This window comes from Micromonospora sp. DT43 (genome assembly GCF_049841645.1).
Taxonomy (GTDB): domain Bacteria; phylum Actinomycetota; class Actinomycetes; order Mycobacteriales; family Micromonosporaceae; genus Micromonospora.
On the sequence record NZ_JBNCKR010000010.1, the window covers coordinates 1 to 56,258 of the forward strand.

The following is a 56,258-nucleotide window of genomic DNA, read 5'->3' on the forward strand; positions in this document are numbered from 1 at the left end:
TGCGAGGCGTGCGGTCTGGTCATCGACCGGGACCGCAACGCCTCCTTGAACCTGGCCGCTCTCGCGGCCGAGTTCGAAACCGCCGGGAGTGGCCCGGTGCCAGCACGTGGAGCCGACCAGAAGACCCGCGTACGCGGGCAGGCGGCGACGAAGCGTGAACCCGGCACGGCATCCGCCGGTCAGACCGGGACCGTTCCGCCGCAAGGCAGGACTACCAACCATGCGCTTGCTAAAGCGCACTGAGAGGTGACGGTTCGTCGTGACCATGGAATCGCCGACGACCGGCCGGCCCGAGGCGGGCGAGGTCGGCTCCCAGCAGAAGATCGACACGTCGGTGCCGCATTCGGCGCGTATCTGGAACTACTGGCTCGGTGGGAAGGACAACTTCGCTGTCGACCGCGAGGCCGGCGATCAGTACCGGCAGGTCTTCCCCGGCGTCGTCGACGTCGCCCGCGCCTCGCGGCAGTTCCTGGTCCGTTCGATCAGGTTCCTCGCCGCCGACGCGGGCGTCCGCCAGTTCCTCGATGTCGGCACGGGGCTGCCGACGGCCAACAACACCCATGAGGTGGCGCAGCGGATCGCGCCGGACGCGCGGATCGTCTACGTCGACAGTGACCCGCTGGTGCTTGTGCACGCCCGCGCACTGCTGGTCGGCACGACCGAGGGCGGGACCGCCTACATCGACGGTGACCTGCGGGACCCGGCGGCTGTCGTCGCCGAGGCCGGCAAGACGCTCGACTTCCAGCAGCCGATAGGTCTCATCCTCAGCGGCGTCATGGGCCATGTGCCCGACTACGAGACGGCCCGGTCGATCACGCGCCAGTTGTTGGCCGCCCTGCCCAGCGGCAGCTACCTCTCACTGAACGACGGCACGAGCCTGATCAGCGCCGAGATGCAGCAGGCGCAGGACGACTACAACGACAGCGGGGCGACCCCGTACACGCTCCGGTCGCCCGCCGAGATCGCCGGCTTCTTCGACGGCCTGGAGCTGGTGGCGCCCGGCGTCGTACCGTGCCCGCAGTGGCGACCCGACGACGCGGTCGACACGCCCGCCGACATCGATGCCTTCGGCGGGGTCGGCCGTAAGCACTGACACCCGGTTGGCTGCCCCACCACTGCGGAGTGCGCACGTGTTCCCGACGTCGGTGCGTCGCCGCGCCCGGTTCGCGGTGACGGCCGCGCTGCTCACCGTCGCCGCATCCGGGTGCGGTTACGACGGCAACGAGACCCAGCGGTACGCCGACCGCATACGGGTAGAGGGATTCACGCTGGTCAAGACCGCGTACGCGAACGGCGAAGGTCGGTCCTACCTCGGCCCTGCCGGCGACGGCACGCCCGCGGTCACCGCGCCCGGGCTCACCCTGAGTGCGGGTGGCACGGATCTGTCGTACCTGTTCTACGACTACCTGGCGACCGGCGAGGGCACCGACTCGGACACGGGCAGCTGCCGGGTGACCGTGTACGAGATCCGGGACCGGCCCAAGGCGGTGGGCTACCTCGACGACCACCTGACCCGCAGCCAGCAGCAGTCGGTGCGTGAGGGCACCTCTAGGGTGCTGCACATCGACGTGCTCTGCGACGCGCAGGCCGACAAGTGACACGCGGAACCGACGCCGGCCGCCCGGCTCTGAGCGTGCTGGTACGGGCAGGAGAGCGTCAGAAGCTGCTGACCAGCTTCACGAACGCCTCATCGATCTTGGCGGGATCGGTGGCGTCGAAGGCCTTGCCCGACGACGCCTTGGCGATCTGGTCCAGGGTGGCGAAGTCCGACTCCCGGTCGAAGGCGATGCAGAACACCTTCACCGGACGCTGCGGGTCCAGGGCGACCTCGGCGAGCAACCGGGCCAGGTCGTCGTCCTTGCTGTACTCGTTCTTGCCGTCGGTCAGCACGACGATCGCGTTGATCCGCTGCGGGTCGTACCTGTCGACAAGCTCGCGGTGTGCGGCCCGGACCGTCGCGTAGAGCGCGGTGCCACCCTCGACGTGCAGGCCGGCGATCTTGCTTTTGATCCGCTTCTGGTCGAACTCGTCGAGAGGCACCTCCGTCCGGTAGGGGCTCTTCGGCCGCTTCGGGGTCTCCGACGAGAACGACAAGAGCCCTACCCGGTCTTCGCTGTTGAGCAGCGCGAGGCCCTTGCCCGCCGCTGCCGAGGCGACCTGGAAACGGGTACGGGTGCCGACCATCGTCTGCATCGACCCCGAGGTGTCCAGGGCGATCAGGATGTTTGCCTTCTTACGGAGCGTGCGCCAACCGTCCAGCATCGCACCGACCACCTGCGGGTCGGGGGGATCGAAGTAGGTAAGCCCGCCGGTGGGCTCGGCGCCGACGCTGGCGAGCAGCTCCGTCGAGGCGCGGCGCTCGTGGTCCCGGAAGCCGAGACGGGCGAAGCTCTCCTGCTGGTCATCCTCGGTCAGGAATTTCTGGAAGTCGGCCGCCGCCGCGCGCTGCCGCTTGTCCGCGGAGGGCAGCACCACGAACGGGTGGTCCAGGTTGAACGTGCCCTCCTTGGGGTGGACGGCGACCAACGGCACGTTCGGCCGGCGACCCCGCTCCTGCCCGTCCTGCCGAGGACTCAGCGCGCCCGTGTTGTAGAGGTCCACCAGCTCCTCCTGCAGGACGATCGCACTCATGTCGTCCGCACTGCCCGCCCCGCCGGCCAGGTCCGCCTCGGCGAGGCTGCGGAGCAGGTCCACCGAGTCGTCGCTGTAGTGCGACACGTTGGCCTCGATCCGGCGGACGAACTGGGTGACCGTCGGGTTGGCCAGGTCGGACCGGGTCAGATCGCTCGACCGTTGCACCGCCGCGTAGTAGGTGGCGATGGTCGCCGCCAGCCCGGACGTCGACAGGTTCGGGTTGTCCTTGCCGAAGGTGAAGCGGCCCCACTCCGGTTTGCCGAAGCCCGCCCACCCGTCCCGCCCGGACAGGCCCAGGATCTCTCCCCAGCCCAGCGGCCCGCGCTGGCGTAGCAGCTCGGCCTTGGGCTGCGGCATCGCGATCACCAGCGGACTGTTGGCTATCGACGGGTAGTGGTCCGGGGTCTGCAACTCCCGCCCGGCGGCCTGGTCGAGCAGGCGGAGCTGACCGGTCCACAGGCTCGACGTCGGCAGCCAGACCTGTGGCTGCGGCAGGCCGGTGTGGGTCCAGCCGCTTGCCAGCGCCTCGGTGGCCTGGCCCGAGTTCAGCGCGCTGACGTGCACCTGGGCGCAGCCGCCGCCGTCGATCGACCGGTCGCTGCGGTTGTAGCGCTCGGCCAGCTCGACCAGCAGAGCCGCCTTCTCCGTGGAGGAGTTGACCTGGAGGGTGGTGCCGCAGTCGCCTCGTGCCCCCTCGTTGCCCGCTTCGCGCTGCCGGACGAACACGAACGCCCCGGCGATGACCACCAGCCCGGCGGTGACGGCGGCGGTGTACGGCAACCACTGCCGCGTACGCGTAGCGGATGGGGCCATGGGACGTCCTCCTCGGCGGGCGGCTGGTGGCAGTCAACCTATCGATCCGGTGCCAGCCGGCGACCCTGACCCCAGCGGGCCTGTCACCCGTGGTCGGGTCGTCCCCCGACCGCCGTCGCGACCAGCAGTCGAACCAGGTAGACCACGACGAAGGTGACCGCGCCGGACGCGGCGGCGGGGCCGACCGCGCTCGACGCGACGTAGCCGGCGGCGGCCCCAGCCGAACCGAGGAAGAGCGCGGTCGAGATGCCCCAGGCGTCGAGGGCCTCACCACGCAACCGCCGCCACGCGCCGCCACCACCTCCGGCGCCACCACCTCCGGCACCGACGCCGGACGCCGTCACCGGCGGGCGTGCAGGCCGTGTCGTCACCGGTCGGGTCGGCTGGGCCTGGGCCGGCACCGTCTGCGTGACCTGCGGCAGCGGGTCGTTCGGCGTCGGTGCGCCCGCGGTCTCGTTGCCGACCTCCAGCAGGTTGTCCCGACGTAGCGGCTCGCTGACCGTGCCGTCCTGCCGGAGCAGTCGCACCAGCACGTGCTCGGCGGCCGGCCGGTCGGCAGGGTCCTTGGCCAGGCACTCCCGGATCAGCTCGTTCAGGACGGGAGGCAACGCCGGCAGGTCGGGCGGATCGTGCAGCACCCGGTGCATCACGGCGAAGAGCGAGTCGTTGCCGAACGGTGGTTGGCCACCGGCGGCGAAGGCGATCGTGGCCGCCCAGGCGAAGACGTCGCAGGGCGGACCGACAGCGTCGTTGCGGAATCGTTCGGGCGCCATGTACGCGGTGGTCCCCATGACCCGGCTGGACGCCGTCTCGGTGACACCCAACGCGCGGGCGATGCCAAAGTCGATCACTCGGGGACCGTCCTCGCCCAGCACCACGTTGTCCGGCTTGAAATCGCAGTGCACCACCCCGGCGCTGTGGATCGCGGCGAGCGCGGTGACCGTGCCGACCGCGAGCCGGTGCAGGGCGTTTCCGGTCACCGGGCCGCGCTCGCGGACGTGCCGATGCAGGGTCAGGCCCTCGATGAACTCACTGACCACATAGGGCCGTTCGCCGTCCACCTCGGCGAAGAGCACCTGCGCGGTGCAGAACGGAGCGACCCGGCGTGCGGCGGCGATCTCCTTCACGAACTGCGACCGCGCTCGGGGGTCAGTCAGGTCGATGTTGACCATCTTGACCGCGACCCGGTCACCGGCATCGTCCTCACCGAGGTAGACGACCCCCTGCCCACCCGCGCCCAGTCGGCCGACCAGCCGGTACGGGCCGGCGGTGACCGGATCGTGCGTCCACAGTTTCGCCAACCCTGGCACCGGCGTGCCGGCCAGTTCTGACATTCCGACTCCATCAGCGTCGTGCCCGGCCACCGGCGGCGCAGGACAGGGCCATCGTGCCATGTCGGCCGTCGATGGCCGAGGACTGGAAGACCCGTTACGCGGCCGGCGGCGCGGTCGACCCCCGGACCCGCAGCGATGGGCTGATCAGGAGCGAGACGCCCGACAACCTAACCTCCTAGGACGCTGTACGGGTAGTGCCCTGGCCAACCGACGCCGACCGCGAGCGGGACCGCTTCGGGCACCGTGGGGCCGCCGCCACCGTGGGGCCGCCACCGGCGTCTTCGACGGCGGGTCGATCGCCGCCCTAGCGGTGCCGTCGGCCGCCGAGGTCGGTCCGCAGCAGCGCTCCCGGCGCGAGAAACATGACGCTACGGAGGTGGTCGAACACGTTGTGGAACACCGCGTTCGGCCGACAGGTGTGGCGGAAATTTCACGACGGAGTTCGGTAACGAAATCGGCTGGCCAACCCGTCAGTTCAGTGATGGATCGCCACTGCGCGCGGCCAGCCGAGAAGGGATGGGACATGGGGGACGTCCGGAGGCGTTTCAGGGACGACCTGGCCCGACACCCAGCTCCGCCGTTGGATGACCTGGTCCAGCAGTCGATGGTGCAAGGCCGCCGACTGCGTCGCCGACGCCGCCTGGCGCAGTTCGGCGGCGGCGGCTCGGCGTTGGCCATGCTGCTCGTGATCGGCCTGGCCGCCGGGCCGCTCGGTGTCGGCGCCGATGACGTCGGTCAGCCCGGCGGGCCGAACGTGGGTTTGCCGGGTGGCCCTGTCGACATCGCCACGCCGTCCCCGGCTACGTCCTCCGGTGGCGCACCGGGCGGGATCGGGACGGGCGCCGACGAGGAGCAGGGAGATGCGCCCCATCGGTTCGTGTCGCCGGCTCCCTCGCCCACGGTGATCGACACCCTGAGGATGGAGCCGGGGCCGGGCGGTGAGCTGCGGACCACCACGCCGCAGGGCGCCCTGGAACTGCTGACCCGGCTGCTGCCCTCGGGAAAGACAAGCGGTTTTGCGAGTCTGGAGAGCAGCGGGGCCGGCCCCGGCATGCCGTTCGTCCAGCTCTACCTGGACCGGGGCGATGGACCGGGGATGCTGCGGCTCGCCATCTACCGCGACAGGCTCGGCGGCGACCCGGTCCCGGGGACTGTGGAGCTGACCGAGGTACCCGACAACTGCGTGCAGAACCAGACGGTCACCGTGCACCACCGCGATGGCCTCCAGGTCGATCTGATGATTTCCACCTGCCTGGCGTGGGACGGCAAGGGCAAGGTGCCGGCACCGCCCGTCCTGTCCCTGAAGGAGGCGACCGAGATCGCCGCGAACCCGATCTGGGGGACGAGACTGCCTACCGAGTACGTCATAAGCGGTGCCAAGAGGTTCCCGGCGCTGGCCCGGTCGAATGGCTGACGAGGACTTCTTGGAGTTCGCGCAGGCGGCCGCTGGCCGGCTGCGCGATGCCGCGTTCCTGATGTGTCGCGACTGGCATCTCGCCCAGGACCTCACCCAGACGACGCTGGCCAAGGTGTACGCCAACTGGAGGCGGGTCCACCGGGCCGACGACCCCCACGCGTACGCGCGCAAGATTCTGCTGCGTTGCATGATCGACCAGCAGCGGCGTCGCTCCAGCCGCGAGTTGGCGATGTCGGCGCCGCCGGAGCGGGGCGAGGAACATCCGGCCGAGCTGCGCATGACGCTGTTGGACGCGGTCGCCACCCTGCCGATGCGGGATCGGGCGATCATCGTCCTGCGCTACTGGGACGACCTGAGCGTGGAGGCAACCGCCGAGGTGGTGGGCGTCTCCACCGCGGTCGTCAAGAGCCAGAGCATGCGCTCCCTCAACCGCCTGCGCGAGCTGCTCGGTGAGACCCGCTCCGACTTGTTCGCCGAGGAACGCCATTGACCGGTCCCGTCCGCGGCGGGGGAGCGGCGGACTCCGGACGGTGTCGGGCGGTCCGCCGTCTACCGCCGCGCCTGTGCTGCGGCGGCGACGAGCGCGCCACCACGCATCGTCGCCTGAAGCGCCACCTTGTTGGCAGATATGTGGGTGTGGGGGAGGTGTCCGGTGTCCGAGTCGAGCAGCAGGACATGCCGCGGCCGGATTCGCGGTAGGGGCCGAGTCTCGGCCGCTGTTGTGCCGGCGGTCCTGTCGGTGTTGGTCGTGATGGCCGCCGGATGCGATCGGCGGGAGTCCGACGTCGGTGCCGAGGAGCGACACAGCGCGAACGCGGATCGGGGCGATCTGAGCCCACTGCTTGGTGCGGTCGATCTGGGAGCGGACTGGCGCGTGGACGACGCTCGAACGGGTCTGCCGCCCTGGCCGTGGGAGCAGGACAACTGCCCGAACTACCAGAGCCGCGAGTACCCGGCCAAGTCGCACCGGCGCAACGCCGTGGAGCGCTACTACCGGCTGCCCGACGGCTCGTCGGCGGCCTACCACGTCGTGGAGACGTACGAGCCTGGATGGGCCGAGCGGAACGTCGATGACGTCCGTCGGGTCCTGTTGCGGTGCGCGAGCTACCCGGTCCTCGGATCCCAGGTCTCGTTCGACGTCGTCGATCCCCACTACCTGAAGGGTGCTGGCATGCTCGTCCGAGGTCGCATCGCCCATCGGGACGTCCCGGATACCGTCACGTACTTCGTGATGCTGAAGCGGGGGGAGACGGTTTCGACGGTCCGCCTGCCTGATCCGGGCAGTAGGGCGGCGGTGGACTCGATCGCGGCGAGGGCGGTGGCCCGCCTTGGCTGAGCGCAGAGGTCGGCGGGTGTCGCGCCGCTGGGTCGTCTCGGCGGGCACCATCTCCCTGGCCGCTGTCGCGACGGCGGCCTTCGGTGCCACGCGCTCTCACGACGGCGACGGAGCCGGTCCATCGCGCGGTCCTTCCCCTGCCAGTCCGATCCCCACCACGCCGGCCATCGACCGGATCGACCAGGCGAGGACGCGCATCAAGGCCTACGTGCAGCGGTACGACGGCCACCTGGCGGTCGCGGCACTGGACCGACAGGGAACGGCAGCGGTGACGGTCGGCGCCAGACGGTTCGAGACCGCAAGCATCGTCAAAGTCGACATCCTCGCGGCACTGCTGCTGCGTCAGAGCCCGCAGGGCAGGGCACTGAGCGGCGACACCCGACGGTTGGCCGAGAGCATGATCGTGTCCAGTGACAACGACGCGGCGGTGGCCCTGTGGCAGCGGATCGGAAGCGCGCGTGGCCTCGCCGCCGCGAACCGTGCACTCGGTCTACGCGAGACCAGGCCCAACACGCACTGGGGAACCACCACGACCACGGCTGCCGACCAGCTCCGTCTGCTGACCGCGCTGACGTCGCCGACGGGACCGCTGACCCCGCAGGACCGGACCTTCGTCATGGGCCTCATGAAGAAGGTGATCCCCGAGCAACGATGGGGAGTCACCGCCGCGCGGGAGCCGGGCAGTCGTTCCGAGTACGTCAAGAACGGCTGGGACACCGCCGATGTGGACGGTGGCCGCTGGCTGGTCAACAGCATCGGACGGATCGTCGAGGCCCGTCACGACTGGCTGATCGCCGTGCTCTCCGACCATCACGTGAGCCAGAAGGAGGGCATCCGCGTCGTCGAGAAGGCCGCCACGTACGTGCTCAAGGAGCTGCGCGCTGCCACCGCCGGCGACGGTGCTTCCTAGCGGCCGGAGGTAGGGGCCGTGGAAGGAGCACCTACGCCGGTGGCGGTGCGGTCGATCCCCGGACCCGCAGCGATGGGCTGATGACGATCCGGTGGGTGGGGCGGTCGGGGTCGGCGAGCCGGTCGGCGACGAGACGTACGGCGGCCCGTCCGATCGAGCGTCGCGGCGGTCGGACCGCGGTCAGGGGCGGGCTGAAGAGTCCGGCGACCTCGTCGTCGTACGCCACGATGGAGAGGTCACCGGGGACGGAGAGGTGCCGCTCCTCGCAGTGCTGCACGAGCGCGATCGCCTCGGCGTCGGCGTGCACGAGCAGCGCCGTCGTCCCGGTCGCCTGGCATCGGTCGAGCACGCCGTCGAGCACGCTGTCCCGCTCCGGCGACCGCGTGTCGGGTACGACGGCCACCACCGTCGCGTCGGAGTCGAGGCCGCACTGGGTGGCGGCGTCGAGCCAGCCGCGCCGCACGTGCTGACTGGTGGGGCTGTCGGCGTCGAGCACCAGGCCGACGTTGCGGTGCCCGAGCGAGGTGAGGTGGCGTACCGCCATGGCCGCGCCGAGCGCGTGGTCGGTGACCACCGATTCCATGACGGCGTGATGACTGCCGACCGTGGCTGTGCGTTCGAGCAGGACTACCGGAACGCCGACCTGGTCGAGCCACTCGATGGTGCGCTCGGCGGTCGGTGCGTCCATGCTCGGCGCGATGATCAGCGCTTCGGCGCCCATCCGCTCCACCAGGCGAGCCAGTTGCGGCTGGTCGTCCTCGCTGTCGTAGGAGGAGCCGCGCAGTACCACCCGCATGTCCAGCTCGCGGGCGGCGCTCTCGACGCCGCGCGCCACGTCCGGCCAGTAGTAGTCCAAGGAGGGCACGAGCATGCCGAGCGTCCGCCCGACCAGCGGGTTCAGACCTGCGGCGGGCGGCTCCTCGGCTGCCGGAACGTCGTCCGGCAGGATCAGGGCGACTCCGCCGTGGACCCGACGAACCAACCCTTCGGCGGCGAGCTCAACGATGTCGCGCCGGATGGTGACCGGCGCGGCACCAAGCACGTGTGACAGGTCGGAGATACGCATCGAGCCGTCGCGTTGCAGGGCTGCCAACAGTTGCTGGCGGCGGGCGACCTGAAGCGGCGCGCGGGACGTCTCCGCCGTGGCGACGACAGAACTGTCCTTGCTCATGGGGGACCTCCGAGGAACGCTTCGGGCGGCGGAAGCTCTCGCGTGGTGACGACCAGCTTGCCGGCCGGGTTGAACGCGGCTGCGCGGGCACCCCTGCCGGCAATGTCCTGCTGTTGCCCGGCGACCCACAGCTCGAAGCCGGCGAGGTGGTTCGCGACGACCACGGCCCTTCCAGCCGAGAGAGCAGCTGTGAGCGATTCTGATCGTATCAGATCAGTTGCGCCGTTGAACGCGCTGGCCGAGTCGCCGTAGTGCCGGCGCCGATCGGGTCGCAAGCCAGCGAACGAACTCTTTCCGATGTCGACGGTGCCCGGTCGCGGCAGCTCACAAGGGTTGCGTGCGCTCTTCTGATCGGATGTGCTCGAACTGGTTTGAGATCAGCATTGACTTGATCTGATGTGAGCGTTTTACTTCGGAAACCTCGCGGAAGCCGGTGCGTCACATTCGTGAGCAACGCCCCGCTCGCCACCCTCCACGGAGACGGATCGATGCGACAGGATCTGGGATGACGTCCGGGACGACCGGCCGGTTGGCACCGGGAACGGCTGCGGATGCCGCTGCCGCCGTGACCTGGGGCCGGGCCGACTGGTTGGCCCTCGCCGACCGGATGCTCGCCGCCACCCGGCCGTTCGCGTCACCCGGCCACGCTCTGGTCACCCTTCCCGGCCCCCAGGGCGGTTACGGGCGGGCCGTCGACGGCCTGGAGGGTTTCGCCCGCACCTTCCTCCTGGCCGCCTTCCGCATCACCGGCGCCCGGGGAGTGGGCGTGGACCAGCTCGTGGACCGGTACGCGGCAGGCATCGCCGCCGGCACCGACCCGAACTCTCCGGACCGCTGGGTACGCCTGGACGAGCACCCCCAGGCGAAGGTGGAGGCCGCCTCCATCGCACTGGCCCTGGACCTGACCCGTCCGTGGATCTGGGATCGGCTGCCGTCCGCGGTGCGGGAGCGGGTGGTCGACTACCTGCGCCCGGCGGTCGGTGACGACACGTATCCACGGATCAACTGGGTCTGGTTCCGGCTGGTCGTCCAGACGTTCCTGCGGTCGGTCGGCGGGCCGCACTCGCTCGACGAGATGGCCGAGGACCTGCACACGCATGACGGCTTCGCCCGCGGGGACGGCTGGATGTCCGACGGACCGGACCGCGCCTACGACCACTATGTCGGCTGGGCCCTGCACCTGTACCCGACGCTGTGGGCACGCATGGCTGGCGCTGCCGACCTGGCCGAGCAGCGCCGCGATCGGGACCGGGCCAGCCTCGACCGCTTCCTGGGTGACGCGGTCGCGCTCGTGGGCGCCGACGGATCACCGTTGATCCAGGGGCGGAGCCTGATCTACCGCTTCGCCGCGGCAGCGCCGTTCTGGGTCGGCGCGATCGCCGGCGTGCCCTCGGTCAGCCTCGGCCAGTTGCGCGGCGCGGCGACCCGGATCGTGCGCCACTTCGTCGCCAACGACGCCCTGGACGAACGTGGCCTGCTCACCGTCGGTTGGCACCGGCCGTGGCCGCGACTGGCGCAGTCGTACTCCGGGCCGGGCTCGCCGTACTGGGCCAGCAAGGGCCTGCTCGGCATCGCGCTGCCCGCCGATCATCCGGTGTGGACGACACCCGAGGAGCCGCTGCCGGTCGAGGAGCGCGACGAGGTGCGGGCGATACACGCACCCGGTTGGCTCGTCTCCGGCACCCGTGCCGACGGGATCGTCCGCGTCGTCAACCACGGCACCGACCACGCGGTCGAGGGTGCCACCGTCGGAGATTCGCCGCTCTACGCCCGGTTGGGCTACTCCACCGCCACCAGCCCCGTCCTCGACGACAGCGGCTGGCTGAGTCCGCTCGACCAGTCCGTCACCCTCGTCGACGACGCGGGCCGGGTCACCCACCGCGCGGGCATGCGCCTGCTGACCGTGCGCGTCGACACCGACGGTGTGGGTGTGGCCGGATCACGTGCCCTCGCCCACTGGGTCGACCCGGATCCGGGTCAGCGCGATCACGGCGGCGGCCGCCTGGGCCGGTCCCGACAGGCCGGGCACCTCACCGTGTACTCGCTGGTCCGCGGCCCCTGGGAGCTGCGTCTGACCCGCGTCGACGGCCTCGCCGACGGCGTCGAGGCGGACGCGCTGCGACTACGGATCGGGGGCTGGGCCATCGCCGGGGATGCGACGGTAACTCTTCGCGGCAACGTGGCGGCCGTGACCGGCGCCGGTCTGACCAGTCGGATCGAGAGCGTGCACGGCGGCGGAACCGCCGACGCCACCACGACTGCGGACGGCGGGCCTCTGGCCGGCGGGCTTGTCGTGCCCTGGCTGGATCACCCCGTCCGGCCGGGCGCCTGGGCCGCCACCCTCATCGAGCTGTCCACGGCGCCGACGACCACGGTCGGGCAGGCATGCCAGGCCGTGATCGACGAGGACGCCCGCGGCCTCCACGTGGCGGTCGACTGGCCAGACGGGGTCAGCACATCGACCCGTCCGGACACGGAGCACTCCAGGCCCAGCCAGGCGACCTGGTAGCAGTGCGGGCCCATGTGGGCCCCTGACCTAAGGAGAAAGGGATGAAGCGCACGATACCGGCCGTCATCAGCGCCGCGATGGCCCTGACGCTTGTTCTCACCGGCTGCGGGGGCGACGACGAGCCAGTCGACCCCAACGCCCCGGTGACGATCACCCTGGCCGGCTGGAGCCTGTCGTCCACGCCGGAGTTCAAGACGCTCGCCGACGGCTTCAAGGCGTCCCACCCGAACGTGACGGTGGAGCTCAAGGAGTACGCCCCCGGCAACGACTACGACACCCAGATGATCACGGACCTGGCCGCCGGCACCGCCCCGGACGTCTACGTCATGAAGAACCTCAAGAACTTCTACACGTACCAGAGCGGGAGTCAGCTGCTCGACGTCTCCGACGTCACCTCCGGTCTCGGCTCGAGCCCCGCGCTCGCGTCGTACCAGGTGGACGGCAAGGCGTACGCGGTGCCGTACCGGCAGGACTCCTGGGTGCTCTACTACAACAAGGACCTGTTCGCCAAGGCGAAGGTGGCGCTGCCGGACGGCAGTTGGACCTGGGACGACTACACCGACGCGGCGAAGCGACTCACCACCGGCCTGAAGGGGGCCAGCTCGAAGGCGACCGGTGCCTACCAGCACACCTTCCAGTCGACAGTGCAGGGATTCGCGCTCGCCCAGACCCCCAACGCGGACCTGCTCTCCGGCGACTTCGGTTTCATGAAGCCGTACTACGAGCGGTCACTGGACCTGCAGGCGGCCGGCGCGCAGCCGACCTTCGGCACCGCGAAGACCAACAAGCTCACCTACCAGGCGCAGTTCGGCAAGCAGCAGTCGGCGATGCTGCTGATGGGCACCTGGTACGTGGCCACACTGCTCAACCAGCGCAAGAGCGGCGACGCCGACACGTTCCAGTGGGGGATGGCACCGGCGCCACAGTTCGACAAGTCCACCACCGGCACCTCCGCCACGCCCGTCACCTTCGGTGACCCGACCGGCCTGGGGATCAACCCGAAGATCAGCAAGTCGAAGGCCGCCGCGGCCAAGGACTTCCTCAGGTACGCGGCCGGCCCGGAAGCCGGCAAGGCGCTGGCCGGGATCGGCCTCACCCCGGCCCAGGTCACCGACGCGGTCACCGCGAGCATGTTCGGGCTGGACGGCGTACCGCAGGACGATCTGTCGAAGTTCGCCTACACCAAGCACACCATCAAGCCGGAGAACCCGGTGTCGAAGCACACCGCCGGCCTGCAGAACCTCCTCAACGAGACGCATTCGGCGATCCTCTCCGACAACAAGGGCGTCGACGCGGAGCTGAGCAAGGCGCAGACCCGCGCCAAGAACGAAGTTCTCAACCAGTGAGCTGATGGCGGGACCGGCGCGCCTGCGCCGTACGCCGGTCCCGCCGCCAGGCCGAACGCTTCCGGAGACTCCCTATGGCTACATTGCCGCGCACGAGACCCAGGAACCGGCGGCTGGTGTCGCGCAACACGGTCGCCGGCTGGTCGTTCATCCTGCCCAACTTCCTCGGCTTCGCCGTGCTCACCCTGCTACCCGTCGTGGTGCTGTTCTACGTGGCCTTCACCAACTGGAACGTCTTCGGGGTGGCCGAGTGGACCGGCACGGCCAACTTCCGGCGGATGTGGGACGACGCGAGCTTCTGGACCGCTCTGCGCAACACCGTCTACTACGCCGTCTTCCACATCCCGCTGACCCTCGCGGCAGCACTCGGGCTGGCGCTGCTGCTCAACCGCAAACTGCGTGGTGTGCGGTTCTTCCGCACCGTCGCCTTCTTCCCCTACATCACGTCGATCGTGGCGATCGCGGTCGTCTGGAACCAGCTGTTCAGCCCGGAGTACGGCCCGATCAACGCTCTCCTCGGCGCCGTCGGGGTGGACGATCCGCCGGGCTGGACCGCGTCGGCGACCTGGTCGATGCCGGCGGTCATCATCGTCGGCACCTGGCGGTACATGGGCTACTACATGCTGCTGTTCCTGGCCGGCCTGCAGACCATCCCGACCCAGCTCTACGAGGCGGCCGAGACCGACGGCGCCTCACCGTGGCAGCGGTTCGTGCACGTGACCCTGCCCGGGTTACGAACCACGACCTTCTTCGTCACCGTGCTGCTCACCATCGAAAGTTTCAAGGTCTTCGACCTCATCCTCGTGATGACCGGCGGCGGACCGGGGCAGTCGACACTGGTGCTCTCGCAGTACATCTACCAGAAGGGCTTCGAGGAGAACCAGTTCGGCTACGCCTCGGCGGTCTCCATCGTCCTGTTCGCCATCTGTTTCGGCATCACGGTCATCCAGTTCTGGGTCAACAAGCGGAGGAACAGCTGATGACCGCGACCGACCTCTCGACGCCCGTCCCGGCCGTCGCCGAGCCCGGCAACCACGCAACGTCCGCCCGACGTGGCAGGTCTCGGGGCCGGCGGCTCGTCGGGTACGTCGCCCTCGTGCTCGCCGCGGCCGGACTGCTGCTGCCGTTCTTCTGGATGGTGGTGACGTCGTTGAAGACCAACAACGACGTCTTCACCATCCCGATCACCTGGCTCCCCGATCCCGTGGTGTGGCGCAACTACCTCGACATCTGGCAACGCTCGGACATGACGACGTGGCTGCGGAACACCCTGCTGCTGGCGGTGACCGTCACCTTCCTGCAGGTGCTCACCGGCAGCTTCGCCGCCTACGGCTTCGCCCGCGTCCGCTTCCCCGGCCGCAACCTGCTCTTCCTGGCATACGTCGGGACGATAGCGGTGCCCTGGCAGTCGTACATGATCCCGCAGTTCATCCTCATGTCGAAGCTGCACCTGTCGAACACCCTGTGGTCGATCGTGGCGATACAGGCGTTCGGCGCGATCGGCGTGTTCCTGATGAAGCAGTTCTACGAGACGATTCCCGAGGAACTCAGCGAAGCGGCGCGGGTGGACGGGCTCAGCGAGTTCGGCATCTACCGACGGATCATCCTGCCGCTGTCCCGGCCGGCGCTCGCCAGCCTGGCCCTGCTGACGTTCACGACCACCTGGAACGACTACCTCGGCCCACTGATCTATCTGCGTAGTCCGGAGCTGCGCACCATCCAGTTGGGGCTGAATACCTTCATCTCCCAGTACAACGCCGAGTACGCGCTGATCATGACGGGCTCGGTGCTGTCCGTGCTGCCCGTCGCCGTCATCTTCCTGCTCGGCCAGCGCTACTTCGTCGAGGGCGTCGCCTCGACCGGACTGAAGGGCTGAGGTCCATGCGTTCGCGCCACACCATCATCACCGCCGTCTTCGACGGGTTCCACGTCGCGCTCGTCACCAACCTGTTGCTGGTGCTCGGTTGCCTGCCACTGGTGATGCTCGCGTTCACCACCGAGGCGGCGCGCTCCTGGCCCCTGTACGCGCTGACCGCCCCATTCTGCGCGCCAGGGCTCTGTGCGGTCTTCGCGGTCATGTCGGCCTACTCGGCCGGCGACACCGGCGGCGTGCTGCGCACCTACGGCCGCGCGTGGCGAGCCACTGCCCGGCCGGCGATGCTCTGGACGGCGGTAGCCATGGTTGCCCTGGTGGTGCTCGCTGTCGACGCCCGCGCCGCGTGGGGCCACCGGGTCGGAGCACTCGCCCTGCCGGTGCTGGCGACCCTGCTGGTCCTCACCGTCGCGACCGCGCTGCTCGGGTTGGTGACAGTCGCCGAGCGACCAACCGCGCCGCTGCGCGAGGTGGCCCGCGCCTGCGTGTATCTGGCGGTGCGCCGGTGGTACCTCACCGCCGCGTCCCTGCTCGTGCTCGCGCTGCTCGCCCAACTTCTGACGGCCCGCCCGGCGATCGCGCTCGGCCTCGCCGCCGCGCCCCTGCTCTATGTCGTCTGGGCCAACAGCCGCTTCACCCTGCGCGCCGCCCTCGACCCACCGACGGCAGCACCCCAGCGCGCCTGACCACCATGTCCCGGCCACCCACCCGGGACGCCTGTGACACACCTGCCCGGCACCGGACCGGACCCACGAGGGAGAACAGCATCCATGACGGCGACCGACGTCCGTCCCAGCTCCGACGCAGAGGCCACGGCGGCCGCGGTGGCAGCCGCGATACGCACCGTCGACGCGAACATCGCGACCTTCGGCGACCGGTATCCCGCGGACACCACCGCCGCCAACCGCTACCCGCTCCGGCCACCGAGCGCTGGCCAACCCGAGGGCGCCAACGTCGGTTGGACCACCAGCTTCTGGCCCGGCCAGCTCTGGCTGGCACACGACCTGAGCGGCGACGACCGCCACCTGCGGGCCGCGCTGTCCCACGTGGACAGCTTCGCGGAGCGCGTGAACCGCGGCATCGACCTGGACACCCACGACCTCGGTTTCCTCTACACCCTCTCCTGCGTCACCCCGGCCCGCCGCACCGGCGACCCGCGGGCCCGAGACGCGGCTCTCGCCGCCGCCGACCACCTGATGACGCGCGTCCTCGAACCCGCCGGAATCATCCAGGCCTGGGGTGACCTGAACGACAGCCGCCAACGCGGCCGCACGATCATCGACAGCCTCATGAACACGCCCCTGCTCTTCTGGGCCAGCCAGACCACCGGTGACGACCGCTACGCCGCGGCGGCCCGCCGGCACACCGCTCAACTGCGCCAGCACATCCTGCGCCCGGACGGCACCACCTTCCACACCTTCTACTGGGACACGGTCAGCGGTGCGCCGCTGCGCGGGGAGACCGAACAGGGTCACGCCGACCACTCCTGCTGGGCACGCGGGCAGGCCTGGGGCATCTACGGGTTCAGCCTCAACCACCGGCACATCGGCGACCCCGGGCTGCTCGCCGCCGCGCGGATCTGCGCGGACCGTTTCCTCGCCAGCCTGCCGAACGACCACGTGGCGTACTGGGATCTGGAGTTCGGCGACGGCAGCGGTCAGGAGCGGGACAGCTCGGCCGCGGCCATCGCCGTCTGCGGCCTGATCGAACTCGCCGACAACCTCGCCGACCCGGCCAGCGCCGGCCGGTACCGGACGGCCGCCGCGGAGATCCTGCGCTCGCTCATCGACCACTACTCCACAGGCAGCCATCCGATCTCGAACGCGCTGCTCCTGCACGGCGTCTACGACAAACCCAAGGACGTCGGTGTCGACGAGGGAACCCTGTGGGGCGACTACTTCTACCTGGAAGCCCTCACCCGCGCCACCATCCCCGGCTGGACCAGCCCCTGGTGACCACGGCGACCGACCCGCACCGCCCCGCACCCCGCAGAAAGGTGACCATGGACTACCGCTACCACTGCTCGATTCCCGCCGCCGACGGCCGGAACACGCTGCCCTTCAATCCCTGCCGACTGCTGGACTTCACCCTGCTGCGGCTGTCGGCCGGCGAGTCCTGGACCGGCGAGTCCGGCGACCGGGAGATCCTGGCCGTCATCCTCGGTGGCACCGCCAGCTTCACCGTCGCCGGCCACCACTTCCCACAGGTCGGCGGTCGTGCGGACGTGTTCTCCGGCAAGCCGCACTCCGTCTACCTCCCGGCCGGATCCTCGATCACCGTCGAGGCCGTCACCGACGTGGAGATCGCCCTCCCCAGCGCCCCCAGCGAACTGGCCACCGACCCCTACGTCATCGCGCCGGAGCAGGTCGCGACCGGTCGTTGGGGAGCGGCCAACTTCGGTCGCAACTACCACCAGATCCTCACCGAGATCGCGCAACCGGACCTGCCGGCCCGGCGGCTCATCGTCGGCGAGACGTACACGCCCTCGGGTAACTGGAGCACCTACCCACCACACCGCCACAGGGTCGACGACCTGCCGGCCGAGGCCGCGCACGAGGAGATGTACTACTACCGCGTCGACCCGGCGAACGGGTTCGGCATCAGCCGGGTCTACACCGACGACGGGTACGAGGAGAACGTCACCATCCGCGACCACGTGATGCAGATGATGCCCGAGGGCTACCACACAGTGGTCAGCGCGCCCGGCTACACCACGTACTTCCTGTGGTTCCTGGCCGGCACACAACGCACCCAGGGCGCCCGCGAGGACGCCGACCTCGCCTGGGTGGGCAAGACCGTGCCGACCCTGCGCAGCGTGGGGCTGTAGCGATGCGTGCCTCGTTCGGCCGCCCGTGCGGCCGGACGGCGACGCGCCGCCCGGGACAGGACCCGGGCGGCGCGTCTCCGGCAGGCTCGGCGTTGCCGGATGCGGCACTAGGCGCGCGTGCTCCACTGCTGGTTGGCGCTGCCTTGGCAGGCCCAGAGGTGCAGTTGCGTTCCGTTGGCCGTGCCGGAGTTGACGGCGTCGAGGCAGAGCCCCGACTGGACTCCGGTGATGGTGCCGTTGGAGTTCAGGTTCCACTGCTGGTTGGGTTGGCCGTTGCAGTCCCAGATGATGACCGCCGTGCCGTTGCTGCTACCCGCCCCGCTGGCGTCCAGGCACTTGTTGCCGTAAACGGTCAGGGTGCGGCCGGAGGTGTGGGTCCAGCGCTGGTTGGTGCGACCGTGACAGTCCCACAGCGCCGGACGGGCCCCGTTGGTGGTGCTGGAGCCGGGGACGTCGATGCAGCGGCCGGACTGGCTGCCCGCGATCAGCACGTTCTGCTGGCCGGACGGCGGGGGAGTGCTCGGCGGGGGAGTGCTGGGCGGGGGGCTGGTGGGCGGCACGGTCGACCCGAACTGGCTGAAGAACCTCCACACCTCCTGCTTGACCCAGCTCCGCGCGCCGCTCTCACAGCCGGCACACCCGTCCACCGGGCCCTGCTGGTGGCCACCGTCGAAGGCGGCCCAGAGCACCGGATATCCGGCCCGACACGAGTAGGCGGTGGTGATGTGGGTCAGGCTGCCAGCCCTCGGTTCCGGCGGGTTCTGCGCGGCGCAACCGTTGTTCCGGACGAACCTGTCGCGCAACGACCGTCCGCTCGTGATGTTGTCGTTGATGCCGTGGATCCCCAGGTACGCCACTGGCTGGGTGCCACCGCTGCAGCCGCTGATCGCCCCCGGGGCGGCGATCGCCGCGACCGCACGGAACACGGTCGGCCGGGAACACGCCAACGAGTAGCTCATCGCCCCGCCGTAGCTGAACCCGACCGAGAAGAGTTGCGTGGTGTCGACGCAGAGCGCGTTCTCGATGACGCGGACCATGTCGTCGGTGAAGGTCACGTCCTCACCGTTGGAGTTGCCCCAGCCGTTACCGATGCCCTGCGGGGCGACGAAGATCGTGGTGTTGTTCGACTGGGAGAGCATGCCGTAGTAGGCCCACGGTGCTCCGTCGCTGCCGCCCGAGGCGACCTGCTCGGCGGTGCCCCCCAACCAGTGGAACCCGAAGGCCAGTCGGTGGGCGTAGGTGTTGTTGTAGTTGTCGGGCAGCCGAAGGATGAAGCTACGGTTCTTTCCGCTGCTCTGGATCGTGTGGGTGCCGTTGCTCAGACCGGGCGCCTTGCCGCAGCCCGCGGTGGTGGCGGCGGACGCCGATCCGCCGGCCATGAGGACGTACGCCCCGACGGCGACGAGAACCATGACCGCCATGGCGGCCCCTATCCAGGGGCTGGAGAGTTTGCGAAGTGGCACAGCTGCGACTCCTTGCGGTGGTGGTGGTGGACGAACATCGGTGGTTGGTTGTTGCTGCTGGCGTTCGGGATCACCGGCCAGCGATGGCGCCGTCGGCGGTCCTTCGCGGACAGTCGAGGGCACTGCCGACGCCGCGGCGTCCGGTTCTGGTCGCCGGGCCGCCGGCTGGCGGTGAGCCACGCCACAAATAGACTAGCATCGTCGTGTGACGTATGACGTCATCCGTCGCCGTGGAGCAGATTGCCGAGTCGAATCCGGCCTTCGGGATGCCCCCTCCGGCCACCCCGAACGAGCGTCTTCGATGCCTTGACACTCTAGATGGGATCGCTAACACTTGTCGGCAACACGTACTTAATGATCTGGACACATGGCGTCTGCCTCGCCGGCGACCCCGGTGTGGCACGTCACCCGCCATCCCCGGCGGCGCAGCCCGAGAACACAACGCCCCAGCGCTGTTAACGCTCACACGTGAAGTCGATCCGAGGGTGTTGGCACCCGCGACACCCGGCGAAGGTTCGAGGCGACGCAGGCATCCGCTCCGTCGTAGGGACCTCCCCGCTGAGTCGTCTGCCCCTCCGCGAAGGAGAAGGACCGATGTCGAGAGTCCTCGCCCGGCTCTACGCGGTGTCGCTCGCCGCGTGCCTGTTGTTCACCACCTGGTCGGTGGCGACGCCGAAGGAAGCAGCCGCGCTCGACCCGACCGTCGGCTACCTGATGGCGCACTTCACCGGCGAGTCCTCGACCGGCCAACAGATCTACCTCGCCCACAGCACCGACGGCCTGCGCTGGACTGACCTCAACAACGGCGGGCTCGTGCTGCGTTCCACAGTCGGCACCCGCGGCGTCCGCGACCCCGCCCTGGTCCGCTCGCCCGCCGGTGACCGGTACTGGATCATCGCCACGGACCTGTGCATCGGCTGCGGCCAGGACTGGTCGACGGCCATCAACAACGGCAGCCGCAACCTCGTCGTGTGGGAGTCCACCGACCTGGTCAACTGGTCGGCGCCGTGGCTGCTCAACGTCGCCGGCGCGATCCCGGACGGACGCAACGCCTGGGCCCCGGAGGCGATCTGGAACCCGGCCACCGGCGACTACGTCCTCTACTGGGCGACGAACGTCCCGCTCGACGGGGCGACCAAGCACCGCATCTACTACGCCCGCACGGCGGACTTCCGCACCATCAGCACGCCCCAGGTCTACCTCAACCGGCCCGGCAGCCAGGAGATCATCGACACCCAGATCGTCGAGGTGCCGGCCGGCGTCGGCGCCTACCGCTACGTCCGCGCCTCCCGGGACGGCCAGATCACCATCGAGGGCAGCAACTCCATCCTCGGCACCTGGACCAACCTCGGAAACCTGTCCGGCATCGGGCTGACCGGCTCCCAGGTCGAGGGGCCGATGTGGATGAAGTTCAACTCCCGTAACGAGTGGGTCCTCTACCTGGACCAGTACTCCAGCGGGCGCGGCTACCTGCCGGTCCTGACCACCGACCCGTCGAGCGTGGGCAGCTACCGGTTGCCCGCGTCCGGCTCGTACGCCATGGGTGGCACCAGGAAGCGGCACGGCTCAATCCTCAACCTGACCGCCGCCGAACAGAGCCGCGTGCTCGCCCGCTGGCCCGTCACGGCTGTCAACCGGATCCAGTCCTACAACTTCCAGGACCGGTATGTGCGGCACTACGACTACGACGTCCGCATCGACCCGAACGTCAGCCCTGCCCAGGACGGCCAGTGGCGGCTGGTGCCCGGCCTCGCCGGCGCCGGCACGGTCTCCATCCAGTCCGTCAACTACCCGGGCTACTACCTGCGCCACTACGGGTTCGACTTCCGGTTGGAAGCCAACGACGGCACCGCCACCTTCGCCGCCGACGCCACCTTCCGGCAGGTCGCCGGCCTCGCCAACTCCTCCTGGACGTCGTTCCAGTCGTACAGCCACCCGGACCGCTACATCCGGCACTACAGCTACCTGCTCCGGCTCGACCCGGTCAGCGACACGACTAGCCGCGCCGACGCCACCTTCCGCCTGACCACCTGAACGCCGACCGTCCCCCACATCGATTGGACCTGTCATGAAACGGAAAAGGCTGACCCACCGAGACGTTTCGCCGGGCTCCCGGCCGCTGCGCCGGCTCCTGATCGCCCTACTGAGCGCTCTGACCGCGCTGGTCGGCGTCGTCGTCGTCACGTCGTCGCCGGCCACTGCCGCCACCAGCCAGTTCCGCGGCATGAACTGGGCCATGCTGGGTGACAACTTCAAGACCAGCCCGCTCGTCGTGCAGGGCCTGAGCATGTCCGACAGCAACGCGACCGTACGGGCCAAGGCCAATGCCCTCTACGACGACATGGCCTCCACCATGGGGGTCAACACCGTCCGGCTGCCCATCAACACCCACACGGTGGGTACCGCCTGGTGGGAGGCGTACCGAGGCGCCATCGACGCCGCCACCGCCCGCGGCTTCAAAGTCATCCTCGCCTACTGGGAGGACGCCGCCGCCTCCGGCGGCAGAATCACGAACCTGGCCGCGTGGAACACGATGTGGTCAACGGTGACAAACACGTACGGCTCGAACCCCAACGTCTACTTCGAGCCGATGAACGAGCCGCACGGCTACAGCTCGACGGAGTGGCGCAACGTCGCCGCGAACTGGCTCAGCTACCACACCTCAGCGGTGCCCGGCCGGGTGCTGATCGGCGGCACCGGCTTCAGCCAGGACCTGCGCGACATCTGCAACGACAGCCGCTTCAACTCGACGCTGCTGTCCTTCCACTACTACGCCTTCTTCTACGGCGCGATGACCTACGACGGCTTCCGCAGCCACATCCAGGCCCGCCTCGGCAACTGCGCCTCCCGCGCGGTCGCCACCGAGTTCGGCGGCCCCATGAACGACGGTCGCAACTACGCCGACGCGGGCAGCACCGACAACTTCGTGCGCTACATCCGCGCGATGGCCCAGGTCATGCGGGACAACCAGATGGGCGGCACCTACTGGCCCGCCCTCGGCGGCAAGACCGGCACCATCGGCTACGACTGGTACTCGATGTTCGCCCTCACCGGCAGCGGCACCGACCTCAATCTGACCGTCCGCAACACCTCCGGCGCCGACCGGATCCGGTACGCCTGGGGCGACACCATCGGCGGCGGCGACCCGACGACGCCTCCGCCCACGACGGGAACGTTCTACCGGATCAACGTGCGGCACAGCGGCAAGGCCATGGACGTCCAGTCACCGAACACCGACAACGGCGCTCGCGTCGGCCAGTACACCTACGGTGGCAACGCCTGGCAGCAGTGGCAGTTCCAGGACGCCGGCAGCGGCTACTGGCGCATCATCAGCCGGAACAGCGGAAAGTGCCTCGACGTGGTGAGCGCGTCGACCGCCGACGGCGCTGAGCTCGTCCAGTACACCTGCGGCAGCGGCACCAACCAGCAGTTCCAGATGGTCACCAACGGCAGCTACTTCCAGCTCCGCGCCCGGCACAGCAACAAGTGCGTGGACGTGCCGGCGGCCTCGACCGCGGACGGCGTGATCCTCAAGCAGTACACCTGCAACACCGGCACCAACCAGCAGTGGTCGCGCACGGCGGTCTGACGGTCTTCTCGACGTGACGACCGATCCACGGTGACCCACACCCCCGGTACCGAGCTGGTGACCGGCACCGGGGGTGTGCGCCGTACCGACGCCGGAGGTGTCGGCATCGCAACGGCTGAGCCCGGCGATTCCCGCGTCAGGCGGCCCTGAGGTCGGCCGCGCCGAAGGAGACGGCGAACCGCTTGCACCAGATGGAGACGCTTCGGAAGTCGCGGGGGTCGACCGAGGCCGGTATCTCGTACACCTGGTTGCCCTTGTTGCCCTTGAGCCGGGCCAGTTCGACCCATTCGCCGTCATCGAACACCCGCCACCCGGCCCTGCCGACGGTGACCGGTTGGTCGCTCAGCCACACTCGCAGGTCCGGCCCGCTCGACGTACTCAGGTCTCGGATGACGAGCTGGTGACGCCCGTTGGCGAGCCGGTGGATCTCGGCGGTGCCGGTCGTGCCGTGCTCGTGCGTGACGAACTCGCCGGCGGTCAGGATCTCGTTCCCGGCCGGTGTCGCCGCCGGAGTGGCGGGAGCCGCGGGAGTGGCGGGAGTCGCGGACGCGAGGGTCGGCGCGGCCGAGGTCGTCGCCCGCACCGGGGGAACCGCCTCGTCGACGTACGTGTCGGTGAACAGCTTCCACGGCTGGAACCAGTAGAGGGCCAGAGCCGTCACGAGGACAGCGGAGGCGAGAGCGGTCCAGGCCGCGCGCGACCGGAAGATCCTTTTTCTCACCCCCGGAGCGTACGACCGTTGCCGTCGTCGGACCGGTGGCGAGCCCTTTCGGAACTCTTACGACGCTGCGGGGTGCCCGATCCCGCCCGCGTCAGCGCCAGCGGTCTGGCCGACGTGGTGGTCGAGTTTGGCGCGGAGCGTTTCGGCGAAGCCTTCGGCCGTGGCGAGTTGGTCGCGCAGTGCGGTGACGCGGGTGGTGGCGGCAATGTGGAACATGGCGAGCCGGTCGAGCAGGACGGCGCGGTCCGCGCCGGTGGCGGCGTCGAGGGCGTCGAGCAGGGCGAGGAGATCGCGCATCTCGTCGAGGGTGAAGCCGAGGGGTTTCATGCGTTTGACGACGGCGAGCCGGTCGAGGGGGCGACGGAGTGCCAGTCGAAGGTCGACACCGCCGCGATGATCATAACCGCGCGTCGTTCGTCCTCGGACCGCTCAGAGCCGCAGGTCACGGCGGTGATAGGCCCAGGTGCCCGCACCGGCTACGGCGAGTGCCACGGCCAGCATGACGGCCGTTGCTGTCCAGTTCGGCGGGCTGGCGGGCACTGCGGCGAGGTGCGCGTACGGTGTGAGCCAGCCAACCCACACGGGTGCGTGGACGCTGTCGGCGGTCACCTTGAGGAGGAACCCACCCGCGGTGGGCAGCATGCCGATGGTGGCAACGGCCCGGGGTGCCAGGCCGAGGGCGAGGGTGGCGGACGCGGCGCCGAGCAGCGCGACCGGCAGCACGTTTGCCGTGCCGGCGAGGGCGGCGGCCAGGGGCAGTTCGCCGCCGGCCAGCTCCACCCCGATCCACGTCGCCAGGGCCGCCACGGTGGCAAGTATGGCGGTGCCGGCGACGGTGGTGACCACCTCGGCCGTCAGCAGTCGGGCGCGGGGGAGCAGGCCCGCGTGCAGCAGGGTCAACCGTCCGGCGCTCTCCGCAGAGGCGAAGGCGGCCAGGCGTGCGGTCGCGAAGGCGCCGGTCGGGATGGCCAGCAGCGCGAACAGGGTGGCCGTATAACCCCGGGTCGTGCCCAGTCCGGCGAAGCCCGCCTGCGCGGCCAGGTCCGCGAAGCGGGGATTGTCGCTGAGGAAGCCCGTGAGCGAGTCGGCGAGCAGGCCGATCAGCAGGAAGTACGCGCCGATACCCGTCGACCACCCCGCGAGCGGTCGCATCATGCGTCGCACGGAGAAGGCGCCGATCGAGCCGAGGAGCCACCGGCGGGGCGCCCGGCCGGCCGGCGGGCGCAGCAGGCCGGCCCGGACGTCCCGCCTGGACGCGAGAATCAGCGCGGCGCATGCCAACACGACGGCGGCCGGCCCGAGCACGAGCAGCGGAGCCCAGTGGTCGTCGCGGTAGGGGCGGGTCAGAGCGAGCGGCCCGTACGGCGGCAACCACCGCAGCCCGGCCAGCCCCGGCACGCCGTCGCCGATCATGCGGGCGAGGAGCCCGACGCCGAGGAAGGCCAGGCTGGCGCCGCTGGCCCCGGCCCGCGTCGGGAAGACCTGCGCGGCGCAGGCCGCTACCGCAACGGCGAACAGCCCGGCAAGCGCCAGGCCGCCGGCGTGCAGCAGCGCCCCATTACGGGGCGTGCCGGCAGCCGTCAACGCTCCGCCGAGCAGGATCCCGGTCAGCGCCAGCACCGCAGCGAGAACCGCGAGGTGCCGGCCCAACAGCGCGGCCGGCGTCAACCGGCCGGCGAGTAGCAGGTCCCAACGGCCGCTCTCCTCCTCGCCCCGGGTGATGCGAATGGTCGCGAGCGCTCCCCAGGTGCTCAGCAGGACGGCAAGGACCGTGCCGGTGCGCCACACCGTGAACCCGCCGGCGGTGTCCAGGGCGACGGGTTCACCGAACAGAGTGCGGATCGCCGGATTTCCAGCGAGCGCGTCCAGCGCCTGGGCAGCCGCGGGGTCACCGACGGTGCGGGCGTAGGTGTTGACGACTAGGACGGACATGCCGACGGTCACCCCGACGACGGCGAGCGCCGGGCGGCGGAGTTGGCGGGCCGCGAGGCGGGTGACCATGCGGTGGCCCGTGTACGGCGGGACAGGGTTCATCGGCCGGCCTGACCGTAGTAGTCGAGGAAGATCTCCTCAAGGCTCGGCTCGCGGACGGTGAGGGCTGTGACGTCAGCGGCGGCGAGAGCGCGCAGCGCCGCGGCGGGCGGCCCGGTCAGGGAGAAGCGCACCACCGACTCGGCCTGGTCGAGAAGCTCCAGACCGGGCACGTCGCTCAGATCCGGGGCGGGGCCGGTGAACCGTGCGGTGACCTCGCTCTGGTGCAGGCGCCGCAGCTCAGGCACTGTCGCGACGTCGACGAGCCGCCCGTCGCGCAGGATGGCCACCCGATCGCAGACGGCCTCCACCTCGGCGAGTTGGTGCGAGCAGAGGAAGACAGTCTGCCCGTTGTCGCGCGCCTCGGCGACGGCCCTGCGGAACTGGAGCTCCATCAGCGGGTCCAGCCCACTTGTCGGTTCGTCGAGCACCAGCAGGCGAGCGCGGGTGGCGAAGGCGGCGACGAGCGCCACCTTCTGGCGGTTGCCGGTGGAGTACGTGCGGGCCGGTCGGGACAGGTCGAGGTCGAACCGCTCGACGAGGTCGGCGCGGTAGGCCAAGTCGGTGCCCGGGCCTGTGGCGGCGAGCAGCTCCAGCAGTTCCGCGCCGGTCAGCTGCGGCCACAGTGCCACGTCGGCCGGCACATAGGCCAGCAACTGGTGCGCGGCGGCCACGTCGCCGACGGGGACGTCGAAGATCCAGGCATGGCCTGCGGTGGGGCGGGCCAGGCCGAGCAGCAGGCGGATCGTGGTGGACTTGCCGGCGCCGTTGGGGCCGAGAAATCCGAAGACCTCACCAGCCTCGACGGTGAGGCTCAACCCGTCGAGAGCGTGGACCGCAACGTATTTCTTGCTCAACTGGTCGGTGCGAATGGCGGGAGTGGGCACGGCAGGCCTTCCGACGTATGCGGATGAGACTGCCGACCAGGCTTCCCGGCGCACCACCGCTCACCGTACTCGCGGCGGGCAAGCCGGGGAAGCCGCTGACCGAAGGGGCGGGACCGATCAGGGCTCGCCGGCCCGGGCGGCCGGGCGCGACGCCCGGGAGCCGCCCGGCTGGGTGGACGGCCGGCCGATATGATCGGCGGGATCCGTGGAGCGCCGGGAAGTCTGGTCGGCACCGGGAACGACCGTGCGCTTCGGAGGGTCATCGCATGCTGCTGCTGTGCTTCGCTGCCGTTCTGCTCGCCGCCGTACTGCTGTCGGCGCTCGCGCACCGCACCATCCTGTCCACCGCGGCCCTGTTCCTCGTGGCCGGTTTTGTCCTCGGCGAGGGCACCGCGGGCGTCCTGCACCTGCACGCCGACTCGTCGATCGTGGCGCAACTGGCCGAGCTGGCACTGTTCGCGGTGCTGTTCACCGACGGGATGCGGGTCGGTTGGGCGGACCTGCGCAGCGCGTGGCGGCTTCCCGGCCGCGCGTTGGGCTGGGGACTTCCGCTGACGCTGCTGGTCACCGCCGTGCTGGCGCACTACGTGGCCGGGCTCGGCTGGGCCGAGTCGCTGTTGATCGGGGCGATCCTGGCGCCCACCGACCCGGTGTTCGCTGCGGCCTTGGTCGGCAACGACAAGGTGCCTGCCCGGCTGCGCCACCTGCTCAACGTCGAGTCGGGGGTCAACGACGGCCTGGCCCTGCCGTTCGTGGTGGTCCTCCTGGCGATCGCGGCCGGATCGGACGATCTGCACCTCGCCAAGTTGGGCACCGAGTTGGCCGTCGGGCTGGCGATCGGCGTCCTGGTGCCGCTGGCCGCCATCGCGCTGGAGCGGACCCGACTCTTCGCCGCGTCGGCGGCGTACGCGCCGCTCAACGGGGTCGCGATCGGGCTGCTGGTGCTTGCCCTGGGTAAGGCGACGCACGGCAACCTGTTCCTGGCCGCGTTCGCCGCCGGCATCACGGTGGCCACGTTCGGGCCGCGCGAGCGGGCCGCGTTCGAGCACTTCGGGGAGAACGTCGCCGAGCTGCTCAAACTGGCCGCGCTGCTGGTGTTCGGTGCACTGATCTCGGTGGAGTTCCTCGCCGACATCTCCTGGACCGGGTGGGTCTTCGCGGTACTGGCCATCGTGGTGGCTCGCCCCCTCGCCCTATGGGTGTCCTTCCTGCGCTCCGGGCTGGGGCTACGTGAGCAGGCCGCGGCGATGTGGTTCGGACCTAAGGGCTTCGCCTCCGTGGTCTACGGCTTGCTGGTGCTGGAGTCCGGCATCGCCGCCGCCGACGAGGTCTTCCACCTGGTCGCCCTGACGATCGTCATCTCGATTCTGGCGCACTCCTCGACCGACGTCGTCATCGCGCGGGCATTCGACGACAGTGTCGAAACCCCGAACTGGCACGGTGTGCTCCGCCGGATCCAGCGGGGGCGGCGGCCAACGGCCGGGACGCGCCGGCGCGACGCCGCCGAGGCGGGAACCGTGCCTCCCGGCCGGGACGGCGGCGACGGCACGGCACCGGGGGATCAGACGAACACGAACTAGCGCGAGCAGAGGTACGCCTTCCACCGCCGGTTTCTCGCGCGGGCCGGGTCGGCGGCACCGGCACGACGCAGGCCAGCCTCAACCGCACCGTGATCGACGAAACTTTGCCGGTCAGTGCCCTGGTGCCGTCCGCCACTCCCACCCCTGCCGATCGCACCGGCGACCGGTGGCAGCTCCCCATTCGGGTCAGTCGCGCCGACGCCCCTGACCGGCCAGCCGCAGCATGTTGCAGACGTCGACGACACCGGGCACGTCCCAGGCCAGTTCCCCGGCGACCTGTCGAACGTCCGTGCCACTCACCGACCCGGAGAGCATGGCCACGCCGTTCTGCACGCGCACACTGATCTGCTGCCGCCGCGTGGTCCAGTCGATGCTCAGGCGCTGCGCGACCAACGCCTCGATGCGCAGATCTCCGCTGTCCGGTACGGGCTGCTCGCTCGTGTCGGCGAACCAGTTCTCGTCCGGTAGGGGCCAGGGCAGGTACACGTCGGTCTCCTCGTCTCTCTACTAGGTCAGGCGGCGCCTATTCCCTCCGTGCGTCCGTCAGCTCGGGGTTCCGCTGCCCGAGGGCGCGGACAGCACGGGTCGGGGCATTCGGGCGAGGGCCTCGTCGCGGCTGTCGAAGACCGGGAAAACCCCGTCGAGGCGCATCGTGTGCAGGACGGTGCGGATGAACCGCGACGGCGCGGCGAGGCAGAGCGTGACACCCCGCTCGCGGGCGTCGAGGTGGGCGCGCACCAGCAGACCGAGGCCGGTCGAGTCGATGACATGCACGCGACTGAGATCAACCACCACGGGACCGATCGCGTCGGCCGCGTCGCGCAGTGCGGCGCGCAGCGCGTCGCCCGTGTCGAAGTCGATGTCACCGGCCGCGGTGACGACTGTCGCGTCGTCGAGGTGGTCGATGCCGAGGATTCCGCCGGAACCGTGGCCCTCGCCCGAGGAGTGCCCGGGGCGGGCGGGCGAAAGCAGACTGCAGTGGGGGCAGCGGTGCGGGCCGGTGGCGAACGGGGAGCCGCTCCAGCCGTGCTCCGACACGAGGGTCCACACCACCTCCGCGTCGGGGAGTACGCACGCGGCGGCCGTGAGGCTGTCACCACAGGTGTCACAGATCAGTGTCATCAGGTGGTCGTCCGGGACGACGGTCATGCTGCTGGTCCTTCCTGTGCCCGGGAGGTCTGGCCGGCTGTGGCGGGAACGAGCCGTCCGTGCCCGGAGCCGCAGTGCTCGGCGCGGGCTCTGCCGAGAGCGACAAGCGTCGGCTCTGCCGGCGGCGACTCGTCCTGCGGCACCTGGCCACCGTGGATAGCCGGCGCCGGTCCGGTGACGATCGGTAGGACCTGGTCCAGGCGGGCATGGTGCAGAATGCGTTGGATCCGGTGGCTCGGGTTACGTACGACGAGGACCCCGTCCATGCGGGCCAGCCGTCGGTGTACGTCGAGCAGCAGGCCGATGGCGGCGGCGTCGATGTGCCGGCACCCGGCCAGGTCGACCACAACCCGCTGGGGGCGCAGGGCCAGCAGCCCGTCGAACGCGGCTCCGGTCTCCGCCAGGCAGGCCAGGTCGAGCTGAGTGATGGACACCTCGACCAGCGGCAGCGCGTACGACGTCGGTTGCAGTGGTCCCGTCACGGTCGTACCCCTCTCGTCGCGATTCTGGTCGCCTGTCACCGTGCCGGTCGGGCTTGGCGGTCACTGCGCGGATCTATGACAGTTGCGTGACAAATCCGCAGGCCGGCGGACACGATTGGCCCCGGCGCAGGTGGCCTGGGAATGATGCCGGGTATGACGGCCGTACTGGTGATCGAGGACGACGACCGGATCCGCCTGGCGCTGCTGCTCGCACTGGAGGACGAGGGCTACGACGCGGTGGGCGCGGCCACCGCCGAGGAGGGGCTGCGCGTGCAGCGCCGCGACCCAGCCGACTACGTACTGGTCGACCTGATGCTGCCCGGCCTCGACGGTTTCGAGTGCATCCGGCAGCTCCGTCGCGACGACGACGTGCCCATCGTGGTGGTCAGCGCCCGCGACGACACCCACGACATCGTCGCCGCCCTCGAAGCCGGCGCCGACGACTACCTCGTCAAACCCGTAGCGATCAAGGAACTGACCGCACGGCTGCGCGCCCTGCGCCGCCGCGCCCTTACCGGAGTCGGGGGACCGGCGCCGGATCCGGTACCCGTGCTGGCTTTCGGCGAGCTGGAGATCAGCCCCGACGCGGGGGAGGTACGCCGTGGCGGCCAGCCCGTCGCGGTGACCCGCACCGAGTTCCGGCTGCTGTGCGAGTTGGCCGAACACGCAGGCCGGGTGCTGTCGCGCCAGCAGTTGCTACAACGGGTCTGGGGGTACGACATCGGTGATGAGCGGCTGGTCGACGTGCACGTCGGCCGGTTGCGGCAGAAGATCGAGCCAGACCCGACGAACCCGCAGCATCTGGTCACCCTGCGGGGTCTGGGTTACAAGTTGCAGCGATGAGACGCCTCGGACTGCGTACCCGGGTCACCGCCGCGTTCGCCGTCGGTGCGCTCCTGCTCGCCGCCTCGATGGCTCTGGTCTCGTATGAGTTGACCCGCCGCTCCCTGATCGGCGAGCGGGAACGCGCCGCCCTGCGCGCGGCGTACTTCGACGCGACAGTCGTCCGTGCCGGGATCGACACCGACACTCCTGACGTCGTACAGGTGCTGCGGTCCTTGGACACTGGTGGCGGCCGCCGCCCGGTGCTGCACCTCAACGGTGAGTGGTACGCCCGCACCGCCGACCCCGGCCCCACCACCGCCATTCCCACCGACCTGCGACGCGTCGTGGCGTCCGGGAACCCGGCGGTGCAGCGGGTACGGGTGGACGGCCAGCCCGTCCTCGTGGTCGGCGTGCCGCTGTCCGCCACGGCGGCGTACTTCGAGGTCAACTCCCTGCGTGAGCTGGAGCAGACGGTCCAGGTCCTGGCGCTCGCGCTGACCACCGTGGCCGTCATGATCGCCGGATCCGGTGCGGCGCTCGGCTGGTACGCCACCCGGCACGGGCTCCGCCCGCTGACCGCGGTCGCCGACGCGGCCGAGAAGATCGCCGCCGGTGACTTCACCGCCCGCCTCGACCCGGCCAGCGACCCCGACCTGACCCGGTTGTCCTCCTCGTTCAACCAGATGGTCGACCGCCTCGCCCACCGCATCGAGCGCGACCGTCGCTTCGCCGCCGACGTCAGCCACGAACTGCGCTCGCCGCTGCAGACCCTCGCCGCCGCGGCCAGCGTCCTGGCGCGTCGGCGGGAACATCAGGACGAGCGGACGGCGATGGCGGCCGGGCTCGTAGCCGACGAGATCGACCGCTTCCAGCGGCTGGTCAATGATCTGATCGACCTCGCCCGCAGCGACCAGGCCGCCCACCGGGCCCCCGTGGAGGTGGCAGTGCTGGCCCGGGAAGCCTGCACCGCGCTCGACCTACCCGTGTCGATCGTCCACCTCGCACCGGAGGTGCCGGCGACCTGGCTGGTCGAGCGGCGGCGCGTCGCGCAGATCCTGGCCAACCTGCTGGACAACGCCGTGACCTACGGGGGCGGACCGACGTTCCTCCTGCTCGACCGCGACGGCAAAGCCGGCGTCATCGAGGTCCACGACGGCGGCCCGGGTGTGCCCGTCGAGGACCGTGAGATGATCTTCGACCGCTTCGTACGGGGGCGGGCGGCCCACACCCGTGGCGCCGGCGACGGCACCGGGCTCGGCCTCGCGCTGGTCGCCCAGCACGCCGCCGCACACAGCGGAGACGTCACCGTCGCCGACCGTCCCGGCGGTGGCGCCCGCTTCCGCGTCACCCTGCCGGAGAGCCTGAGATGAACCGCCGCCACCTCCTCACGGTGGGGCTCGTCGCGCTGCTCACCGGTTGCGGCATCCCTACCGACGACACACCCCGCGTCGTGCAACCGCCGCGCGGGCCGTTCCCGACCTCGGCCCCCGTCGACAGCGCGCCGGCGGGCCCCGCCACCGAGACCCTCTGCCTGGTCCGCGACAACCGGATCATCCCGGTGCTCCGGCGCGTCGACCGTCCCGCCAGCATCGACGACCAGCTGCGGGACCTGCTCGCCGGGCCCACAGCGGCCGAACGCGACACCGACCTCACCAGCGCGTTGCCCGGAGCGGTCAATGGCGTCGGTGTGACGCTGACCGGCAGCCAGGCCCGGGTCGCGGTCGACGAACCCGGCGACGACGCCGGTCGCAGCGACGAGGTTCTCGCCTTCGGTCAGATCGTCTGCACCCTGACGAGCCGCGGCGACGTCACCGCCGTGGCGTTCCTCCGCGACGGCAAGCCGCTGGGTGTGCCCCGCGCCGACGGATCGCTGTCGGAACAACCGCTCAGCCGCGCCGACTACGCCCCACTGATCACCTCACGGTGAGCCGCCCACCCGAGTGCGTCGCCCGCTTGCCGATCGGCGGTCCTCCCGTGCACGCCGCCCGTTGCCGGCTGCCCAGGCTGATAGGTTGACCCAGGTGTGCCGGGAAGTCTGGTCGGCGTTGCGATGACGGCTGACCAGAACCGGAGAAGCACTGAATGAGCACCCTGGCCTGGATCGCGGTGGCCGTGTTCGCCGCCGCCTACGTCCTCATCGCCACCGAGAAGATCAATCGGGTGGCGGTGGCCCTGGGTGGTGCGTCGATCATGCTGGCGATCGGGGCCACCGACGCCGAGCACGCGTTCTTCTCCGAAGAGGCGGGCATCGACTGGAACGTCATCTTCCTGCTGCTGGGGATGATGCTGATCGTCGGCGTGCTGAAACGCACCGGCCTGTTCGAGTACCTGGCGATCTGGAGCGCCAAGAAGGCCCGGGGACGCCCGATCCCGATCATGGTGATCCTTGTCGTGGTGACCGCCGTGGTGTCGGCGGCGCTTGACAACGTCACCACGGTGCTGCTGGTGGCGCCGGTGACGCTGCTGGTGTGTGAGCGGCTCGGTGTGCCGCCGGTCCCGTTCCTGATCGCCGAGGTGATGGCGTCCAACATCGGTGGTGCGGCCACCCTGGTCGGCGACCCGCCGAACATCATCATCGCCAGCCGGTCGGGGTTGAGTTTCACCGACTTCCTGAACGTCATGGCCCCGCTGGTGCTGATCGTGCTCGTCGTGTTCATCGGGCTGTGCCGGATCATGTTCCGCAGGGCGTTCCGCTACGACGCCGAGCGCGCCGCCAGGGTGATGGCGCTGCGGGAGGCGGACGCGATTCGCGACCCCCGCCTCGTGGTGATCAGCCTGGTGGTGCTCGGCACGGTGCTTGTCGCGTTCAGTCTGCACACGGTGCTGCACCTGGAGCCGTCGGTGGTGGCGATACTCGGCGGCCTGCTGCTCCTGGCGTTGTCCCGGCTGGACGCCGAAGACGTGGCCAAGGAGGTCGAGTGGCCGACGCTTGTGTTCTTCGCCGGCCTGTTCATCATGGTCGGGGCCCTGGTCGCCACCGGAGTGATCGACAGCATCGCCCGGTCGGCCACCGAGGCCGTTCAGGGCAAGCTGTGGCCGGCCACCATGTTGCTGCTGTGGGCGTCGGCGGGGCTGTCGGCGATCGTGGACAACATCCCGTACGTGGCGACGATGAGCCCGATCGTGAGCGAGCTGGTGAACGCCGAGGGCGGGCTCGACAAGGCTCAGGTGCTGTGGTGGGCGCTCGCCATCGGGGCTGACTTCGGCGGCAACGCCACCGCCGTCGGCGCGTCGGCGAACGTGGTGGTGCTCGGCATCGCCGACCGCGCCGGGCACAAGATCACATTCTGGGGATTCACCAAGTACGGTCTGATCGTCACCGTGATCTCGGTGGCGATCGCGGTGCCGTACCTGTGGCTGCGGTTCTTCTGACGCTCAGGTGCCGAGCATCCGGTCGAGCAGCCCGTCCAGGGTGATCGCGCCGGTCATCACCCGGTCGCGGTCGACGACCGCGACCAGCGGCACATTCGATCGGGCCATCACCGAGGCGACTTCGAGCAGGGTGGCGTCGACGCTGACCGCCGGCAGGTCCGGACGGTTGCGGGGCAGCAGGTCCGCGACGGTGCGCTCCCCGATGCCCTCCAGGATCACGTCGGCAGCGGCCTCGTCGATAACCCGGGCCAGGGCGGGATCGTCCTGGCAGTAGGACGGCAGCGCCATCCGCAGCACCTGCGTGCCGGCCAGCACCGTCGAGGGGCGGCCCATGGTGTCCACCACGATCAGGCCGGGCAGGTCCTGCGCCGCCAGGATCCGCGCGGCCTCCCGGGCCGGCATGTCCTCGGTAACGGTGTCCATCTGGATCGCCACATCGCTCGCGCGCACACACCGACGATACGCCCGGGCCGCCGCCTCGACCGCGCCGATTCCGCGTGTCAGCCCGCCTACGGCCGACCTACTGCTGGTAGACGTCGGGAACGTCGTCGCGGTCGCTGTCGACCTGCTCGGCCTCGTAGATCTGCCGGTACGCGCGATCGCGTGCCCGCAGGACGACCGTGGCGAGCGCGGCGGCGATCAGGGAGCCCGCCAGTACGGCGATCTTGACCCGGCCGTCGGCGTCGCTGCCGATGCCGAAGGCGAGTTCGCCGATCAGCAGCGAGACGGTGAACCCGATGCCGGCCAGCACGGCCAGCCCGACCACGTCGATCCAGGCCAGCCCCGCGTCCAGCCGGGCCCGGGTGAACCGGGCGACGAGCCAGGTCGCCAGCAGGATGCCGATCGGCTTGCCGACGACCAGGCCGAGCATGATGCCCACGGCGATCGGGTCCATGGCGGCCCGCGCCAGGCCGTCGAGCCCGCCGACGGCCACCCCGGCGGCCATCAGCGCGAACACCGGCACCGCGACACCTGCGGAGATCGGCCGGAACCGGTGCTCGAAGTGCTCGGCCAGGCCGGGTCCCGGGCCGGCCCCCTTGGAGCGCAGCACCGGTACGGCGAAGGCGAGCAGCACTCCGGCGACTGTGGCGTGCACACCGGAGGCGTGCACAAGCGCCCAGGTCGCGAACGCCAGCGGCAGGAGCAACCACCATGAGCGCACCCGACGCTGCACCAGCAGCGCGAACAAGCCCAGCGGCACCGCCGCGGCCAGCAGCGGCAGCACCGACAGGTGGGCGGTGTAGAAGACCGCGATGATGACGATCGCCAGCAGGTCGTCCACCACCGCCAGGGTCAGCAGGAAGGTGCGCAGCGCGCTCGGCAGATGCCTGCCGATCACCGCTAGTACGGCGAGGGCGAACGCGATGTCGGTGGCTGTCGGAACCGCCCAGCCCTGCACCGCGCCGCCCCAGTTCACCACCGTGTACAGCAGGGCCGGCACGAGTACGCCGCCGACGGCGGCGGCGACCGGCACGACGGCGCGGCGGGGATCGCGCAGGTCGCCGGCGACGAACTCGCGCTTCAGTTCGAGGCCGGCGACGAAGAAGAAGATCGCCAGCAGTCCGTCGGACGCCCACATCGCCAGTGACAGGTCGAGGTGCAGCGCGTGGGGCCCCACGGTGAGCGCCGTCATCGCTTGGTAGCGGTGCGCCCACGGCGAATTGGCCCAGATCAGCGCCACGACGGCGCCGATCAGCAACAGCGCGCCGCCGATCGTCTCCTTGCGCAGCACGTCGGCGATGCGGCGTGCCTCAGCCCAGGAACCACGACCGAGGACACGAGGAGATGACGGGGGATTGGACGTCACAGGCGGGCCAGCTTTCGAGAAGACGGGTCGGAGCCACTGCCGACCAGACTTCCCGGCGCACCGGAACCCATCCTACCGGGACCTTTCGCCGCGCAACCCTCGACCGCCCACTGCCGGCGGTGCGTCGTCGGCCACCAGAACCCGTTTCAACCGACCGGGTCCGTGGGTACGCTCCCACCCGGCTGATCATCCGATCGACGGAGACCCTCGTGATCATGGCTCTGCTGCTCGACCTCGCCAACATCGTTGGTGGCTTTCTGCTCGCCGTCGCCGTCCTGCGACTGTTGCCACGCGTCGGTGACGACCTGGGCCGCCTCGCCGGTCGGGCGGCCCCGATCGCGTGGGTGGTCGGCCTCGTGGCGCTCGTGACCGGCGGCTACTACCTCATCGTCCACCTGGTCTCCGGTCCCCGGGTGTTCCACTTCGAAGTGGTGGGGATCGGTGTGGGACTCGCCCTGTTGTGGAGCCGGCTGACCGGGCGGCCAGCGTCACGTGAGGAGCGGTCGGACGGCGCGACCGGAGTCCGCCTGCTGCTCGCGATCTTCGGTCTCATCGCGATCGTCGTCGGCATCCAGGGGCTGTTCACGCCGGACGGCTGATCGAGCCCGCGCGCCCGGCCCACCCGTGTGGCGTTCGCCCACAGGCGGGGTGTCACCCCGGCGGTCATCGCCGGTCGCCAGCAATTCCCCTATCGAGGAGAGCTCCATGTCGGCTCAGGCATTTCTCTACATCGTCGCGGTCATCCTGATCGTGCTCGCCGCCCTGCCCCTGCCCACCCGGGGTGTCTCGTTCGCGCTGCTGGGTGCCGCGTGCGCCCTGCTCGCCTATGCCTGGCCGGTGATCACGGCCTGATTTCTCGTCGGTGTGGTCGGTGGCCGGCAGCACGCGCACGAGATGCTGCCGGCCGGCGGACGGCTCTTTGGGGTCAGGAGGTAGCGGACGGCCGCGCTGCCCCGGTGCTCACGGCGCTGGCGAAAAGGAGCACCACCGCCGGCAGGAACGCGCCTCCGATGCCCAGCCCGAGGAGCAGCCCCCACCCGGTGATGACCAGCGCGGCGGCCAGGTCGGCGACCACCGCCAGCCGGCCGATCCGCTGTGCGAGAAGCGGCAGCAACGCGGCGACGACGGGCACCCCGAGCAGATAGCCGGCGGCGGCCCCGGAGTCGTCCACGGTGTAGGGGGTCAGCACGGCGGCGACCAGCACGGTGATTCCCAGGGCCGACAAGCGCAGGACCGGCCGAGCGTCGTCCGGTTTGCGGACCAGGACGACGACACCGACGAGCAGGACGGCCACGACCGCACCGATGGTCGCCACACCGATCATCACGCTCTCCTCGGCTGCCGCAGGTGGTGTGCCATCGAAGACCGCGGATCGCTGCCTCCGCGTGCCACGATACGGCCGGTCGTGCTCGCCGCACGAGGTCCGAGGGACAATGTTCCCCGGTCAGCTGGCCAGGCCGAAGTGGTGGGTGAGCGCGGCGCGCAGGGTGTCCGCGTCCCCGGCGGACCACGCGACGAAGCAGTCGGGGCGTACGAGCAACGCGGTCGCGGTCGTGCCCCGCAGCGCTCCGGAGACGACGTCGACCCGGTCGCGCCAGGGCGCGGCCACCTCGGCGTAGGCACCCGTGGAATCCAAGAGCAGCGGCCGGGCGGTACGCGTCAGCTCGGCGAGGCGTACGGCGCCGTGGTCGCCGTGCACCACCACGTCAGGAGCGGGCCGGCCGGCCAACGGGTCGGCGGGGTCGGCGGGGTAGCGGATGTCCGCGCCGGACATCAGCGCCGCGATGTGCCCGGTCACCTCCGGCGTGCGCAGCAGTTCGGCGAAGAGTTCCCGCAGGCCGGTGATCTCGTCGCCGGGGCCGATGAGCGCCGACTGTGCCCGGGTGGACATGACCACCCGCTCGGCGACGGGGCGGCGCTCGGCCTCGTACGTGTCGAGCAGCCCCGATGGCGCCCAGCCGCGCACGGTGGCTGCGAGCTTCCACCCCAGGTTGGCGGCGTCCTGCAGGCCCAGGTTGAGCCCGGGGCCGCCGATCGCCGGGTGCACGTGCGCGGCGTCGCCGACCAACAGCACCCTCCCGGCGCGGTAGCGGGCGGCGATGCGGGTGTTCTGGCCGGTCAGCCGCCGCAGCAGGCCGGAGTCGTCCGGCGGGCCGATGGGGACGTCGGCGCCGAGTACCCGGGCGAGGCTGGCGCGTAGCTCCGCCAGGCTCATCGGGGCCTCGTCGTTGGTCGGCACGTCGGGCCATTCCGTCGTGCTCAGGATCGCCGGGCGGCCGGGAAACGGGGCCCAGGCGATCATGCCGCGCTCGGTGCGGGTGTGCTGGAACGGCGGGACGACGCCGTAGCCGGGGACGAGCAGGCCACCGGTCTCGGGGTCGAGGGATGACGCGGGGACGGTCACGGTGGCGGTGCGGGAGACCGACCTGTCGAACGTGGTGCCGGGGAAGTCGATGCCGGCGAGGCGGCGCGCCACGCTGCGGCCACCGTCTGCGCCGACGAGGAAGCGGGCGGTGAGCTGCGTACCGTCGGCGAGGTGAACCTCGACCGCGTCGGGGCGTTGGCGAAGGTCGACGACCTCGTGGCCGCGGCGCAGGTCGACTCCGAGTTCGGCCGCTCGGGCGGCGAGGGTGGCCTCGAGCTGGGCCTGCGGCACGCCGAGCACGTAGTGCGGGTTCTCCGCGAGCATCGTGAGATCCAGCGGGAACGCGCCGAAGACGAAGGCCGGTTGGGGGGCCGGTGGGGTGTTCTCGCCACTGAGCCGCGTGTAGAGGCCACGCCTGTCGAGCAGGCGGACGACCTGGCCGACGACGCCGTTGGCGCGAGGCTCGCGGGTGGGTGTGGCGTGGCGTTCGAGGACGACCGGGCGGACGCCGGCGAGGGCCAGTTCACAGGCGAGCATGAGGCCGTTGGGGCCGGCTCCGACGATGAGGACATCGATCATGGTGGTGATCCCTTCGGGGCGTGCGTCATCGCCCCGCCAGGCGCGGCACGTGGCCGGCCCACCGTGGGGTGTGACGCTGCGGGAGACGTGGGGGAGCGGCTCTGCCCCGAGCGAGGGGCAGGGCGTCAGCGGGGTGGCGCCGGAAGGCCGGCGGCGACCTGGGTGAAGGCGTCGGTGATGAGGCGCTCGATCGGGGTGGGCGGATCGGGGCTGTCGAGATAGTGCTGCATGGCGACGGCGACGGCGGCGCTGGCGGCGGCCGCGACGAGCCGGGGATACATGTCGGTGGCGAGGTCGGTGCCGGTGCGCTCGGCGACCGCGGCGGCCAACTCGGCCTCGGCGATCGCGACGGCGCGCAGTCGCTCGCCCTGCAGGGCGGGCTCGGCGAGCATGGTGCGGACGCCTGCCACCCACTGGGCGTGTGCGGGGGACGGCATCGCGTCGACCTCGGGGCCGCGCGTGAACTGCTCCAGCGCGGCCTGGGTGAGCGCCGCCCAGAGCGGCTCGTCGGCGGGACGCTCGCGCAGCGCGGCGGCGGTGCGCAGGCTGCGGTCGAGGTGGCGGGAGGCGATCGCCTCGGCCTTGCTGGAGAAGTAGTTGTTGAAGGTACGCGGGGAGACCCCGGCCGCCTCGGCGATGTCCTCGACGCGGACGTTGTCGTAGCCGCGCTCGGCGGTCAGGTGGATGGCAGCCCAGCCGAGCGCCGCCCGCGTCTCGGCCTTTTTGCGCTCCCGTAGCCCCGTCATGCCACCACGGTAGCACTAGTTGCGTGTCCCGCAAAAATGCGCGTCACGCAAGTAAGCGTCACCGGCCCGAGCCCGATCGACGCGGGCCTGTCGATACCTGGTTCCCCGCCGTTCGGCGGTACGTCGACTCGGCTCGATATGGTGCGCAGGCCGCCACCGACGGCGGTTCTGTGCGAAGGGGAGTCGATGTCCAGGACAACGCACTGGTCGGCACGTGGCCTGGGCGCCCTCGCGGTCGCGGTCGCGCTGGTCGTGGCCCTGCTGCCGGTCACTCCGGCGGTCGCCGCGAACGTGGCGTTCAGGGCGGCGACGCTGAACATCTACAACGGGCTGAGTCAGGCCGACTTCGTGCACGACCTGAACCTGATCGCGTCCAACGCCGACCTCGTCGGTCTCAACGAGGTCGGTAACCGCAAGGCGTTCCTGGAGAGCTGGGCCACCGACAACGGCTGGTGGTTGTACGCGCCGGGCGGGACCAACCAGGCCGGCGAGGCGCTGATCGCCAGAAAGGGCATGTTCGACGTCGTCGGTAAGGGCTCGATCTTCGTCTGTGACACCAACGGGCCGGGCGAGGTGCCGCCCGCGCGGTACAACAACTGGGTCACCTACCGGCACCGAGCCACTGGCCGTACCGTTACGCACATCAATGCCCACGCGGTGGCCGGCATCGAAACCGCCGGTCGGCCGGAGGACCTGCCGCGCACCCGGTGCGCCGAGGCGCAGTTCCAGGGCCTCAAGGATCTGGCGATCGACAAGCAGGGTCAGGGGCAGGTCATCGTGAGCGGCGACCTCAACGTCGACTTCAGCGCGGACCGCAGCTTCGGGTACGCGAAGTTCCCGTGGCAGGTCTTCGAGGCCAACGAACTGCCGAACCTGCGCTCCAACTACAACCTCTACGGCGAGAAGAGCACCGGAACGCACGGGAGTCGGCACATCGACTACGTCTACTTCTGGAAGCGGCTGCCGGAGTACCAGCTCATGTGGATGACCGGCTACGACATCGTCGGCGGCACCCGGTCCGACCACAACGGCGTCGTCGCGACGTTCTCCATCCAGAGCTGACGCGGTGCGGGCCGGCCGCTCTCGGCCGGCCCGCACCGCTGGTCAGAACACGGTCCGCCGCAGTCAGGGTGCCCAGGGGGAGGCGATGTTCCAGGTGCTGTCGGGCGCCCAGAGGGTGGGCGTGTTGTAGGCGTCACCGCCCGTGCCGTTGCTGAGCCAGACCTCCGAGTTGTGGTGCCGGAGGTACCTGCCACGAAGGTTGTACGACTCCAGCGAGACGCCGCTTCCGGTCAGCCCCACACGGGCGCACCAGGTGGCGTCGGCCCGCAGGAGTGCTGACCCGTCGTTCGGCGAGTTGCGGACCCGGGAATCCTGGTGCCGCAGGTACTGACCGGGATAGTTGACCGACTCGAGGGAGTAGCAGGCGCCGTCGGCTCAGTGGTTGTTGTTGAGCCAGATGCACGAGTTGTCGCTGCCCGTCCACCGCCAGCAGAGGTGGTCGCGGGTCTGCGGCCCGTACTCGCCGTCGGCAGAGATTCTGAGGTCGGCCTGGACGCTGCGCAGCGCGCTCTGGGTGTAGCCGCCGAAGTCGTTGTCGACCCCGTTGGGGCCGAGGTACCTCCCGTAGATCCCCGTCAGGGTCCGCTGCAGCTCACCGACGCCGGAACTGTGGTCGCCGCGGATCAGCAGGCAGTTGAAGTTGATGGTGCTGCTGACGTACGCCGGGATCCAGGCCGTGGCGCCCCGGGCTCCCGACCAGGTGGAGGTGTAGACGCCCGCGCCGTTGCAGTGCGGCAGAGCGGCCTGGGCCGGCGAGGAGATCGCCACCGCGCCGCCCACGGTGGTGACGGCGAGCACGGCGGTGAGACCGAGGCGGAGGAGACGTCGGAGCATGGGAACCCCCTGGTCGAGGTGTGGGTCGCACGCGCAACGCTGCGGCGCGCGGCTTGCCTCACCATCGTTTCGTCCGGCGCGCGGCCCGGACAGGAGCCGGACCGGAGATTGACCGGCACTTCGGGGCTTGTCAGCCCAGCGCGGCGAGCTTGGCGTCGAGTACGCCGGTGTCGGCCTCGCCCAGCGACACGAGGATGTCCAGCGCCCGCTGCCAGGCCGAGCGGGCCGGGGTGGCGTCACCGGCGGCCAGGTGGGCGTCACCGAGGCTCATCAACGCGTCCGCCTCCAGCCGTCGGTGACCGATGTCGCGGCGCAGGCGGACCGCGTGCTCGAAGCAGGCGACCGCTTCCGTGGACGCGTCGAGCTGAAGGTGGGCGTGCCCGAGGCTGGCCCAGGTGATCGCCTGGCCGAGCACGTTGTCGACCGACCGGAACAGGGCGAGAGCCTGTTCGCAGCTCTCGATCGCGGCGTGGTGGTCGCCCAGTTGGCTGTGCGACCAGCCGACCGCGTTGAGCGCGAACGCCTGGCCGGTGACGTGTCCGGCCTGCCGGTGCAGGCGCAGCGCCTCCCGGGCGTGGCCGAGCGCCTCCGCGGGCTGGCCGGCACGGTCGCGGATCCACCCGAGGTTGAGCTCGACCCGGGCCTGCCCGGCGAGGTCGCCGAGACGCCGGTACCTGTCGTACGCCAGCTCCAGGTGGCGCCGCGCGTCGTCGTACTGGTGCAGCGAGATGTCGGCGAAGCCGAGCACCCCGTGGGCGTACGCCTCGGCCCGGTCGTCGGCCAGCCGGACCGCCGCCGACAACGCCGCCCGCAAACTGCTGGTCCAGTCCTCCCAGTAGCCGCCCTGGTTGAGGTAGGTGGTGATCGCCCAGGCGAGGTGGCTCGTGTGGCGGTCGAAGCCGTGGTCGCCCGCCAGCCGCACGGCCGAGAGCAGCACCTGGTGCTCGTCGGCGAACCACCACATGGCCTGGTCACGATCGTCGAGCGGCACCGACGCGACCCCGGGGCCCGGCGGGTCGACAGGCAGCCGGTCCCGCTGCGGATAGAGCAGCTCGTCGGCGGCGTACGCGACGGACAGGTAGTGGTCGAGCAGGCGGGAACGGGCAGCGTGACGATTCGCCTCGCTGTCCTCGGCAGCCGTCAGCTCGGCGGCGTACGCGCGGAGCAGATCGTGGTACGTGAACCGCCCGGGACGGTGCTCGCTGAGCAGGTGTGCCCGGGTCAGCTCGGTCAGGTGCCGGTGGGCCTGGGCGGGCGCGATCCCCGCGATGCTGGCGGCGGCCGCGACGGCGAAGTCGGGGCCCGGATGGACGCTGAGCAGCCGGAACAGCCGGGCGGTGTGCGCGTCGAGGGTCCGGTACGACCAGGACATGACGAGCCGCAGGTTGGTGACGGGTTCACCGCCGTCGAAGGCGTCCAGGCGCCCGGACACCGGGCGCAGGTTCGCCGCGAGCTCCATCAGGCGGAAACCGGTGTTGATGGCGGCCCGGGCGGCCACCACTGACAGCGCCAGGGGCAGACCGGAGGAGGCGCTGACGATCGCGTCCACGGCATCCGGCTCGGCGGTCACGCGCGCCGCGCCGAGGCGTCGGGTCAGCAGTTCACGGGACTCGCCCCCGGACAGGACGTCCAGGGTGAGCGGATGGGCGCCGTTCACGCTGACCAGACCCAGGAACTGGTCGCGACTGGTGACGAGGACGAAGCAGCCCGGCGCGCCCGGCAGCAGCGGGCGTACCTGGTCGGCGTCACCGGCGTTGTCCAGGACGACAAGCACCCGGCGGCCGCCGAGCAGGCTGCGATAACGCGCCACCTGTTCGTCCAGGGTGGTCGCCGGGCGGTCACCGGGGCCCGCGAGGGCGTTGACGAATCCGGCGAGCGCCGTGCTCGGGCTGACCGGGACGCCGCCCGGGTCGAAGCCGCGGAGGTTGACGTAGAGCTGACCGTCGGGAAAGTGCGCGGCGACGCGGTGTGCCCAGTGCACCGCGAGCGCGGTCTTACCCACTCCGGCCGTGCCGGAGACGATCGCGAGGCCCATCGCGGTCGGCTGCTCCACCGCCCCGGCCAGGATCTCGTCGAGGCGGGTCAGCGCGCCCGCTCGGCCGACGAAACCGAAGCCGTCCGCGGGCAACTGCGCCGGAACACCGCTGGTGGGAGCCGGCGTCGGCGTACCGGCGAGGAACCGGTCCCGTCGCACGCCCCGTAGGCCGAAGGCGTCTGCCAGCAGCAGCATCGTCGCGGGTCGCGGCCGCGCGATCCGGCCCGCCTCCAGGTCCCGGAGGTGCCGGACCGACAGCCCCGTCTTCGCGGCCAGGTCCTCCTGCGTCAGCGCGCTGTGCCGCCGCAGCTCCTGTACGGCCTCCCCGAACACGTGACTCACCGTATCGACGGTGTGCAGTGTGGACAATCGGCCATACGACGCAAGACCACGAGCCGCGGTGTCCGCCCGTTGTCACCCTCGGGCCCCGTGGACACAATGGTCGTGATCGTCGTCGGTCGGTGCTCGACGAGCGCCGGTGTCGGCGGCACGTCGCCGGTCGGGAGCGGCCGGCCCGGCGGCGACGGACCTGGGGAGGGAGCACGAGTGGCACAGCCGAGAGCACTGGTGGTTCGGGGCGGCTGGGAGGGGCACCAACCGGTCGGGGCGACGGACCTGTTCATCCCCTTCCTCCGCGACAGCGGCTATGCCGTACGGGTCGAGGAGTCGACGGAGATCTACGCCGATGCCGCCGAGATGGCCGCCACCGACCTCGTCGTGCAGTGCGTGACGATGGGGGAAATCACCGCGGCCCAGTCGGCGGGCCTGAGCGCGGCGGTCAGCGCCGGCACGGGCCTCACCGGCTGGCACGGCGGCATCGTCGACGCGTTCCGCGCGTCTTCGGAGTACCTGCATCTGGTGGGCGGCCAGTTCGCTACCCATCCGGGTAAGGAGCCGTGCGAGCGGCACGGTGGCGCTGAGGACAACTTCCTGCCGCACAGGGTGTGCGTGACCGACCTCGGCCGGGAACACCCGATCACCGCGGGAGTCGAGGACTTCGACCTGGTCACCGAGCAGTACTGGGTGCTGCACGACGACCTGATCGACGTTCTGGCCGTCACCACCCACCCGACGCAGGCGTGGCATCCGTGGCACCGTCCGGTCACGTCGCCGGCGATCTGGACCCGCCGCTGGGGCGCCGGGCGCGTCGTCGTGACCACTCCGGGCCACAGCCTGGACGTGCTGGAGCACCCGGCCGTCCGTACCGTCATCGAGAGGGGGATGGTGTGGGCGACCCGCACGGCGTCGGCATCGTAGGTCTCGGGGTCATCTCCCGCGCCTACCTGGACACGCTCGCGAGCCACCCGGCGGTGCACATAGCGGCGGTGGCCGACCTCGACGCCTCCCGGTCGGCGGCGGCCGCCGCCACGATCGCCGGCAGCGAGGCGTTGACCGTCGAGCGTCTGCTCGCCCACCCGGACGTGCAGACGGTGCTCAACCTCACGATCCCCGCGGCGCACGCCGACATCTCCCTCGGCGCGATCGACGCGGGCAAGAACGTGTACGTCGAGAAGCCGCTGGCCGTGGCCTTCCCGGACGGCCAAGCGATCATCGAACGGGCCACGGCGGCGGGCGTCCGCGTGGGCTGCGCGCCGGACACCGTCCTGGGCACGGGTACGCAGACGGCGCGGGCGGCGATCGACGGCGGGCTCATCGGACGCCCGATGTCCGCGACGGCCGTCATGGTCACGCCGGGGCACGAGCGCTGGCATCCCCACCCCGACTTCTACTACGCCCCGGGCGGCGGTCCGTTGCTGGACATGGGGCCGTACTACCTCTCGGCGCTCATCCACCTGCTCGGGCCGGTTCGCGCGGTGGTCGGCGCCGCCAGCCGTCTGCGCGCCGAGCGCGTCATCGGGTCGGGCCCGCGCACCGGCGAGCCGATCCCGGTGCAGGTGGACACCCACGTCACAGGCGTGCTCGAACACGCCAACGGCGCTCTCTCCACAATCACCACGAGCTTCGACGGCGTCGCGACGACGGCCGCGCCCATCGAGGTGCACGGGGAGGCCGGCACGATCGCCGTACCCGACCCGAACACCTTCGACGGTACGGTCCGCCTTCGCGCGCTCGGCGGCACCGAGTGGGAGGCGCTCGAACCCCTAGGCGGTTACGCCGGGGCCTCCCGTGGCATCGGTCTGCTCGACCTGATCCGGGCCGACCACCAACGTCCACCGCGGGCCGGCGGCGATGTCGCGCTGCACGTGCTCGACACGATGACCGCTCTGCTCCGGTCGGCGGCGCAAGGCCAGCGGATCGAGCTGACGACTGCGGTGCGGCGGCCCGCGCCGGTCCCGTTCACCTCGACCGAGGAGTGGACGACGTAGCGCGCACACCGGTGCTGGACCGTCAGATGGTGATGACGACCTTCGCCCGCGCGTGCTCGCCTTCGAGGTACCGAAGAGCCACCGGCACCTCGTGGAGTGGATACGTACGGTCGATGACCGGGGTGAGGTGGCCGGCCTCGACGTAGCCGCGCAGCGCGTCGAGGTGTGGTCGGCTCGGCATCGCCGCGAGCGTGACGATGCGGTGCCGGACCAGCGGCGCCAGCAGCCGTCCGCGCGCGATCAGCCAGACCGGCCCGAGCACGCGGCCACCGTCGTACACGCCGCCACCGGAGAGCACCAGCGTCCCGGTCGGTGTCAGCGCCCGCCGTAGTTCGCTCAGTGGGCGGTTGCCGACCAGGTCGAACACGACGTCGTGGCGGTCCGTGCCGTGGGCGAAGTCGTCCTGCCGGTAGTCGACGACGTGGTCGGCGCCGAGGGAGCGGACCAGGTCGACATTGCGGGTGCTGCACACCCCGGTCACGGTCGCGCCGAGCGCCTTGCCCAGTTGCACGGCGAGGGTGCCGACGCCGCCCGAGGCGCCGTTGATGAGCACGCGGTGGCCGGGCTCGACCCGTCCGACGTCGCGCAGTCCCATCAGCGCGGTGACGCCGGCCAGCGGCAGGGCCGCCGCCTGCTGCGGCGTCAGGCTCGCCGGCATCGCCGCTGTCGACGTCTCGGGCACGCACACGTACTCGGCGAACGCGCCATTGGCCTCGCCGAGGTCGCCGAACACGGCGTCGCCCGGCCGTACCTGCCGGACCTTCGCGCCGACGGCCTCGACCCGGCCCGCGAAGTCGCGGCCACGGATGCGCGCCCGGGGCCGCGTCCGGCCCATCGCCAACCGCGCCAGCCGGGGATCACCCCGCATGGCATGCCAGTCGTACGCGTTGAGCGAGGCGGCCTGCACCCGGACGAGGACCTCGTCGGGGGCGGGCGTCGGCGTGGCGACCTCGGCGAGCGCGAGGGTCTCCGGTGGGCCGTACCGGTCCTGAACGATCGCCTTCATGGCCCCTCCCGAGGGTGTACGGCGTACACCGACGGTAGGTGTACGCCGTACACCTGTCAAGGCGGTTATGGTTCAACGACCGCCGGACAGGACGAGGACGAGATGGCTGAGCAGGCTGAGACGCTGCGCCGGACGCCGCTGAGCAGGGACCGCGTCCTGCGTGCCGCCGTGACGCTCGCCGACGAGGCCGGCATCGAATCCCTCAGCATGCGCAACCTCGCCCAGGATCTGGGCGTCGTGCCGATGGCGCTCTACAAGCACGTGGCCAACAAGGACGAACTGCTCGACGGCATGATCGACGTGATCGTCGGCCAGATCGACCCGCCCGCGCCCGACACCCACTGGAAGGACGCCGTCCGTCGGCGCATCCTCTCGGCGCGGGAGGTGCTGCGTCGCCACCCCTGGGCGCCACTCGCGATCGAGTCCCGGACGATGGCGACGCCGGCCGTCCTCGCCTACCTCGACTCGGTGGTCGCGACGTTCAGGGCCGGCGGGTTCTCCGCCAACCTCGCCCACCACGTGATGCACACGATGGGCAGCCGGGTTCTGGGCTTCAGCCAGGAGCTGTTCGACGCCTCCCGCCAGGCCGGTCGGTCCGGAGTCACCAACCCCGAGCCGCCCGCCGCCCTACCGCCGGAGTTCGCCGACCGGTTCCCCCACCTGGCGGAGATCGCCGGGGCGGCGTCCCACGACGACCAGTCGATCGTGGGACAGGGCTGCGACGACCAGTTCGAGTTCGAGTTCGCGCTGGACCTGCTGCTCGACGGCATCGAAAGGCTGCACCAGCGGGGCTGGACGTCGCCGCGCCGAAACGGGTGAGGCGAGAGCCGGCACCGGTGGCGCAACCCTGATTCTTCACTTCGATGTCACCGTGCGACCCCCGAGGTGATGTGTCCGTGTCCGTCGGCGGGAGTTGGCTGTCGGCCGTCGCACTTGCCTTGACCAGGAGCTGATCCGCGTGCCTTCCTCCCGTCGTACCTTCCTCGCCGGCGGCGCCGCCGCCGGTGTGGGCCTCGCCGTCGCCGGTGGCCTGCCGTCCCTGGCGCAGGCCAGCCCCGCTCGGCCGCATCCGCCGGTCCCGGGTGGTCACGTGCCCTTCCCGCCGCTCGTGGACGACCCCAAGGGGATCCTGGCCCTGCCCGAGGGCTTCAGCTACACAGTGGTCACGCGCACCGGTGTCACCCGACTCGACAGTGGTCAGGGCACGACCCCGTCGGACCACGACGGCATGGCCGTCTACGACGCAGGCCACGGCCGCTACACCCTCATCCAGAACCACGAGATCGACCCGGGCGCCGAGTTCGGCGTACCGCACATCAAGGGCACGGTCTACGACGCGGGCGCCGTCAACGCCGGCGGCTGCACCGTCATCAGGACGGACCGCGCGGGCCGCAACCTGGGCGAGTTCGTCGCGCTCTCCGGCACCATCTCCAACTGCGCCGGCGGGCCGACCCCCTGGGGGACCTGGCTGAGCTGCGAAGAGGCCGAGGACCGGGCCGGCGACGCGTGGGAGGAGGGCGGCCGCACCGGCACCTTCGCCAAGGACCACGGGTACGTCTTCGAGGTCTGGGCCGACGGCAGCGCCGACCCTCGGCCGATCAAGTGCCTGGGCCGCTACTCCCACGAGGCAGTGGCGGTCGACAAGGACCGGACCCACGTCTACCTCTCCGAGGACGCGGACGAGCCCAACGGTCTCTTCTACCGCTGGACCGCCCCGGCCGGCGTCAAGCTGGGCCCCGGCGTGCTCACCCGCCTCGCGCCGAACGCCGGCGTCCTCGCCGCGATGCAGATCATCATGGACGACGGCTCGGTGCTGCCGGACGTCGCCTACCTGACCTCCGCCCAGCTGGGCCGCCCCTTCCCGGTGCGGTGGATCGAGGTGCCGGACCGCGACGCGCGGACCACGTCCGTCCGCGAGCAGTTCGCCGACGGCCAGGTCACCCGGGGCCGCAAGTTCGAGGGCGTGTGGGCCACCGACGAGGGCGTGTACGTGGTCAACTCGTACGCCTGGGACGACGGTGACCTGCCGGCCGACGCCGCGCCGCACGACGGCATGGTCTGGTTCTACAACTTCCGGACCCAGACCATCCAGCTGGTGACGTACTTCCCGCACCAGACGGCCTCCGAGGAGGGCACGCCCGTCAAGTACACCGACCTCACCTTCGACGGCCCGGACAACGTGACGGTCACCCCGTGGGGCAGTCTGGTGCTCGCCGAGGACGGCACCGGCGCCTCCCACGTGCTCAGCACGATCCCGGGCGGGCCCACGTACCCGATCGCCCGCAACCAGCTCAACGACTCGGAGTTCTGCGGGCCGACCTTCACGGCCGACGGCAGGGTGCTCTTCGTCAACATGCAGGACCCCGGCCTCACCCTGGCCATCACCGGCCCGTGGGAGAAGTACCTGGGCTGAGGGCGTCAAACCGACCGGTGGGGATCGGGAGACCGGCCTGATTCCCACCGGACCGGCGCCCGGGCCGGAGATCGCCGACAATGGCAAGGGTGGACCCGGCCTTCGTCCTGCACGACCACCGCAAACCGCGACCGCACTTCGACCTGCGGCTCGAGGAGAACGGGGTGCTGCGCTCGTGGGCGGTTCCCCGGGGTCTGCCGGACAGTCCCCGCGACAACCGGCTCGCGATCGCGGTGCCCGATCACGATCTTGAACACCTCACCTACGAGGACGCCGACAAGTCGATAGCCGACATCGGCACCTGGGAGGAGCACGACCGCACCGACCGCCGCATGCTGTTCACGCTGCACGGGCGTACCGGTCACCGGCGCTACGCGCTCATCCGCACCGGCGAGGGGTGGCTGCTGCACCTGACCAAGGAGCAGCCGTCGGGCTGAGGGCCCGCGCGCGATGGCGTACCCCCGGGCACCTGGATGTCGTGGCGACGGCTCCGGACCGGCCGGGTGCGGTCGGCCCGGAGCCGTGCGATGGTCAGCCGACCTGCACCAGGCGCCAGTTGTTGCGGGTGCTGCCGTTGTCGGTGTACTGGACGGCCTGCGTGCCCCAGGTGCTGGAGCCGTTGAGGATGGCGAGCACCTTGCCGCTGTTGACGTTGCGGATGCGGTAGGAGCCGTCGCTGTTGGCCACCAGGGTCCAGCGGTGGTCGGCGGTGCCGTTGTCGCTCCACTGCAGGACGCGGGCGTTGTCGGCTGTCGACATGTTCTCGACGCCGAGGACCTTGCCGCTGTTGGCGTTGCGGAACCGGAACGCGCTGCCGTCGGTGACCCGGACCCAGTTGTGGTCGGCGGTGCCGGTGTCGCCCCACACCACGGCCAGACCGCCATCGGCGGTGGACATGTTCTGCACGCCGAGGACCACGCCGGTGTCGACGTTCACCAGCTTGTAGGTGTCCCCGGTGGGGGTGCCGCCACCGCTCACGTTGGCCACGAAGGTCATCACGCTCCGCGCGGGCAGTGTGACGGTGAGGGAGCCGTTCGACATGGTGAGCGCACCCTGGGGCGCGACGGTCCTGCTCCCGTCGGTCAGCCAGTTCGAGACGCTGCCGGACGCGGTGGTGTTCGACAGGGTGAACTGCTGGCTCACCGACGACGTGTTCTTGTTGACGGCGACGATCACGACTGTGTCGCCACCCCGGTAGGCCGAGACGTAGACGTTCGACGCCGGGTTCGCCGTCGCGTCGATCCGCACGTACCCGGGGCGGACGAAGCGGGAGAAGTGCGCCATCATGGCCCCGCGCTTGCTGATCTGGCCGTCCTCCCGCATGGGCCCGTAGCTACGCCGGAGGTACCACCAGACGTACGCCTGGAACTCGGCGTCCACCATGGCGTGGTGGATGTGCTCGCCCACGTCGAGCGCCTCGGGCCAGGCGTCGCCGGAGTTGGTGTTGCTGTTGGGGTAGTAGACCTCCGTCATCCAGAGTTCCTTGCCCGCGCCCTTCTGCTTGAACAGGGGGTAGGGGAAGTTCGAGTACGACGTGCCGTAGAGGTGCGCGCCGATGATGTCCACGTTGGCGAGGGCCGTGGAGTCGTTGAGGATGGGGTCCGACACGGATTTCACGTACTGGAACGACTCGGGCGCGATGACCCTGGTGCTGATCGAGCCGGCGTTCTCCCGCAGGAACCGGACCATCTCCGTGGACGTCCACCACGTCCACTCCGACGCGTAGTCGGGTTCGTTCTGTACGGAGATGGCGTACAGGTTCACGCCGTTGTTGCGCAGGTGGGTGGTGAAGCTGTTCAGGTGCTGGGCGTAGGCGCCGTACGAGCTGTACCGGAGGCGCCTCGCGTTCGTCTGACCGCCGCGGGTGAAGGTCTCGATCATGCTGGCCGGGGGATTCCAGGGCGACGCGAAGACTGTCACCCCGAGCTCGGCGGCGCGCTGCGCCGTCGCCAGGTCTGCGCTCCAGTCCGCCTGGTTCTCGTTGACGGGGATCCGCAGCAGGGAGAACCCCAGCCGGCCCTCGCCGGTGCCGAACGCCGTCTCGCGCTGGGCGGCTGTGAGGTCGCCGATCCAGGCGGCGTGGGCCATCGCGCCGAACCCGCGGATCGTCTGCCGCTGCGCCGACAGGTTGATGCTCGCCGCCGCGGCCGAGGCTTCCGTGGCCCCCGCGACGGTCGCGACAGTCGCGAGCGGCACGGCACCCATGGTCGTCAGGATGGTTCTCCGGCTCACCAGTCGTCGCTCGCCGCGTACCGGCTCGTTCTGCTCGTTCGTCATGGTCTCGTCCTCCTGGGTGGTGGTGGTACGCGCCGTCGCGGTCCCATCGGCCCGGTCGGCACTGGCGTGTCGCGTCGCGACTGAGAGTGACGGTGGTCCCGGTGGTGCTTATCCGTGTGGTTTCGATCGAGTGACGCGACTGTTAACGCTAACAATGACGGGAGTCTAAGTTCCGTCCGTCGCGGGGGTCAAGGAAAAGCGGTTCGGTGAGCGGGTGAACGCTCTGCGTTACTGAGTGGGGTGGAGAAACCCCAGGTCAGGGGGCTTTTCGAGTCATCACCGCAGCAGAGCGATCGGTGGTCTCCGCGGAGCGCCGGGCCGGTCGGCGGCACCCACACCTGGTGGAGGTGACCCTGACTAATGTCATGGGCCGCCGATGCGCCCCGCATTGCAGTCGGTGACTAAGCGCACTGGAGCCCGCCCCATCCCGTCGATGAGACTCGATTCAACGCCGGAACAACAGCCGGCCGAGTTCGAGAGGGGCGGGACGGTGGACGAACGCTACGACAGCTACTGCGCCGCGGACCGGCTGTTCTACGACTCGCTCGGCAGCGCCGTCGCACAGCCCGTCTTCCCGGCCGCCGACCTGCCGATCCCGACCGGCTGGCGGCGCGAGCCGCTCGATGACTGGCTGATCTACGCGCCCGACGGCGGCTCGCTTCCGCAGCAGGGCTGGAAGATCCACGTTTCGGCGGGCCTGGCGAACGCCGAGCGGGTGCTGGACGCCGTCTGGAACTACTGCGTCCCCCGCGGCCTGTCCTTCAAGTTCCTCCGTGGGCCCCGCACGCTGCTGCTGCGCAACTCCAAGTACGCCGCGCGGGCCGCCAGCGGCAAGTTCATCACCGTCTACCCGCGCGACGACGCGGAGCTTGAGCTGGTCTGCAAGGAGCTCGACGAACTGCTCACCGGCGAGACCGGCCCGTACATCCTCAGTGACCTCCGCTACGGCGACGGCCCGGTCCACGTGCGCTACGGGGGCTTCGCGGCCCGCTACTGCCACTCACCCGACGGTCAGGTGGTGCCGGCGATCGAGGACGACTCCGGCACGCTGGTGCCGGACCGCCGCGAGCCGGTCTTCCACGTACCAGCCTGGGTCACCCTGCCCGACTTCCTCGGCCCGCACCTGGCCGCCCGCAGCGGAACCAGCACCGACCAGGTGCCGTACCGGATCGAGCGGGTGATCCACTTCTCCAACGGCGGTGGGCTCTACGTGGGCCGGGATCTGCGGATCGACACCGAGGTGGTGCTGAAGGAGGCTCGGCCGCACGCCGGCCTGGACGCCGACGGCACCGACGCCGTCGCCCGGCTGGCCCGCGAGGCCGACGCCCTGCGGCAACTCGCCGACCTGCCGCAGGTGCCGCGGGTGCACGACGAGTTCACCCTCGGCGAGCACCGGTTCCTCGCGCTCGAGTTCATCGAGGGCCGGCCCCTGAACAAGGTGCTCGTCGACAGGTATCCGCTCATCGACGCCGACGCGACAGACGACGACCGGGAGGCGTACGCCCGCTGGGCCCGGCAGACCTACGAGCAGGTCGAGTCCGTCATAGCGGCGATCCACGAGCGCGGTCTGGTCTACGGGGACCTGCACCTGTTCAACATCATGATCCGGCCGGACGACCGCGTCGCCCTTGTCGACTTCGAGGTGGCCGCGCCGATCACCGGGCACCGCCGGCCCGGGCTGCGGAACCAGGGCTTCGCGGCACCGAGGGACCGGAGCGGACCGGCGGTCGACAGGTACGCCCTGGCGTGCCTGCGGTTGGCGCTGTTCCTGCCCCTGACCCAGCTGGTCCGGCTCGCCCCGGCGAAGGTCGCCCACCTGGCCGACATCATCGCCGCGAACTTCCCGGTGCCGAGGTCCTTCCTCGACCCGGCGGTCGAGGAGATCACCGGTGCCGTCCCGATCGCGGACCCGGCAGGGGCCTACGCCACCGCTGACTGGCCGACCACGCGGGACCGACTGACCACGGCGATCCTGGCGAGCGCCACCCCCGAGCGCGACGACAGGCTCTTTCCCGGTGACATCGAGCAGTTCCGCAGCGGCGGCCTCAACCTCGCCCACGGGGCGGCGGGCGTGCTGTACGCGCTCGACAGGAGCGGTGCCGGGCGGTGGCCCGACCACGAGGACTGGCTGGTGCGGCGGGCGACGGCGCCTGCGTCCGGCACCCGTTGCGGCTTCTACGACGGGCTGCACGGCGTCGCGTACGCCCTCGATCACCTCGGACGCCGGCAGGACGCGCTGGACGTGCTGGACATCTGCCTGCGGGAACCCCTGGACGGGCTCGACCACAGCCTGGCGAGCGGACTGTCCGGGATCGCGCTCAACCTGGCCGAGATGGCCGCGCGGACCGGGGAGACGTCGTTGCGCGACGCCGCCTGGCGGACCGCCGAACGGGTGATCGGTCAACTCGCCGACGACCCGGGCCCGGATGTCAGCGGCGGACGTAACCCGTACGCCGGGCTGCTGCGCGGCCGGACCGGACCGGCGCTGATGCTGCTGCGGCTCCACGAGCTCAGCGGTGACGACGAACTGTTGGGACACGCGGCCACGGCGCTGCGCCAGGATCTGCGCCGGTGCGTGCTGCGCCCGGACGGCGCCCTGGAGGTCAACGAGGGCTGGCGGACCATGCCGTACCTGGCGCACGGCAGCGTGGGTATCGGGCTGGTCCTCGACCAGTACCTGCGCCACCGCGCCGACGACCGCTTCGCCGAGGCGAGCGCGGGGATCCGACGCGCGGCACGCTCACCGTTCTACGCGCAGTCCGGGCTCTTCGCCGGCCGGGCCGGCATCATCGCCTACCTCGCCGCCTCGGCCGACGAGGCCGACCGCCGGGAACTCGACGCGCAGCGGGACCGGCTTGCCTGGCACGCGCTGCCGTACCGCGACGGGACCGCGTTCCCCGGCGAGCAGTTGCTGCGGCTCTCCATGGACTTCGGCACCGGCACCGCAGGCGTGCTCTACGCGCTGGCCTGCGCGCAGCACGACCAGCCGCCGGTGCTGCCCTTCCTCGCGCCTCTACCGGGCGCGCAGAGACTCCCTCGCGACAGCGGGGGCGAAGTGATCGGCGAACGGATGGAAGGGAGGTGAACGACATGGCGCTTCTGGACCTCCAGGGCCTGGAGATGGCTCCGGCCGACCGCACGGGCGGTGGTAGCCGGGCGAGCCTGCTGCTCTGCGGCGACAGCTCGCTCTCCGTCACGACCTGCAACTGATCCGCCGCACACGCCCTGGGTGGGTAGACGTACCCACCCAGGGCAGCGGCGTACCCACGGGAGGACCCATGCCGACGTTCGCCACGGGGGACCGGCTGCTGCGGCGGACGGCCCGGGCCGGCGGCGGCTGGACCGGTGGACTCGCCGCGGTCGCGCTGCTCGGCGCGGCCGCCGAACTGGTGCTACCCGCGACCCTCGGCCGCGCCGTGGACGCCGCCCTCGCCGGCGGCGCCGGCTGGTGGGCGGTGTCCGCCGGTGGCCTGGTAGTCGTCCTCATCGGCGTCGACACCCTCACGGACCTGACCAGCGGGTACGGAGCGGCACGCGCCACCGCCGGACTGCGCCGGCACCTGCTGCGTCACCTGTTCGCGCTGGACGTCCGTGCCACCCGCCGATATCCGGTCGGTGACCTCGTCGGCCGGTTGGTCGGCCAGGCCGCCGACGCCGGCCAGGCCGGCAACGCAGTGGTCCTGGCCGTCGTGGCGGTGCTCCCGCCACTCGGCAGCGTCATCGCGCTGGCCATCATGGAGCCGATCCTGGGGATCACCCTGCTCGCCGGCCTCTGCCTGCTCGCCGTCCTCATGCGCGCCTTCGTTGTCGACGCCTCGGCCGTGACCGCCGGATACCAACGGGTGCTCGGCGCCATCGCCGGCCGACTGCTGGAGTCGCTGGGCGGCGCCCGGACCATCGCCGCCGCCGCGACCACCCGCAGCGAGGAGGACCGGGTACTGGCCGACCTACCGGACCTGGGTCGGCACGGCCGCCGCGGTTGGGACCTGCTGGCCCGGGCGAGCGCGCGCACCTCCGCCGTGGCGCCGCTGCTGCACCTGAGCGTCGTCGCGGTCGGCGGGTACGCGCTGACCGAGGGCTGGCTCACGCCGGGCCAACTGGTCGCCGCGGTCCGGTACGCGGCCATGGGCGCGGGGCTCGGCGCGGTGCTCGCCACCCTGAACCATCTGGTACGCAGCCGTGCGGGAGCGGCCCGCGTCGCCGAGCTGCTGCACCAACCCACCGCGCCGGCGGGCGACCGGCCCCTTCCACCCGGCGGGGGCGCCCTGCGCCTGCGTGACGTACGCGTGTACGCCGACGACGGTCGGCCCATCCTGGACGGCATCGACCTGGACGTGCCGGCCGGCGCGACGGTGGCCGTCGTCGGCGCGTCCGGCGCCGGCAAGTCGACCCTGGCCGCCGTGGCGGGACGGCTGCACGACCCCGACGGCGGTGAGGTGCGACTCGACGGTGTGCCGCTGCGCGACCTCGACGGCCCGGCGCTGCGCCGTGCCGTCGGCTACGCCTTCGACCAGCCGGTGCTGATCGGCGCCACAGTG

51 protein-coding genes and 3 pseudogenes (1 of these 54 running past the window's edge) are annotated in these 56,258 nt (G+C 70.8%); 32 read left to right on the plus strand and 22 right to left on the minus strand.

Annotation, left to right across the window (positions count from 1 at the left end):
* From ACLQ26_RS22290 to ACLQ26_RS22300, 3 genes and pseudogenes are all read left to right on the plus strand, one after another.
* Window positions 1-243, plus strand: a pseudogene (locus ACLQ26_RS22290) (IS607 family element RNA-guided endonuclease TnpB); the annotation flags it as partial.
* A 22-nt stretch (window positions 244-265) separates the two neighbouring features.
* The gene (locus tag ACLQ26_RS22295; protein WP_425746472.1) at window positions 266-1,093 is read left to right on the plus strand and encodes an SAM-dependent methyltransferase; all 828 of its coding nucleotides are present in this window, start codon (window positions 266-268) and stop codon (window positions 1,091-1,093) included.
* 37 nt (window positions 1,094-1,130) lie between these two features.
* A complete protein-coding gene (locus ACLQ26_RS22300) occupies window positions 1,131-1,598 on the plus strand; it encodes a hypothetical protein (RefSeq protein ID WP_425746265.1) in 468 nt (155 codons plus the stop codon).
* 58 nt (window positions 1,599-1,656) lie between these two features.
* On the opposite strand, the gene ACLQ26_RS22305 is transcribed toward ACLQ26_RS22300, so the two are convergent.
* Both ACLQ26_RS22305 and ACLQ26_RS22310 read right to left on the minus strand, forming a co-directional pair.
* Window positions 1,657-3,447 carry an extracellular solute-binding protein gene (locus ACLQ26_RS22305; protein WP_425746266.1) on the minus strand — a complete coding sequence of 597 codons (1,791 nt, stop codon included), beginning with the start codon at window positions 3,445-3,447 and terminating at the stop codon, window positions 1,657-1,659.
* A gap of 83 nt (window positions 3,448-3,530) precedes the next feature.
* On the minus strand, window positions 3,531-4,781 hold the full coding sequence (locus ACLQ26_RS22310) for a serine/threonine-protein kinase (RefSeq protein WP_425746267.1): 1,251 nt from the start codon (window positions 4,779-4,781) through the stop codon (window positions 3,531-3,533).
* A gap of 523 nt (window positions 4,782-5,304) precedes the next feature.
* Between ACLQ26_RS22310 and ACLQ26_RS22315 the strand changes: the two genes are divergently transcribed.
* The 4 genes from ACLQ26_RS22315 (at window position 5,305) to ACLQ26_RS22330 (ending at window position 8,444) form a co-directional block, all read left to right on the plus strand.
* Complete coding sequence (locus ACLQ26_RS22315) at window positions 5,305-6,195, plus strand: hypothetical protein (protein ID WP_425746268.1); 891 nt, start codon at window positions 5,305-5,307, stop codon at window positions 6,193-6,195.
* A complete protein-coding gene (locus tag ACLQ26_RS22320) occupies window positions 6,188-6,688 on the plus strand; it encodes a SigE family RNA polymerase sigma factor (RefSeq protein WP_425746269.1) in 501 nt (166 codons plus the stop codon). The genes ACLQ26_RS22315 and ACLQ26_RS22320 overlap by 8 nt, the downstream gene beginning before the upstream one ends.
* Window positions 6,689-7,072: 384 nt before the next feature.
* Window positions 7,073-7,534 (plus strand): hypothetical protein, encoded by a 462-nt coding sequence (locus ACLQ26_RS22325; RefSeq protein WP_425746270.1) that lies wholly within the window; start codon window positions 7,073-7,075, stop codon window positions 7,532-7,534.
* A 208-nt stretch (window positions 7,535-7,742) separates the two neighbouring features.
* Window positions 7,743-8,444, plus strand: coding sequence for a serine hydrolase (locus ACLQ26_RS22330; protein ID WP_425746271.1), 702 nt, complete (start codon window positions 7,743-7,745; stop codon window positions 8,442-8,444).
* Between the two features lie 31 nt (window positions 8,445-8,475).
* Here the strand turns inward: ACLQ26_RS22330 and ACLQ26_RS22335 are convergent, their stop codons facing one another.
* The gene (locus ACLQ26_RS22335; RefSeq protein WP_425746272.1) at window positions 8,476-9,615 is read right to left on the minus strand and encodes a substrate-binding domain-containing protein; all 1,140 of its coding nucleotides are present in this window, start codon (window positions 9,613-9,615) and stop codon (window positions 8,476-8,478) included.
* Window positions 9,612-9,779, minus strand: coding sequence for a hypothetical protein (locus tag ACLQ26_RS22340; RefSeq protein ID WP_425746273.1), 168 nt, complete (start codon window positions 9,777-9,779; stop codon window positions 9,612-9,614). Before ACLQ26_RS22340 ends, ACLQ26_RS22335 begins: the two co-directional genes overlap by 4 nt.
* 341 nt (window positions 9,780-10,120) lie before the next feature.
* Between ACLQ26_RS22340 and ACLQ26_RS22345 the strand changes: the two genes are divergently transcribed.
* From ACLQ26_RS22345 to iolB, 7 genes are all read left to right on the plus strand, one after another.
* On the plus strand, window positions 10,121-12,124 hold the full coding sequence (locus ACLQ26_RS22345; RefSeq protein WP_425746274.1) for a DUF2264 domain-containing protein: 2,004 nt from the start codon (window positions 10,121-10,123) through the stop codon (window positions 12,122-12,124).
* A 41-nt stretch (window positions 12,125-12,165) separates the two neighbouring features.
* Window positions 12,166-13,470, plus strand: coding sequence for an ABC transporter substrate-binding protein (locus tag ACLQ26_RS22350; RefSeq protein WP_425746275.1), 1,305 nt, complete (start codon window positions 12,166-12,168; stop codon window positions 13,468-13,470).
* Between the two features lie 116 nt (window positions 13,471-13,586).
* Window positions 13,587-14,450, plus strand: a complete 864-nt coding sequence (locus ACLQ26_RS22355) for a carbohydrate ABC transporter permease (protein WP_425746276.1) — start codon at window positions 13,587-13,589, stop codon at window positions 14,448-14,450.
* Window positions 14,450-15,346 carry a carbohydrate ABC transporter permease gene (locus tag ACLQ26_RS22360; protein WP_425746277.1) on the plus strand — a complete coding sequence of 299 codons (897 nt, stop codon included), beginning with the start codon at window positions 14,450-14,452 and terminating at the stop codon, window positions 15,344-15,346. Before ACLQ26_RS22355 ends, ACLQ26_RS22360 begins: the two co-directional genes overlap by 1 nt.
* A gap of 5 nt (window positions 15,347-15,351) precedes the next feature.
* A complete protein-coding gene (locus ACLQ26_RS22365; RefSeq protein ID WP_425746278.1) occupies window positions 15,352-16,029 on the plus strand; it encodes a hypothetical protein in 678 nt (225 codons plus the stop codon).
* A gap of 84 nt (window positions 16,030-16,113) precedes the next feature.
* Window positions 16,114-17,298 (plus strand): glycoside hydrolase family 88 protein, encoded by a 1,185-nt coding sequence (locus tag ACLQ26_RS22370; protein WP_425746279.1) that lies wholly within the window; start codon window positions 16,114-16,116, stop codon window positions 17,296-17,298.
* On the plus strand, window positions 17,295-18,170 hold the full coding sequence (gene iolB / locus ACLQ26_RS22375; RefSeq protein ID WP_425746280.1) for a 5-deoxy-glucuronate isomerase: 876 nt from the start codon (window positions 17,295-17,297) through the stop codon (window positions 18,168-18,170). The genes ACLQ26_RS22370 and iolB overlap by 4 nt, the downstream gene beginning before the upstream one ends.
* A 107-nt stretch (window positions 18,171-18,277) precedes the next feature.
* Here iolB and ACLQ26_RS22380 read toward each other — a convergent pair whose 3' ends face one another.
* Window positions 18,278-19,591, minus strand: coding sequence for a ricin-type beta-trefoil lectin domain protein (locus ACLQ26_RS22380; protein WP_425746281.1), 1,314 nt, complete (start codon window positions 19,589-19,591; stop codon window positions 18,278-18,280).
* A 636-nt stretch (window positions 19,592-20,227) separates the two neighbouring features.
* On the opposite strand from ACLQ26_RS22380, the gene ACLQ26_RS22385 reads away from it, so the two are divergent.
* Together ACLQ26_RS22385 and ACLQ26_RS22390 are read left to right on the plus strand one after the other, a co-directional pair.
* Window positions 20,228-21,667, plus strand: coding sequence for a glycoside hydrolase family 43 protein (locus tag ACLQ26_RS22385; protein WP_425746282.1), 1,440 nt, complete (start codon window positions 20,228-20,230; stop codon window positions 21,665-21,667).
* Window positions 21,668-21,701: 34 nt separating this feature from the next.
* Window positions 21,702-23,222 carry an RICIN domain-containing protein gene (locus ACLQ26_RS22390; protein WP_425746283.1) on the plus strand — a complete coding sequence of 507 codons (1,521 nt, stop codon included), beginning with the start codon at window positions 21,702-21,704 and terminating at the stop codon, window positions 23,220-23,222.
* Window positions 23,223-23,358: 136 nt separating this feature from the next.
* Here ACLQ26_RS22390 and ACLQ26_RS22395 read toward each other — a convergent pair whose 3' ends face one another.
* The 4 genes and pseudogenes from ACLQ26_RS22395 to ACLQ26_RS22410 all read right to left on the minus strand — a co-directional run bounded on the left by ACLQ26_RS22395 (window position 23,359) and on the right by ACLQ26_RS22410 (window position 26,861).
* On the minus strand, window positions 23,359-23,943 hold the full coding sequence (locus tag ACLQ26_RS22395; RefSeq protein ID WP_425746284.1) for a DM13 domain-containing protein: 585 nt from the start codon (window positions 23,941-23,943) through the stop codon (window positions 23,359-23,361).
* A 57-nt stretch (window positions 23,944-24,000) separates the two neighbouring features.
* Window positions 24,001-24,360, minus strand: a pseudogene (locus ACLQ26_RS22400) (MerR family DNA-binding protein); the annotation flags it as partial.
* 12 nt (window positions 24,361-24,372) lie between these two features.
* Entirely contained in the window at window positions 24,373-25,977 is a 1,605-nt protein-coding gene (locus ACLQ26_RS22405) for a hypothetical protein (protein ID WP_425746285.1), read from the minus strand.
* The gene (locus tag ACLQ26_RS22410) at window positions 25,974-26,861 is read right to left on the minus strand and encodes an ATP-binding cassette domain-containing protein (protein WP_425746286.1); all 888 of its coding nucleotides are present in this window, start codon (window positions 26,859-26,861) and stop codon (window positions 25,974-25,976) included. Before ACLQ26_RS22410 ends, ACLQ26_RS22405 begins: the two co-directional genes overlap by 4 nt.
* 266 nt (window positions 26,862-27,127) lie before the next feature.
* Between ACLQ26_RS22410 and ACLQ26_RS22415 the strand changes: the two genes are divergently transcribed.
* Entirely contained in the window at window positions 27,128-28,441 is a 1,314-nt protein-coding gene (locus ACLQ26_RS22415; protein WP_425746287.1) for a cation:proton antiporter, read from the plus strand.
* 186 nt (window positions 28,442-28,627) lie between these two features.
* On the opposite strand, the gene ACLQ26_RS22420 is transcribed toward ACLQ26_RS22415, so the two are convergent.
* From ACLQ26_RS22420 to ACLQ26_RS22430, 3 genes are read right to left on the minus strand one after another with little or no spacing between them, the layout of a single operon-like run.
* Window positions 28,628-28,927 (minus strand): BON domain-containing protein, encoded by a 300-nt coding sequence (locus ACLQ26_RS22420; protein ID WP_425746288.1) that lies wholly within the window; start codon window positions 28,925-28,927, stop codon window positions 28,628-28,630.
* Between the two features lie 57 nt (window positions 28,928-28,984).
* On the minus strand, window positions 28,985-29,590 hold the full coding sequence (locus tag ACLQ26_RS22425) for an STAS domain-containing protein (RefSeq protein WP_425746289.1): 606 nt from the start codon (window positions 29,588-29,590) through the stop codon (window positions 28,985-28,987).
* Window positions 29,587-30,072 carry an STAS domain-containing protein gene (locus ACLQ26_RS22430; RefSeq protein WP_425746290.1) on the minus strand — a complete coding sequence of 162 codons (486 nt, stop codon included), beginning with the start codon at window positions 30,070-30,072 and terminating at the stop codon, window positions 29,587-29,589. The genes ACLQ26_RS22425 and ACLQ26_RS22430 overlap by 4 nt, the downstream gene beginning before the upstream one ends.
* Window positions 30,073-30,225: 153 nt before the next feature.
* On the opposite strand from ACLQ26_RS22430, the gene ACLQ26_RS22435 reads away from it, so the two are divergent.
* The 4 genes from ACLQ26_RS22435 to ACLQ26_RS22450 all read left to right on the plus strand — a co-directional run bounded on the left by ACLQ26_RS22435 (window position 30,226) and on the right by ACLQ26_RS22450 (window position 34,269).
* Window positions 30,226-30,915, plus strand: coding sequence for a response regulator transcription factor (locus ACLQ26_RS22435; protein WP_425746291.1), 690 nt, complete (start codon window positions 30,226-30,228; stop codon window positions 30,913-30,915).
* Window positions 30,912-32,267: a sensor histidine kinase gene (locus ACLQ26_RS22440; protein WP_425746292.1), complete on the plus strand. Its 1,356-nt coding sequence runs from the start codon at window positions 30,912-30,914 to the stop codon at window positions 32,265-32,267. The genes ACLQ26_RS22435 and ACLQ26_RS22440 overlap by 4 nt, the downstream gene beginning before the upstream one ends.
* On the plus strand, window positions 32,264-32,824 hold the full coding sequence (locus tag ACLQ26_RS22445) for a GerMN domain-containing protein (protein WP_425746293.1): 561 nt from the start codon (window positions 32,264-32,266) through the stop codon (window positions 32,822-32,824). Before ACLQ26_RS22440 ends, ACLQ26_RS22445 begins: the two co-directional genes overlap by 4 nt.
* A gap of 155 nt (window positions 32,825-32,979) precedes the next feature.
* Window positions 32,980-34,269, plus strand: a complete 1,290-nt coding sequence (locus tag ACLQ26_RS22450) for an SLC13 family permease (RefSeq protein WP_425746294.1) — start codon at window positions 32,980-32,982, stop codon at window positions 34,267-34,269.
* A gap of 3 nt (window positions 34,270-34,272) precedes the next feature.
* Here the strand turns inward: ACLQ26_RS22450 and ACLQ26_RS22455 are convergent, their stop codons facing one another.
* The gene (locus ACLQ26_RS22455; RefSeq protein ID WP_425746295.1) at window positions 34,273-34,719 is read right to left on the minus strand and encodes a CBS domain-containing protein; all 447 of its coding nucleotides are present in this window, start codon (window positions 34,717-34,719) and stop codon (window positions 34,273-34,275) included.
* A 70-nt stretch (window positions 34,720-34,789) separates the two neighbouring features.
* Window positions 34,790-36,076, minus strand: a complete 1,287-nt coding sequence (nhaA, locus tag ACLQ26_RS22460; RefSeq protein ID WP_425746296.1) for a Na+/H+ antiporter NhaA — start codon at window positions 36,074-36,076, stop codon at window positions 34,790-34,792.
* A 215-nt stretch (window positions 36,077-36,291) separates the two neighbouring features.
* On the opposite strand from nhaA, the gene ACLQ26_RS22465 reads away from it, so the two are divergent.
* Together ACLQ26_RS22465 and ACLQ26_RS22470 are read left to right on the plus strand one after the other, a co-directional pair.
* The gene (locus ACLQ26_RS22465; RefSeq protein ID WP_425746473.1) at window positions 36,292-36,675 is read left to right on the plus strand and encodes a hypothetical protein; all 384 of its coding nucleotides are present in this window, start codon (window positions 36,292-36,294) and stop codon (window positions 36,673-36,675) included.
* Between the two features lie 106 nt (window positions 36,676-36,781).
* On the plus strand, window positions 36,782-36,928 hold the full coding sequence (locus ACLQ26_RS22470; protein WP_425746297.1) for a hypothetical protein: 147 nt from the start codon (window positions 36,782-36,784) through the stop codon (window positions 36,926-36,928).
* Window positions 36,929-37,001: 73 nt separating this feature from the next.
* On the opposite strand, the gene ACLQ26_RS22475 is transcribed toward ACLQ26_RS22470, so the two are convergent.
* The 3 genes from ACLQ26_RS22475 to ACLQ26_RS22485 all read right to left on the minus strand — a co-directional run bounded on the left by ACLQ26_RS22475 (window position 37,002) and on the right by ACLQ26_RS22485 (window position 39,766).
* Entirely contained in the window at window positions 37,002-37,400 is a 399-nt protein-coding gene (locus ACLQ26_RS22475) for a hypothetical protein (protein ID WP_425746298.1), read from the minus strand.
* A gap of 120 nt (window positions 37,401-37,520) precedes the next feature.
* Complete coding sequence (locus tag ACLQ26_RS22480; protein ID WP_425746299.1) at window positions 37,521-39,020, minus strand: FAD-dependent monooxygenase; 1,500 nt, start codon at window positions 39,018-39,020, stop codon at window positions 37,521-37,523.
* 125 nt (window positions 39,021-39,145) lie between these two features.
* Window positions 39,146-39,766, minus strand: a complete 621-nt coding sequence (locus ACLQ26_RS22485; RefSeq protein WP_425746300.1) for a TetR family transcriptional regulator — start codon at window positions 39,764-39,766, stop codon at window positions 39,146-39,148.
* A 186-nt stretch (window positions 39,767-39,952) separates the two neighbouring features.
* Between ACLQ26_RS22485 and ACLQ26_RS22490 the strand changes: the two genes are divergently transcribed.
* Window positions 39,953-40,828, plus strand: coding sequence for an endonuclease/exonuclease/phosphatase family protein (locus tag ACLQ26_RS22490; protein ID WP_425746301.1), 876 nt, complete (start codon window positions 39,953-39,955; stop codon window positions 40,826-40,828).
* A gap of 63 nt (window positions 40,829-40,891) precedes the next feature.
* Here the strand turns inward: ACLQ26_RS22490 and ACLQ26_RS22495 are convergent.
* From ACLQ26_RS22495 to ACLQ26_RS22505, 3 genes and pseudogenes are all read right to left on the minus strand, one after another.
* Window positions 40,892-41,191: pseudogene (locus ACLQ26_RS22495) on the minus strand (AbfB domain-containing protein); the annotation flags it as partial.
* A gap of 12 nt (window positions 41,192-41,203) precedes the next feature.
* Entirely contained in the window at window positions 41,204-41,662 is a 459-nt protein-coding gene (locus tag ACLQ26_RS22500) for a peptidoglycan-binding domain-containing protein (RefSeq protein WP_425746302.1), read from the minus strand.
* A 130-nt stretch (window positions 41,663-41,792) separates the two neighbouring features.
* Entirely contained in the window at window positions 41,793-44,039 is a 2,247-nt protein-coding gene (locus tag ACLQ26_RS22505) for an ATP-binding protein (RefSeq protein WP_425746303.1), read from the minus strand.
* Between the two features lie 204 nt (window positions 44,040-44,243).
* On the opposite strand from ACLQ26_RS22505, the gene ACLQ26_RS22510 reads away from it, so the two are divergent.
* Both ACLQ26_RS22510 and ACLQ26_RS22515 read left to right on the plus strand, forming a co-directional pair.
* On the plus strand, window positions 44,244-44,954 hold the full coding sequence (locus ACLQ26_RS22510) for a ThuA domain-containing protein (RefSeq protein WP_425746304.1): 711 nt from the start codon (window positions 44,244-44,246) through the stop codon (window positions 44,952-44,954).
* Window positions 44,924-46,024: a Gfo/Idh/MocA family protein gene (locus ACLQ26_RS22515; RefSeq protein WP_425746305.1), complete on the plus strand. Its 1,101-nt coding sequence runs from the start codon at window positions 44,924-44,926 to the stop codon at window positions 46,022-46,024. The genes ACLQ26_RS22510 and ACLQ26_RS22515 overlap by 31 nt, the downstream gene beginning before the upstream one ends.
* Before the next feature lie 22 nt (window positions 46,025-46,046).
* On the opposite strand, the gene ACLQ26_RS22520 is transcribed toward ACLQ26_RS22515, so the two are convergent.
* Window positions 46,047-47,030, minus strand: coding sequence for an NAD(P)-dependent alcohol dehydrogenase (locus ACLQ26_RS22520; RefSeq protein WP_425746306.1), 984 nt, complete (start codon window positions 47,028-47,030; stop codon window positions 46,047-46,049).
* 102 nt (window positions 47,031-47,132) lie between these two features.
* On the opposite strand from ACLQ26_RS22520, the gene ACLQ26_RS22525 reads away from it, so the two are divergent.
* The 3 genes from ACLQ26_RS22525 (at window position 47,133) to ACLQ26_RS22535 (ending at window position 49,880) form a co-directional block, all read left to right on the plus strand.
* On the plus strand, window positions 47,133-47,849 hold the full coding sequence (locus ACLQ26_RS22525) for a TetR/AcrR family transcriptional regulator (protein ID WP_425746307.1): 717 nt from the start codon (window positions 47,133-47,135) through the stop codon (window positions 47,847-47,849).
* Window positions 47,850-47,988: 139 nt separating this feature from the next.
* Window positions 47,989-49,443, plus strand: a complete 1,455-nt coding sequence (locus ACLQ26_RS22530; RefSeq protein WP_425746308.1) for an alkaline phosphatase PhoX — start codon at window positions 47,989-47,991, stop codon at window positions 49,441-49,443.
* A gap of 80 nt (window positions 49,444-49,523) precedes the next feature.
* Window positions 49,524-49,880, plus strand: coding sequence for a DNA polymerase ligase N-terminal domain-containing protein (locus ACLQ26_RS22535; RefSeq protein ID WP_425746309.1), 357 nt, complete (start codon window positions 49,524-49,526; stop codon window positions 49,878-49,880).
* Window positions 49,881-49,974: 94 nt separating this feature from the next.
* On the opposite strand, the gene ACLQ26_RS22540 is transcribed toward ACLQ26_RS22535, so the two are convergent.
* Window positions 49,975-51,720, minus strand: coding sequence for an RICIN domain-containing protein (locus tag ACLQ26_RS22540; protein ID WP_425746310.1), 1,746 nt, complete (start codon window positions 51,718-51,720; stop codon window positions 49,975-49,977).
* A gap of 433 nt (window positions 51,721-52,153) precedes the next feature.
* On the opposite strand from ACLQ26_RS22540, the gene lanKC reads away from it, so the two are divergent.
* From lanKC to ACLQ26_RS22555, 3 genes are all read left to right on the plus strand, one after another.
* On the plus strand, window positions 52,154-54,805 hold the full coding sequence (gene lanKC, locus ACLQ26_RS22545) for a class III lanthionine synthetase LanKC (RefSeq protein WP_425746311.1): 2,652 nt from the start codon (window positions 52,154-52,156) through the stop codon (window positions 54,803-54,805).
* A gap of 5 nt (window positions 54,806-54,810) precedes the next feature.
* Window positions 54,811-54,930 (plus strand): SapB/AmfS family lanthipeptide, encoded by a 120-nt coding sequence (locus tag ACLQ26_RS22550; protein ID WP_013734295.1) that lies wholly within the window; start codon window positions 54,811-54,813, stop codon window positions 54,928-54,930.
* 68 nt (window positions 54,931-54,998) lie between these two features.
* Window positions 54,999-56,258 carry the 5' portion of an ABC transporter ATP-binding protein gene (locus ACLQ26_RS22555; RefSeq protein WP_425746312.1) on the plus strand. It continues 468 nt past the right edge of the window, so 1,260 of the gene's 1,728 nt are visible here — the first part of the coding sequence; it begins with the start codon at window positions 54,999-55,001; its stop codon lies off the right edge, out of view.

What these genes read in the sequence shown, in the direction of transcription:
- ACLQ26_RS22295 (WP_425746472.1), top strand. Translation starts at nt 266, where the DNA reads ATGGAATCGCCGACGACCGGCCGGCCCGAGGCGGGCGAGGTCGGCTCC.
- ACLQ26_RS22305 (WP_425746266.1), bottom strand. Translation starts at nt 3,447, where the DNA reads ATGGCCCCATCCGCTACGCGTACGCGGCAGTGGTTGCCGTACACCGCC.
- ACLQ26_RS22310 (WP_425746267.1), bottom strand. Translation starts at nt 4,781, where the DNA reads ATGTCAGAACTGGCCGGCACGCCGGTGCCAGGGTTGGCGAAACTGTGG.
- ACLQ26_RS22315 (WP_425746268.1), top strand. Translation starts at nt 5,305, where the DNA reads ATGGGGGACGTCCGGAGGCGTTTCAGGGACGACCTGGCCCGACACCCA.
- ACLQ26_RS22320 (WP_425746269.1), top strand. Translation starts at nt 6,188, where the DNA reads ATGGCTGACGAGGACTTCTTGGAGTTCGCGCAGGCGGCCGCTGGCCGG.
- ACLQ26_RS22335 (WP_425746272.1), bottom strand. Translation starts at nt 9,615, where the DNA reads ATGAGCAAGGACAGTTCTGTCGTCGCCACGGCGGAGACGTCCCGCGCG.
- ACLQ26_RS22345 (WP_425746274.1), top strand. Translation starts at nt 10,121, where the DNA reads ATGACGTCCGGGACGACCGGCCGGTTGGCACCGGGAACGGCTGCGGAT.
- ACLQ26_RS22350 (WP_425746275.1), top strand. Translation starts at nt 12,166, where the DNA reads ATGAAGCGCACGATACCGGCCGTCATCAGCGCCGCGATGGCCCTGACG.
- ACLQ26_RS22360 (WP_425746277.1), top strand. Translation starts at nt 14,450, where the DNA reads ATGACCGCGACCGACCTCTCGACGCCCGTCCCGGCCGTCGCCGAGCCC.
- ACLQ26_RS22365 (WP_425746278.1), top strand. Translation starts at nt 15,352, where the DNA reads ATGCGTTCGCGCCACACCATCATCACCGCCGTCTTCGACGGGTTCCAC.
- ACLQ26_RS22370 (WP_425746279.1), top strand. Translation starts at nt 16,114, where the DNA reads ATGACGGCGACCGACGTCCGTCCCAGCTCCGACGCAGAGGCCACGGCG.
- ACLQ26_RS22380 (WP_425746281.1), bottom strand. Translation starts at nt 19,591, where the DNA reads ATGGCGGTCATGGTTCTCGTCGCCGTCGGGGCGTACGTCCTCATGGCC.
- ACLQ26_RS22385 (WP_425746282.1), top strand. Translation starts at nt 20,228, where the DNA reads ATGTCGAGAGTCCTCGCCCGGCTCTACGCGGTGTCGCTCGCCGCGTGC.
- ACLQ26_RS22390 (WP_425746283.1), top strand. Translation starts at nt 21,702, where the DNA reads ATGAAACGGAAAAGGCTGACCCACCGAGACGTTTCGCCGGGCTCCCGG.
- ACLQ26_RS22405 (WP_425746285.1), bottom strand. Translation starts at nt 25,977, where the DNA reads ATGAACCCTGTCCCGCCGTACACGGGCCACCGCATGGTCACCCGCCTC.
- ACLQ26_RS22415 (WP_425746287.1), top strand. Translation starts at nt 27,128, where the DNA reads ATGCTGCTGCTGTGCTTCGCTGCCGTTCTGCTCGCCGCCGTACTGCTG.
- ACLQ26_RS22425 (WP_425746289.1), bottom strand. Translation starts at nt 29,590, where the DNA reads ATGACCGTCGTCCCGGACGACCACCTGATGACACTGATCTGTGACACC.
- ACLQ26_RS22435 (WP_425746291.1), top strand. Translation starts at nt 30,226, where the DNA reads ATGACGGCCGTACTGGTGATCGAGGACGACGACCGGATCCGCCTGGCG.
- ACLQ26_RS22440 (WP_425746292.1), top strand. Translation starts at nt 30,912, where the DNA reads ATGAGACGCCTCGGACTGCGTACCCGGGTCACCGCCGCGTTCGCCGTC.
- ACLQ26_RS22445 (WP_425746293.1), top strand. Translation starts at nt 32,264, where the DNA reads ATGAACCGCCGCCACCTCCTCACGGTGGGGCTCGTCGCGCTGCTCACC.
- ACLQ26_RS22450 (WP_425746294.1), top strand. Translation starts at nt 32,980, where the DNA reads ATGAGCACCCTGGCCTGGATCGCGGTGGCCGTGTTCGCCGCCGCCTAC.
- ACLQ26_RS22465 (WP_425746473.1), top strand. Translation starts at nt 36,292, where the DNA reads ATGGCTCTGCTGCTCGACCTCGCCAACATCGTTGGTGGCTTTCTGCTC.
- ACLQ26_RS22470 (WP_425746297.1), top strand. Translation starts at nt 36,782, where the DNA reads ATGTCGGCTCAGGCATTTCTCTACATCGTCGCGGTCATCCTGATCGTG.
- ACLQ26_RS22475 (WP_425746298.1), bottom strand. Translation starts at nt 37,400, where the DNA reads ATGATCGGTGTGGCGACCATCGGTGCGGTCGTGGCCGTCCTGCTCGTC.
- ACLQ26_RS22480 (WP_425746299.1), bottom strand. Translation starts at nt 39,020, where the DNA reads ATGATCGATGTCCTCATCGTCGGAGCCGGCCCCAACGGCCTCATGCTC.
- ACLQ26_RS22485 (WP_425746300.1), bottom strand. Translation starts at nt 39,766, where the DNA reads ATGACGGGGCTACGGGAGCGCAAAAAGGCCGAGACGCGGGCGGCGCTC.
- ACLQ26_RS22490 (WP_425746301.1), top strand. Translation starts at nt 39,953, where the DNA reads ATGTCCAGGACAACGCACTGGTCGGCACGTGGCCTGGGCGCCCTCGCG.
- ACLQ26_RS22500 (WP_425746302.1), bottom strand. Translation starts at nt 41,662, where the DNA reads ATGCTCCGACGTCTCCTCCGCCTCGGTCTCACCGCCGTGCTCGCCGTC.
- ACLQ26_RS22520 (WP_425746306.1), bottom strand. Translation starts at nt 47,030, where the DNA reads ATGAAGGCGATCGTTCAGGACCGGTACGGCCCACCGGAGACCCTCGCG.
- ACLQ26_RS22525 (WP_425746307.1), top strand. Translation starts at nt 47,133, where the DNA reads ATGGCTGAGCAGGCTGAGACGCTGCGCCGGACGCCGCTGAGCAGGGAC.
- ACLQ26_RS22535 (WP_425746309.1), top strand. Translation starts at nt 49,524, where the DNA reads ATGGCAAGGGTGGACCCGGCCTTCGTCCTGCACGACCACCGCAAACCG.
- ACLQ26_RS22540 (WP_425746310.1), bottom strand. Translation starts at nt 51,720, where the DNA reads ATGACGAACGAGCAGAACGAGCCGGTACGCGGCGAGCGACGACTGGTG.
- lanKC (WP_425746311.1), top strand. Translation starts at nt 52,154, where the DNA reads ATGAGACTCGATTCAACGCCGGAACAACAGCCGGCCGAGTTCGAGAGG.
- ACLQ26_RS22550 (WP_013734295.1), top strand. Translation starts at nt 54,811, where the DNA reads ATGGCGCTTCTGGACCTCCAGGGCCTGGAGATGGCTCCGGCCGACCGC.